This window comes from Geodermatophilus telluris, assembly GCF_900102745.1.
Lineage (GTDB): Bacteria > Actinomycetota > Actinomycetes > Mycobacteriales > Geodermatophilaceae > Geodermatophilus > Geodermatophilus telluris.
On record NZ_FMZF01000002.1, the window covers coordinates 622606 to 679243 of the forward strand.

Consider the following 56638-nt stretch of genomic DNA (forward strand, 5'->3'; position numbering starts at 1 on the left):
GGCCCGGCCCAGCGCGCCGCGGACCAGTTCACCGGCGCCGACCTCGGCGTGCGGCTGGTGCCCGGGGTGGAGGCGGCGCCCGAGACGGGGCTGACCTCGATCACCCAGGGCAACCTGGAGTCCGGCTTCGCCTTCCCCGGCACCGGGCTGGCGCTGGTCACCGAGCACGACCTCACCGGTCAGCGCGGCGCCACCATGCGCGACGCGCAGAAGCTGCCGGCCCGCAGCCGCAACGCCGTCGACCTGGTGCAGCTGCAGCCCGGCGACCTCGTCGTCCACGAGCAGCACGGCATCGGCCGCTACGTGGAGATGGTCAGCCGCACGGTGCACGGCGGGCAGCGCGACTACCTGATCGTCGAGTACGCGCCCTCCAAGCGGAACCAGCCGCCGGACCGGCTGTTCGTGCCCACCGACGCCCTCGACCAGCTCACCCGCTACGTCGGCGGGGAACAGCCGGCGCTGTCCAAGCTCGGCGGCTCGGACTGGGCGAAGACCAAGGGCCAGGCGCGCAAGGCGGTCAAGCAGATCGCCGCCGAGCTCATCCGGCTGTACTCCGCGCGGATGGCCACGAAGGGGCACGCGTTCGGCCCCGACACGGTCTGGCAGCGCGAGCTCGAGGACGCCTTCCCCTACCAGGAGACCCCCGACCAGCTCGGCGCGATCGAGGAGGTCAAGGCGGACATGATGAACCCGGTCCCGATGGACCGGGTCATCTGCGGCGACGTCGGCTACGGCAAGACCGAGATCGCCGTCCGCGCCGCGTTCAAGGCGGTGCAGGACGGCAAGCAGGTCGCCGTCCTGGTGCCGACGACGCTGCTGGCCAACCAGCACTTCAAGACCTTCGCCGAGCGGTTCGCCCAGTTCCCGGTGACGGTGGCCGTGCTCTCCCGCTTCCAGTCCGACGCCGAGAGCGCCGAGACGCTGCGCAGGCTCGCCGCCGGCGAGGTCGACGTGCTGGTCGGCACCCACCGGCTGCTGCAGCCGACCACCCGGTTCAAGGACCTCGGCCTGGTCATCGTCGACGAGGAGCAGCGCTTCGGCGTCGAGCACAAGGAGTACCTGAAGACCATGCGGACGGCGGTCGACGTGCTGTCGATGTCGGCCACCCCGATCCCGCGCACGCTGGAGATGAGCCTGACCGGCATCCGCGAGATGTCGACGATCCTCACCCCGCCCGAGGAGCGGCACCCGGTGCTGACCTACGTCGGTGCCTGGGACGACAAGCAGATGGCCGCCGCGATCCGCCGCGAGCTGCTGCGCGACGGGCAGGTCTTCGTCATCCACAACCGGGTGCAGTCGATCGACAAGGCCGCGGCCAAGATCCGCCGGCTGGTGCCCGAGGCCCGTGTCGCCGTCGGCCACGGGCAGATGAAGGAGCACGAGCTCGAGAAGATCATGGTCGGCTTCTGGGAGAAGGAGTACGACGTCCTGGTCGCGACGACGATCGTCGAGTCCGGCCTGGACATCCCCAACGCCAACACCCTGATCGTCGACCGCGCCGACACCTTCGGCCTCTCGCAGCTGCACCAGATCCGCGGCCGGGTGGGCCGCGGCCGCGAGCGCGCCTACGCCTACTTCACCTACGACCCGAGCCGGCCCCTCACCGAGACCTCGGTCGACCGGCTGACCACCATCGCGCACAAGACCGACCTCGGTGCCGGCATGGCCGTGGCGATGAAGGACCTCGAGATCCGCGGCGCGGGCAACCTGCTCGGCGGCGAGCAGTCCGGGCACATCGCCGGGGTCGGCTTCGACCTCTACGTGCGGCTGGTCGGCGAGGCGGTCACCGACTACCGCGCCTCGCTCACCGGCGAGGAGGCGCCCGCGGAGCCCGCCGACGTGCGGGTGGACCTGCCGGTCGACGCGCACCTGCCGCACGACTACGTCCCCGGCGAGCGGCTGCGCATGGAGGCCTACCGCAAGGTCGCCGCGGTGCAGGACGACGAGCAGGCCCAGGCCGTGCTCGACGAGCTCACCGACCGCTACGGCGCCCCGCCGGCCCCGGTGCTCAACCTGCTGGCCGTGGCCCGCTTCCGCGCCGCCGTGCGCCGGCTCGGCGTCACCGAGGTGTCGCTGCAGGGCCGGTCGATCCGGGTCGGGCCGGTGCCGCTGCGCGAGTCGCAGCAGATGCGGCTGGCCCGCCTCGCCGACGGCGCCACCTACAAGTCGGCCGTGCAGACGATCTCGCTCAAGGTGCCCGTCGGCCCCGACCGGCGCACCCCGCTGCGCGACGTCGCGCTGCTGGAGAACCTGCACTCGCTGCTGACGGCGGTCGTCGAGCAGCCGGTGGCCGCCGCGTCCTGAGCCGGGTGTCCCAGGGTCGTGTGGGAGCCTGCCCGGGTGCGTCTGCGTCGTCCCCTCGCCGTCCTCCTCGGCCTCCTCGCCGCCGTGTCCCTGACCGGCTGCCGCACCTCGCCGTCGGTCGCCGCCTACGTCGGCGACGAGCAGGTGACCGCCGAGGAGCTGCAGGCCGCCGTCGACGAGCGGCTGGCCGACCCGGCGATCGCGGAGGCCGTGGGCGGCGCGGGGGGCGACTTCAGCCGCCAGGTGCTCACCCTCCTCCTGCGCGAGGAGGTCTACGCGGCCGCGGCGCAGCGCTACGACGTGGCGGTCACCGACGCCGACGTGTCCGGCTTCGTCGACCGGTCGCTGGCCGGGCAGGACGCCGAGGCGCTGTTCGCGCAGGCGGCGAGCCAGGGCTTCTCCCGCGACGACGTGCTGGAGAGCGCCCGCCAGCAGCTGCTGCGCCGGGAGCTGGCCGAGGCCGCGGGGGAGGCCGAGCCGCTGGACGAGGCCGCGCTGCGCGCCCGCTACGAGGAGGTGCGCGGCGGCCTCGAGCAGGTGGAGCTCGGCTACCTCGTCGTCCCCGACCAGCTCACCGCCGACGGCGTCGTCGCGGAGCTGACCGCCGACCCCGCCGCCTACCCGGCGGTCGCCGCGCGCTTCCCCGGGCAGAACACGCTGCCCGCGGTGCAGCCGGTGGCGCTCGCCGACGTCCCCGCGCCCCTCGCCGACGGGGTGACGACGGCCGCGCCGGGCACCGCGTTCGCCGTGACCGTGCCGCAGGTGACCGGCGTGGTCGTGGTCTACGTCGGCCAGCGCGCCACCCCCGCCTTCGAGGAGGTGCGCGGCCAGCTGGAGGACGAGGCCGCCACCGGCGCCGAGGAGGCCGGGGCGGCGCTGGTCGACGAGGTGCGCGCCGACCTCGACGTCACCGTGAACCCGCGCTACGGCGCGCTGGAGGACGACGTGGTCCGGCCGGCCGACGGCGGGGTGGTGGACCTGCTCGACGACGCCGCGGACCCGGGCACCGGCACCACCGGCTCGGGCGGCTGAGCCGGCGGTCCCGGAGACTGGCCGGGTGCCCGTCGCGCTCGCCGTCGTCGTCCACCCCGCCCTCCCCGGCCTGCTCGGCCCCGCCGCCTGGCAGGCCCTGGCCGGTGGCCGCCCGGTCGTCGCGCTGCCGGGTGCCGCCGCCACCGCCGACGCGCTGCGCGCCGAGGGGTGGGCGGTCGACGACGTCCCCGACGCCGCGGCCGCCGCCGCCCGCCCCGACAGCGTCGTGGCCCTGGTCGCCGCCGGCACCGAGGTCGACGCGGGGGACGTGGTCGGCTCCCCGGTGCCCGCCGGGGCGCGGCTGCTCGACGTCGTCGCGGTCATGGACCGGCTGCGCTCGCCCGGCGGCTGCCCGTGGGACGCCGAGCAGACGCACGCCTCGCTGCGCGGCTACCTGCTCGAGGAGGCGCACGAGGCCTACGACGCGATCGTCGACGACGACCCGGTCGCGATGCGGGAGGAGCTCGGGGACGTGCTCCTGCAGGTGGTCTTCCACGCGCGGGTGGCCGCCGAGGCCGGACCGGGGCGCCGGTTCGACGTCGACGACGTGGCCGGCGACCTGGTGGACAAGCTGGTCCGCCGGCACCCGCACGTCTTCGGCGACGCGGGCCCGCGCGACCTGGCCGCGGTGGAGGCCGGCTGGGAGGAGATCAAGAAGGCGGAGAAGCAGCGGCGCTCGCCCACCGAGGGGGTCTCCCGCTCGCAGCCGGCCGCGTCCTGGGGCGCGGCGCTGGTGCGCCGGGCCGCCCGGGCCGGCCTCCCGACGCCGGAGCCGGCCGACCTGCGCTCGGCCGCGCCGGAGGAGCTGGGGGAGCGGCTGCTGGCGGTGGTCGCCGCGGCCGAGCGGCGCGGGTGGGACGTCGAGGACGCGCTGCGGGAGGCGGTGCGCCGCTACGCCGGGGAGCTCGACGCGGCCGCCGGCGCGGCCGCGCCCGACGGCCTCAGCTGACGAGCAGCCGCTCGGCGGGCGCGGTGGTGACCCGCGGCGCGGTGAGCATCGCCTTCAGCGCGCCGAGCAGGCCGAGTCCGGCGACGGCGACGGCGCACCAGGTGCCCGGCCCGAGGGCGCGGGTGTCCCAGCCGGCGTCCGCCAGCCGGGTGACGACGGCGGCGGCCACGGCGAGCGCCACCGCCAGCGCCAGCACCCCCGACACCCGGTGCCCGCGGGCGGGACGGAGCAGCAGGAGCCCGAGGACGCCGAGCACGGCACCGCCGGCCGCGACCACCGCCGGCTGCCACAGGCCGGTGCGCCCGAGCTCGGCGACGCCCTCCCAGGCCGCGTCGACGGCGTCCGCCACCAGGGACAGCCCGGTGGCCAGCCCGTGCCGCTCCCACGGCAGCCACAGGGCCGCCGCGTCGGCGAGGCCGGCCAGCAGCAGGAGGGCGCCGCCGAGGAGGTCGGGGTGCCGCACGTAGACCAGCCGGTCGGGGCTCGCCGCCACGCCCGCGACCTCCGGGCCGTCCGCGACCGGCTCCACGTCCGCGGCCTCGCCGTCCCCGGCGGTGTCCGGGGGGAAGCCGAGGACGGTCGGGCCCGCCTCGGCGTCGGGGTCCGCGGGGGGTGCCGGGGGCGCGGCTCCGGCGCCGTGCCCGGGGGGTCGCTGCTGCTGGCGCTCGGTCATCGGGTCCTCCGACGGCGCGGACGTGGGGAGGCGTCCGCTGGCAGGAGGTTACCGCCGATGCGGTTCCGCCGGGGCCGCTGCGTGACCGCTCCGTTACAGGAGTTCCGGCCCCGCGCCGCGTCGCGCGAGCAGCCCGGCCCGCCTCGCTACGCTGCCCCCGTGCCGAGCATCGATGCCGTAGGCGCGCGGGAGATCCTGGACTCGCGCGGGAACCCCACCGTGGAGGTCGAGGTCGCCCTCGACGACGGGACGATCGCCCGGGCGGCGGTCCCCAGCGGCGCCTCCACCGGCGCCTTCGAGGCGGTGGAGCTGCGCGACGGCGGTGAGCGCTACGGCGGCAAGGGCGTGACCAAGGCCGTCGACGGCGTCCTCGACGTCATCGGCCCCGAGCTGGTCGGCTACGAGGCCACCGAGCAGCGGCTGGTCGACCAGCGCCTGCTCGACCTCGACGGCACGCCCGACAAGTCCCGCCTGGGCGCCAACGCGCTGCTCGGGGTGAGCCTCGCCGTCGCCCGCGCCGCCGCCGAGTCCACCGGCCTGCCGCTGTTCCGCTACGTGGGCGGGCCGTCGGCGCACCTGCTGCCGGTGCCGATGATGAACATCCTCAACGGCGGCGCCCACGCCGACAGCAACGTCGACGTCCAGGAGTTCATGATCGCGCCGATCGGCGCGGCGACCTTCGCGGAGGCGCTGGCCACCGGCGCCGAGTGCTACCACGCGCTGAAGTCGGTGCTGAAGAAGGACGGCCTGTCCACCGGCCTGGGCGACGAGGGCGGCTTCGCGCCGGACCTGTCGAGCAACCGGGCGGCCCTGGACCTCATCGCCCGCGCCGTCGAGCAGGCCGGCTACTCGGTGGGCACCGACGTCGTGTTCGCCCTCGACGTGGCCGCCACCGAGTTCCACTCCGACGGCCGCTACGCCTTCGAGGGCAAGCAGCTCTCGGCCGACGAGATGGCGGAGTACTACACCGGCCTGGTCGACGCCTACCCGATCGTGTCCATCGAGGACCCGCTGTCGGAGGAGGACTGGGACGGCTGGGTGTCGCTCACCCGGGCCCTCGGGGAGCGCGTGCAGCTCGTCGGCGACGACCTGTTCGTCACCAACCCGGCCCGGCTCGGCGACGGCATCGAGCGGGGCGCGGCGAACGCGCTGCTGGTCAAGGTCAACCAGATCGGCACGCTCACCGAGACCCTCGACGCGGTGGCCCTGGCCCACCGCAGCGGCTACCGCTGCATGATGAGCCACCGCTCCGGCGAGACCGAGGACACCACGATCGCCGACCTCGCCGTGGCCACCGACTGCGGGCAGATCAAGACCGGCGCCCCGGCGCGCAGCGAGCGGGTGGCGAAGTACAACCAGCTGCTGCGCATCGAGGAGGAGCTCGACGACGCCGCGCGCTACGCGGGCGCGGCCGCCTTCCCGCGCCTGCGGACCTCCTGACCCGGTGAGCGCGGGCACCGCCCGGCGCCGCTCGACCGGCCGGCCGCTCTCGCACGCCGCGTCCCGGCCGGTGCCGGCCGGGACGCGGTCGGGTGCGGGCAACCGCCCCGCCGCAGCCCGTCCGGGCCGCTCGCGCACGCCCCGCCCGACCTCGCGTGCGGCGGCGGCCCGCCGGCCGCTGTTCACCGGCCGCGCCGTCGTGCTCGTGGGACTGGTGCTGCTGCTGGCGCTGACCCTGGCCGGGCCCTTCCGGCAGTGGCTCGAGGGTCGCGCGGAGCTGGCCCGGCTCGCCGCCGAGGGCACCGCCCACGACCGGCGGATCGCCGACCTCGAGGCCGAGCTGGAGCGCCAGGCCGACCCGGCGTGGGCCGCCCGCGAGGCCCGCGAGCGGCTGGCCTACGTGCTGCCCGGCGACCGGCTGGTGGTCGTCGTCGACGGCGAGGCCGCGCAGGGCGACGCCGGCACGCTGCCCGAGGTCCCCGACACCGACCGCCCCTGGTACGAGGAGCTGCTCGGGTCGGTCGCGGAGGCCGACGACGCCGGAGCGGGGGAGTGACCGCCCCGGGGGAGCGGGTGCGCGAGCCGATCACCCCCGAGGAGCGCGCGACCGTCGGCCGGCAGCTCGGCCGCCCGCCGCGCGCGGTGCGGGCGGTGGCGCACCGCTGCCCGTGCGGCCAGCCCGACGTGGTGCAGACCTCCCCGCGGCTGGACGACGGCACCCCGTTCCCGACGCTGTACTACCTCACCTGCCCGCGCGCGTCCGCGGCGGCCAGCCGGCTGGAGTCGGCCGGCCGGATGCGCGAGTGGCAGGACGACCTGGGCACCGACGCCGGCCTCGCCGCGGCCTACCGCGCCGCGCACGAGGCCTACCTCGCCGAGCGCGACGCCCTGGGCGAGCTGCCCACCCGCGCGACGGCCGGGGGCATGCCCGACCGGGTCAAGTGCCTGCACGCGCTGGCCGGCCACGCGCTGGCCGCCGGCCCCGGCGTGAACCCGGTGGGCGACCGCGCGGTGGCCGAGATGGGGCAGTGGTGGGCCGGCGGCCCCTGCGCGCTGCCCGACGGGGAGCCGGCGTGACCCGGGTCGCCGCCGTCGACTGCGGCACCAACTCCATCCGCCTGCTCGTCGCCGACGTGCCGCCCGAGGGCGCGCACACCGACCTGCTGCGCCGCATGGAGGTGGTGCGCCTGGGCCAGGGCGTCGACGCCACCGGCCGGCTGGCGCCCGAGGCGATCGAGCGCACCCGCGTCGTGCTCGCCGAGTACGCCGCGCAGGCCCGCGAGCTCGGGGCCACCGCGGTGCGGATGGTCGCCACCAGCGCCACCCGCGACGCGGCCAACCGGGCCGACTTCGAGGCGATGGTGACCGCGACGCTCGGCCAGCCGCCGGACGTCGTCCCGGGGGACGAGGAGGCCCGGCTGTCCTTCCTCGGCGCCACCGCCTCCCTCGACGCCGCGGCGGCCGCGCACGGCGGCCCGCCGCCGCACCCGCCGTACCTGGTCGTCGACATCGGCGGCGGCTCGACCGAGTTCGTGCTCGGCGACGCCGGTGGCGTGCGGGCGGCCCGCTCGGTCGACGTCGGCTGCGTGCGGCTGACCGAGCGGCACCTGCACGGCGACCCGCCCTCCGCCGACGAGATCCAGCGCGCCGAGTCCGACGTCCGCGCGGCCCTGGCCGAGGTCACCGCCGCCGTGCCCGTGGCGGAGGCGGCCACGCTGGTCGGCGTGGCCGGCTCGGTGACCACCGTGGCCGCGCTGGCGCTGCGGCTGCCGGCCTACGACCCGGTGGCCATCCACGGCTCGCGGATCGGGGTGGGGGCCGTCCGGTCGGTCACCGCGGGGCTGCTGACGGCCACCCGCGAGCGGCGCGCCGCGTACCCGGTCATGCACCCGGGGCGGGTCGACGTCATCGGCGCCGGCGCCCTGGTGCTGCGGGTGCTCATGGACGCGTTCTCGCTCGACGAGGTCGTCGTCAGCGAGCACGACATCCTCGACGGCATCGCGCTCGGTCTCGCCCGGGGGCGCTGAACCCTCGGGGCGCCGGGCTCAGGGACCCTCGTTGAGGCCCGGGGGCAGCTTGCCGGTCAGCGACTGGTAGAGCGCGGCCGCCCCGCGGGCGGCCACCAGCCGACCGGCCGCCACGGTGACGCCGGAGAACGCGGCCCACGCCAGGGCCTCCGGCCAGCTCACCCCGGGCGCCGCCGGGTTCTTCGGCGGGTTGCTGCCGCGGGCGGCGTACCAGGCCGCGTCGGTGAGCTTGCGGGCGGCGATGCCGGACGGGACGGCGAGCCCCGTGCCCAGCAGCTTCCAGGTCAGCGGCGCCTTCTCCATGCGGGCCATGGGGTGATCATGCCGTCCGCCCGCCGACGGCGCGGCCCGGGCCGTCTGGTGCACTGGGCCCGTGGCACCGGACGCGCAGGGCTTCCCCGTCACGCGGACCCCCGCCGGCGTCGCCCGCTCGGCCCGCGGCGCCCGCGACCTCGCCGCCCTCGACGCCCGCGTCTCCGGCTGTCGCGCCTGCCCGCGGCTGGTGGCCTGGCGCGAGGAGGTCGCCCGGGTCAAGCGGGCCTCCTTCCGCGACGAGGACTACTGGGGCCGCCCGGTGCCGGGCCTGGGCCCCGCCGACGCCCGCATCGCGGTGGTCGGGCTGGCGCCGGCCGCGCACGGCGGCAACCGCACCGGCCGGGTGTTCACCGGTGACCGCAGCGGCGACTGGATCTTCGCCGCGCTGTGGCGGGCCGGGCTGGCCAGCCAGCCGACGTCCACGCACGTCGGTGACGGCCTGGAGCTCACCGACGTCCGGGTGGCCGCCGCGGTGCGCTGCGCGCCGCCGGACAACGCGCCCACCCCGGCCGAGCGCGACACCTGCAACCCGTGGCTGGCCCGGGAGCTGGCGCTGCTGCCGCGGCTGCGGGTGGTCGTCGTCCTCGGTGGGTTCGGCTGGACGGCGCTGTGGCCGGTGCTGGCCGCCGCGGGCCACGCGCTGCCCCGGCCGCGGCCGGCGTTCGGCCACGGCGTGGAGGTGACCCTCGAGGGGCCGCGCGGGCCGCTCACCGTGCTGGGCAGCTACCACGTCAGCCAGCAGAACACCTTCACCGGCCGGCTGACCGAGCCGATGCTCGACGCCGTGCTGACCCGGGCCACGGAGCTCGCGCGCCCCTAGGCTGGGCGCATGACCAGTCCCGGTCCCGCGTCCCGTCCGGTGGTCCTCGTCGTCGGCGGCGGCTACGTCGGCCTGTACACCGCGCTGCGGCTGCAGCGGAAGCTGTCCCGCGGCCGGGCGGAGATCGTCGTCGTCGACCCGCAGCCGCACATGACCTACCAGCCGTTCCTCCCCGAGGCGGCGGCCGGCTCGGTGGAGCCGCGGCACGTGGTGGTGCCGCTGCGCCGCACCCTGAACCGCTGCCGGGTGGTGACCGGCGCGGTGGCCGCGCTGTCGCACGCCGAGCGGAAGGCGCGGATCGTGCCGGCGGAGGGGGCGCCCTACGAGCTGTCCTACGACGTCCTGGTCATGGCGGCCGGCTCCGTGGCGCGCACGCTGCCCATCCCGGGCCTGGCCGAGCACGGCATCGGCTTCAAGACCGTCGGCGAGGCCATCTACCTGCGCAACCACGTGCTCAACCGGCTCGACGCCGCCAGCTCCACCGACGACCCCGAGGTGCGCCGCCGGGCGCTCACGTTCACCTTCGTCGGCGGCGGCTACGCGGGCGTGGAGGCGTTCGCCGAGCTCGAGGACATGGCCCGCTACGCCGTCGAGCACTACTACCCGCGGCTCTCGCCCGGCGACATGCGCTGGGTGCTGGTCGAGGCGATGGGCCGGATCCTGCCCGAGGTCGACCTGGACATGGCCGCCTGGACGGTCAAGCAGCTCACCGCCCGCGGCATGGACGTGCGGCTCAACACCCGGCTGGAGTCGGTGTCCGACCAGGGCGTCGTGCGGCTCAGCGACGGCGACGAGTTCGCCAGCGACACCCTGGTGTGGACGGCGGGCACCAAGCCCAACCCGCTGCTCCGGGAGACCGACCTGCCCCTCGACGAGCGCGGCCGGCTGCGCTGCGAGCCCACGCTGCAGGTGAGCGGGGTCGAGGGCGCCTGGTCGGCCGGTGACCTGGCCGCCGTCCCCGACCTGACCAAGGACTCTCCCGGTGCGACCACCGCGCCCAACGCCCAGCACGCCGTCCGGCAGGCCAAGCGGCTGGCCGACAACGTCGTCGCCGTGCTGAACGGCCGGGAGCCGCAGCCCTACCGGCACGAGTACGCCGGGTCGGTGGCCAGCCTCGGCCTGCACAAGGGCGTCGCGCAGGTCTACGGCGTCAAGCTCAAGGGCTGGCCCGCCTGGTTCATGCACCGCAGCTACCACGTCAGCCGCGTGCCCACGTTCAACCGCAAGGCGCGGGTGGTCGCCGACTGGACGCTGGCCTCGGTGTTCCGCCGCGAGGTCATCGCCCTCGGCCAGCTGCAGGACCCGCGCCGGGAGTTCGTCACCGCGGCTGCCGGCGGCGCCACCGGCCAGCTGCCCGCGCCCACCGCGGCCGACCGCGCCCAGTCCGGCTGACCACCTCCCCGGGGCCGCGAGGTCCCGGGCAGTGCGCCCCCGTGGCCCAACCGGCAGAGGCAGGCCCCTTAAAAGGGTCGCAGTGTGGGTTCGAACCCCACCGGGGGCACTCCTGTGCCGTCCTCACGACTTCTTCCGGCCTATTACACCATCGGCCGCAGGAAATACAGGGCTTGACGTCCTCGGTGACCTGTTTGACAAGGTGACGTCCAGTGAGTGACCGATCGCTCACGCTCGACGTCCGAGGGAGTACGTATGAGTCTGGTCCATTCCGCGCGCCGGTCACGGGTCACCGTGGTCGGCGCCACCGGCGCCCTGGCGCTGGCGGGCAGCGTGGTCCTCGCGCTGCCGGCGAGCGCCGCGCCCGGCGGCTGCGAGACCCGCAACAACAACACCGTCGCCAAGCTGACCGAGTGCGTCACGGTCGACGGCGTCCTGGAGCACCTGACGGCGCTGCAGGGGATCGCGGACGCCAACGGCGGCAACCGCGCCTCCGGGACCCCGGGGTACACGGCCTCGGTCGCCTACGTCCAGCAGCGCCTCGAGGCCGCCGGCTACGACGCGACCGTCCAGGAGTTCGACTTCCCGTTCTTCCAGCTGCGCAGCAGCTCCTTCAGCCGCGTCGCGCCCCAGCCGACGACGTATGCAGTGGGCACCCAGTACCAGCCGATGACCTACACCGGCGGTGGGGTCGTGGACGACGGCGTCGTCGTCCCCGTCGACCTCGGCTCCGGGAACAGCGGCTGCGAGGCCGCCGACTTCACCGGCTTCGTCGCCGGCCAGGTGGCCCTGGTCCAGCGTGGCTTCTGCCCCTTCGCGCAGAAGGCGGCCAACGCCCAGACCGCCGGGGCGTCCGCGGTGATCGTGGCCAACAACGTGCCCGGGGTCCTCAACGGCACCCTGGGCGCCCCGGGGACCCGCATCCCGGTCATCGGTGTCGACCCCGACCTCGGGGCCGCCCTCGCCGCCCCGGGGACCACGGTCGACCTCACCGTCGATGCCACCAGCGAGATCCGCAAGACCCAGAACGTCACCGCCGAGCTCGCCGGCCGGACGAGCGACAACGTCGTCATGGCCGGTGCCCACCTCGACTCCGTGCTCGCCGGGCCCGGCATCAACGACAACGGCTCCGGCAGCGCGGCGATCCTCGAGGTCGCGGAGAACATCGCCAAGGTCAAGCCCACCAACACCATCCGGTTCGCCTGGTGGGGCGCCGAGGAGCTCGGCCTGCTCGGGTCCAACAACTACGTCGCCACGCTGCCACAGGCGGAGCAGGACCGGATCGCCCTGTACCTGAACTTCGACATGGTCGGGTCCCCGAACTTCGCCCGGTTCATCTACGACGGTGACCAGTCGACGTTCCCGGCTCCCGCTGGCACGCCGGTGCCGGAGGGCTCGGCGGACATCGAGTACGTCCTCGAGGACTACTACGAGGCCCAGGGCCTCTGGTACGAGGGCACCGAGTTCAGCGGCCGCAGCGACTACCAGGCGTTCATCCGCGCCGGCATCCCCTCCGGTGGCTTGTTCACCGGCGCCGAGGTGCAGAAGAAGCCCTATCAGGTGCCGCTGTACGGCGGTGAGGCCGGCGTGGCCTACGACCGCAACTACCACCAGGCCGGGGACACGATCGCCAACGTGAACCGGACAGCGCTGGACCAGAACTCCGACGCCATCGCCTACTCGGTGCTCACGCTGGCCTACGACACGGCCCGCGTGAACGGCGTGACCGGCACCCCGGTGCCCGGTGGCACCTACGAGGAGGACCCGGCCGACCGCCAGTGGCGGGTCACCGCGCAGCAGATGGCCGGTGGCGGCGGGCTGTCCCCGGACCACGACCACGAGCACGACCACGGCGGTGAGGCCATCTGACCGGCTGACCCGACGGCGACCCGGGGGCGCGGCACCGCACGGTGCCGCGCCCCCGGCGCGTCCGCTCACCCGGTCGGGGTGCTGCGCCGAGCGCGGAACGCGGGGGCCACCTGCTGCGTTGTAGTGATCGAGTGGGGTGCGAGGACGCAGCCCACCGACCGACGAAGTCACCTCGAGGAGATGACGATGCCCAGCCACAACCCGGTCTTCGGCCGGGGCTTCGCCAACGCCGCGTCCGGCGGTGGCCAGCAGTACGGCCAGCAGGGCTACGGCGCTCCCGGCTACGGCCAGCAGTACGGCCAGCAGGGCTACGCCGCTCCCGGCTACGGCCAGCAGTACGGCCAGCAGTACGGCGCCCCGCAGGGCTACGGCGCGCCCCAGGGCTACGGCGCCCCGGCCCCCGCCGGCCAGCCGTTCAGCCCGCCGGCCACCCGCTACATGACGATGGACGACGTCGTCCAGAAGACCGGACTGTCCTTCCTGGTGACCGTCCTGTCGGCCGCCGTCACCTGGGCGCTGCTCCCGCAGGAGCTCGCCTTCGGCCTGGCGCTGCCCGCCGTGCTGGTGGCCTTCGTCCTGGGCCTGGTGATCAGCTTCAAGCAGATCGCCAACCCGGCCGCCACCCTCGCCTACGGCGCGCTCTACGGCGTCGCCCTCGGTGCCATCAGCGAGGCGTTCAACAACGTCTACCCCGGCATCGTGACGCAGGCGGTGATCGGCACCTTCGGTGTCTTCGCCGGCATGCTGGTGGTCTACAAGACCGGCGCCATCCGGGTCACCCCGAAGCTGACCCGCTGGGTCGTGGGCGCGCTGTTCGGCGTCCTGGCCCTGGTGCTGGTCAACCTGGTGGTCGGCTTCTTCGTCCCCGGCGGCCTGGGCCTGCGTGACGGCGGCCCGCTGGCCATCGTGTTCAGCCTGGTCGTGATCGGTGTGGCGGCCTTCTCGCTGCTGCTCGACTTCGACATGGCCGACGAGGCCATCCGCCGCGGCGCCCCGGCCAAGTTCGCCTGGTACATCGCCTTCGGCCTGCTCGTCACGGTCGTCTGGCTGTACCTGGAGATCCTGCGCCTGCTGTCCTACTTCCAGGACAACTGAGCACCGGCCCCACCGCCCCGGCGGCGGGGCCCCGCACGACAGTGGCCCGGTCCCCTCGCGGGGGCCGGGCCACTGGCCGTTGGTGACGTACTGGAACGGCCCCCTCGCAGGGTCCCGCCGCCGGCCCCGTCCCGAGGCTCACCCCGAGCGTGCGAGGGGTGAGGAGGACGGGGTCCTTCCATGGCGGGGGGCGAGGGGGTCCTTCGTCAGGACAGGCGCTCGAGCACCATCGCCATGCCCATGCCGCCACCGACGCACATGGTCTCCAGGCCGAAGGTCGCGTCCCGGGTCTGCAGGCCGTTGATCAGCGTGCCGGTGATGCGGGCGCCGGTCATGCCGAACGGGTGGCCGACGGCGATCGCGCCGCCGTGCACGTTGAGCTTGTCGATGTCGATGCCCAGGTCGCGGTAGCTCGGGATCACCTGCGCGGCGAAGGCCTCGTTGATCTCGACGAGGTCGATGTCGTCGATGGTCATGCCGGCCCGCTGCAGGGCGAGCTTCGAGGCGTCGACCGGGCCGTAGCCCATGATCTCCGGCGACAGGCCGGTGACCGCGGTGGACACGATCCGCGCCAGCGGGGTCAGGCCGAGCTGGCGGGCCTTGGTGTCGCTCATGACCACCACGGCGGCAGCGCCGTCGTTGAGCGGGCAGGCGTTGCCGGCGGTCACCCGGCCGTCGGGGCGGAACACCGGCTTGAGGCCGGAGATGCCCTCGAGGGTGGTGCCCGCGCGCGGGCCGTCGTCCGTGCTGACGACGGTGCCGTCGGGCGTGGTGACCGGGGTGATCTCCCGCGCCCAGAAGCCCTCGCCGATCGCCTTCTCGGCGAGGTTCTGGCTGCGGACGGCGAACTCGTCCATGTCCTGGCGGGAGACGTCCTTGAGCAGCGCCAGGTTCTCGGCGGTCTGCCCCATCGCGATGTAGACGTCGGGGACCTCGCCGTTCCCGCGCGGGTCGGTCCAGGAGTCCGCGCCGCTCTCGGCGACCTTGGCCACCCGCGCCTGCGCGTCGGTGAACGCCGGGTTCTGGGTGTCGGGCAGCGAGTCGCTGTTGCCCTTGACGAACCGGGACACCATCTCCACCCCGGCGGAGACGAACACGTCACCCTCGCCGGCCTTGATGGCGTGCATCGCCATGCGGGTGGTCTGCAGCGACGAGGAGCAGTAGCGGGTGATCGTGGTGCCGGGCAGGTGGTCCATCCCGAGCAGCACGCTGACCACGCGGCCCATGTTGTAGCCCTGCTCGCCGCCGGGCAGGCCGCAGCCCAGCATCAGGTCGTCGATGTCCGCGGGGTCCAGGGCCGGGACCTTGTCGAGTGCGGCCCGGACGATGGTGGCGGCCAGGTCGTCGGGGCGGAAGTCCTTGAGCGACCCCTTGAACGCGCGGCCGATGGGCGAGCGCGCGGTCGCGACGATGACTGCTTCGGGCATGGGGTCCTCCACGATGAGGCGGGCCCGGCCGGGGGTGCCGGGTGTCGGGTCACCCCGGAAACTACTCCCGGGTAGCGGCGGGGACGGCGGTGGCGCCCGGCGCCGTCCCGGTGGTGTGGCGTGGCTCACGCACCGGGCGGCGACTGCCCGGCCGGGACGTGCGCCGCGCGCAGCTCCTCCGGCGAGGGCAGCTCGGTGGGCCGGCGCCGCAGCAGCCGCGCCCAGGTGCCCAGCGGTCCGGTCTGCGAGCCGCGCACCTCCGTGGCGCGCACCTCCGTGCCCGGCCGGCCGGCGGCGCGCGCGGCGGCCCGGGCCACCGGGCGGACGGCGCCCCGGCGACGGCGCCGGCCCTCGGCACGGGCGGGCCACACGCCCACCGCGTCGGCCAGCGCCGGCAGGATCACCGCGGCCGCCGCCGCGTAGCCGGCCGCGCTGGGGTGGAACTCGTCGATGCTGAACAGCGTGCGGTCCTGCGCGAACGACGGGCCCAGCACCGACCCCAGCGAGACGGTGCGCCCGCCGGCCTCCACCACCGCGATGGTCTGCGCCGCGGCGAGCTGCCGGCTCCACCGGCGGCACAGCAGTCGCAGCGGCTGGCCGATGGGGCGGACGGTGCCCAGGTCGGGGCAGGTGCCGACGACGACCTCGGCGCCCCCCTCGCGCAGCCGCCGGACCGCGTCGGCGAGGTGGCGCACCGACACCGCGGGGCGGGTGCGGGTGGTGACGTCGTTGGCGCCGATCATGATGAGTGCGACGTCCGGGTGCTCGGCCAGTGCCCGCTCCACCTGCGGGTCCAGCTCGCAGGACTCGGCGCCGGAGACCGCGACGCGGACCAGCCGCACCGGCCGCTCGGCGAGCTCGGCCAGCGCCGCGGCCAGCAGCACGCCGGGGGTGTCGGCGGCGCGGTCGACGCCGAGCCCGACGGCGCTGGAGTCGCCCAGGACGGTGAACACCAGCGGCTTGGCGCGACCCCGGCCGCGGCCGTAGACGCCGTCGCCTGAGGGCGGGTCCTGCTTGGAGGTGCGCGCCTCGACCCGCCGGCGGGCACCGCGGGCCTGCAGGCGCAGCAGGCCGAGCAGGCCGGCGCCGGCCAGGCCGGCCCCGCCGCCCCCGTAGGCGGCGCCGGCCGCCAGCCGTCTCGCCGTGCCCGCTCGGGTCACCGCCACCCCCGTCGTCGTGCCGTGCCACCGCCTGTCCCGCAGGCTATCCAGCCTCTACGGTGCCCCCCGTGTCCGAATCCCCCCGAGGGGTGGCCGGTGAGGGGACTCCCGGCGACCGCAGCGAGCTCATCGTCGGCGTGCTCGTCGACGCCTTCGCCGACCTGATGGCCGCCGACGCCGACGCCTTCCGCACCAAGTTCCGCAAGATGGCCGCCGACCCGTTCGCCTTCTACCGCGGCAGCGCCTGCCTCTTCTACGCCGACATGGACGTCCTCGACGACCGCTGGTGCGACGAGCGCACCGCCCGGGTGTGGATCCAGGGCGACCTGCACGCGGAGAACTTCGGCACCTACATGGACGGCTCGGGGCGGATCGTCTTCGACGTCAACGACTTCGACGAGGCCTACGTCGGGCACGTCAGCTGGGACCTGCGCCGCTTCGCCGCGAGCTTCGCCCTGCTGGCCTGGCGCAAGGCGCTCGGCGACGACGTCATCGGCGAGCTGCTGGCCGGTTACCTGCACGCCTACCTCGACCAGGTCGAGGCCTTCACCCGCTCCGACGACGACCGGTCCTTCGCGCTGACCACGGCGAACACCGAGGGCGCGGTCCGCCGGGCGATCCTGGAGACGACCGCCCGCACCCGCGGCTCGCTGCTGGACCGGATGACCGTCGTCGAGTCCTACGAGCGGCGCTTCGCCGACGGCGGCCGCACCCGCCGGCTCGACGACGCCGAGCGGGAGCGGGTGCTGGCGGCGCTGGAGCGGTGGCGGGGGACCGTGGTGCCGCCGGTGCGCCGCCGCGACGTCGCCTACGACGTCAAGGACGTCATCGGCACCGGCGGCTTCGGCATCGGCAGCGCCGGCCTGCCCGCCTACAACGTGCTGCTCGAGGGCTACGACCAGGCGCTGGAGAACGACGTCGTGCTCTCCCTCAAGCAGGGCAACGTGGCCGCCCCGAGCCGGGTGGTCCGCGACCCGCGCGTCAGCGGCGCCTTCGAGCACCACGGGCACCGCACCGCGGTCAGCCAGCGGGCGCTGCAGGCCAACGCCTCGCAGTTCCTCGGGCACACCGAGATCGGCGGCGTCGGCTTCGTCGTCCAGGAGCTCTCGCCCTACGAGGTCGACCTCGAGTGGGACGACCTCACCGAGCCCGAGGAGATCGCCCCGGTGCTCGCCCAGCTCGGCCGGGCGACGGCGAAGGTGCACTGCGTCGGGGACGCCGACAGCGACCACGAGCTCGTGGATTTCCAGACCGAGGAGGCGATCGTGGCGATGGTCGGCGGGCGCCGCGAGGAGTTCGTCGCCGACCTGGTCGACTTCGCGCACGCCTACGCCCGGCAGACGCAGGAGGACCACCGCCTCTTCGTCGACGCCTTCCGCGCCGGCCGCATCCCGGGCATCCGCTCCAGCGGCTCCCACCCGATCCGCCCCGGTGAGGCATAGGAAGCTCTACCCACGTCCTGGGTGCCGGGACGCAGGTAGAGCTTCCTCTGCCTCACCGGGACCGGCGGCCCCTCCGGGAGCGCAGGTAGTCCGCGACGACGTACTCGCCCAGTCGCTCGCTGTCGGGGGTGAACACCCGGCCGCCGGCGCGGGCGGTGATGTCGTGCACGAAGTGCACCAGCCCGGGCTCCGGGTCCAGCGCGAACACGTTGAGCGTCGCCCCCGACCGGGCCACCCGCTCCACCTCGGCGACGGTCTTGGCGATGGTCTCGGGCATCGGCGGCCAGCAGAAGTACGGCGTGCCGTCGTCCTCCAGGTGCGCCGTCGGCTCGCCGTCGGTGACCACCAGCACCACCGGCTCGGCGTCGCGGTGCTGGCCGAGGAACCGGCGGGCCAGCATCAGCCCGTGCTGCAGGTTGGTGCCCTGCAGGGTGTCCACGCTGAGCTCGGCCAGCGTCTCGGGCCGCAGCACCTGCGCGGTCGAGGAGAACCCGATGATCTGGATGGCGTCCTGCGGGAAGCGGGTGGTCACCAGCGAGTGCAGCGCCATCGCCGTCGACTTGGCCGCGCCCCAGGTGCCGCGCAGCGCCATGGAGTAGGACAGGTCGACCAGCAGCGCGACCGCGGCCCCGGTGCGCCGCTCGGTCTCGACGACCTCGAAATCCTCGACGGCGATGCGGACGCGGCGCTCCCCGTCCCGGTGCGGCTCGCCGGCGGTGCGCAGCACGGCGTTGCGGACCGTGCGGACGACGTCGAGCGGCTGCTCGTCGCCGAACTGCCACTCCCGCGAGCTGCCGGTGAGCTCCCCGGCGGAGCCCGCGTCGGCGACGTCGTGCTCCCCGCGGCCGGTGGCGTCGAGCTTGGCGAACACGCGCCGCAGCGCGGTCGCACCCAGCCGGCGGACCGCCTTGGGCGAGAGCTCCAGCTTGCCGTCGGAGCGGTTGAGGTAGCCCTGCCGCTCCAGCTCGCGCTCCATCTGGCGCAGCGCCGCGAGGTCGTCGACGGCCTCCCGGCCCAGCGCCTGCTCGAGCAGCTCCTCGTCGACGTCGGCCAGCGAGGCGCCGGCGTAGCCCTGCGAGAGCTGGTTGGACAGCGCCTCCAGGTCGGCGAGCTCGGCCACGGCGCTGGTCGCGTCGCCCAGGCCCAGGGACTGCTCGCCGTCGGGCACCTGGCCGTGCTGGCCCCACGGCAGGTCGGGGCGGGCCTGGCGCAGCGCGTCCTGCAGGTGCGCCATCTCGCTGGCCAGCCCCAGGTCGGACATGGTCTGCGCCATCAGGTCGGCCAGCTCGGCCCGCTGCTCGGGGGAGAGGCCGGCCATCATCCGCTCCTGCGCGGCGGCCCGGCGGGCGAGGGAGTCGACCAGCTCGTCCACCGACTGCGGGTCGTCGGGGAAGAACTGCCCGTGCTTCTCCATGAACTCGCGGAACTGCTCGTCGGTGTCCTCGCCGCGGTTGTGCGCGTCGAGCAGCTGCGAGAGGTCGGCGACCATGTCCTTGACCGCCTGCAGGTCCTGCTCGGTGGCGTTCTGCAGCGCCTGCTTCATGTTCGCGAAGGAGCTGTCGAGCACCTCCCGCCGCAGCAGGTCCTGGATCTGGTCGTAGGCCTGCTGGGCCTCCGGCGAGCGGAACGGGTAGTCCTTGAGCGCGCGGACGGCGCCCGCGGTGTCCTGCGGCAGCGCGTCGAGCTCGGCCTCGGCCAGCCGGGCGGCGTCGTCGGGGTCGGGGAACAGCTCCCGGCGCTCGGCCTCCACCGCCCGGTCGAGCAGCTCCCGGACCTCCTGCAGCGTGCCGTCCATCCGGCCCGCGGTGCGCGCCTGCCGCAGCCGGTCGCGCACCGAGCGCCGCAGCTCGTCGAGGCCGCGCCGGCCGTCCATGCCGCGGCGCAGCAGCTCGCGCAGCGCCTCGCGCACGCCGCTGCCGCCGAGCACCGAGTCGCCGATCTCGTCGACGGCGCTGCCCAGGTCGTAGGGCGGCGCGAGCGGGTCGGGGCCGCCCCGCCAACGGCCGTACCGGTAGCCCTTGCCGGGCCTCCTCACCACGTCAGGCCCCGTACACCGTGCGGGCGCCGTCGGTGTCCTTGGCCAGCCGGCGGGTGAGGTAGAGCCCCTCGAGGGCGAACTCCACCGCCGCGGCGGCCTGCTCGGCCGACTCCTCGCCCTCGGGCACCCCGAGGCGGCCGAGCAGCTCGGCCAGCCGCGGGATGGTGCCCAGCTGGCCGAGCAGCGCCGCGCCGGGCACCAGCTCGCCGGACTCGACGGTCTCCCCGCCGGTGAAGTGCTCCTGCAGGCCGGTCAGGTCCAGCCCGCCGCAGCGGGCGCGGAAGGTCTGCGCGGTGGCCTGCCGCAGCAGGTGCTCGAGCACCTCCAGCTCCCGGTCGTCGTCCGGGTCGGAGCCGGCGTCGGCGAACTCGACCTTGCCGCGGCTGGCCGGGACGACGCCGGGCAGGTCCACCACCCGCGCCACCGGCCGGGTCTCCCCGGCGACGGCGGCCCGGCGGACGGCGGAGGCGGCGACGGTCTCCAGGCCCGCGATGGCGAACCGCGCGGAGACGCCGGAGCGCTGGTCGACGTGGCTGGACTCGCGGACCAGCCGGGTGAACCGGGCGACGATCTCCACCAGGTGCGCGGGGACGACGGGCGCGTCGAACGGGTCGTGCCGGTCCCCGCCGACCACCCACGAGGTCTGCGCCTCCTGGGTGAGCAGCCGGATCTCGTCGGCGAGCTCGATCGGGTAGTGGGTGCGCACCTCGGCGCCGAAGCGGTCCTTGAGCGGGGTGATGATCCGCCCGCGGTTGGTGTAGTCCTCGGGGTTGGCGCTGGCGACCAGCAGCAGGTCCAGCGGCAGCCGCACGCGGTAGCCGCGGATCTGGATGTCGCGCTCCTCGAGCACGTTGAGCAGCGCGACCTGGATGCGCTCGGCGAGGTCGGGCAGCTCGTTGACGCTGAAGATGCCGCGGTTGGTGCGCGGGACCAGCCCGTAGTGCACTGTCTCGGGGTCGCCGAGGGTGCGGCCCTCGGCCACCTTGATCGGGTCGACGTCGCCGATGAGGTCGCCGACGCTGGTGTCTGGGGTGGCCAGCTTCTCGCCGAAGCGCTCGCTGCGGTGCAGCCAGCCGACCGGGGTGTCCTCCCCGTGCTCGGCGATCTGGCGGTGCGCCCACACGCTGATCGGGTGCAGCGGGTGCTCGTTGAGCTCGCTGCCGGCCAGCACGGGGGTCCACTCGTCGAGCAGCCCGACGAGGGTGCGGATGAGGCGGGTCTTGCCCTGGCCGCGCTCGCCGAGCAGGACCAGGTCGTGGCCGGCGATGAGCGCGCGCTCCACCTCCGGGACGACGGTGTCCTCGAAGCCGACGATGCCGGGCAGGGTGGGCTCCCCGGCGCCGAGGCGGGCGAGCAGGTTGGCGCGGATCTCGGCCTTGACCGGCCGGAAGGCGGCTCCGCGGGCACGGAGCTCGCCGAGGGTCGTGGGTGCGGGTGGGGTCTGCGCTGGGGCCCATGGGGAGGCGCTGTCCGTCACCTCAGCCACGGTACGACGCACCGGGACCGTCGGGGAACGGGCGGCGCGGACCCGGCCTGCGAGGATCCGCCCGTGACTGCCGAGCTGGTGACCGGGGACGACGTCGCGGCGGCGGCCGCGCTGCTGGAGGGCGTCGTCCGGCGCACCCCCCTCGAGCACTCGCGGGCCCTGGCCGACCGGGTCGGCGGCCCGGTGCACCTCAAGTGCGAGAACCTGCAGCACACCGGCTCGTTCAAGTTCCGCGGCGCCTACGTCCGGCTGTCCCGGCTGACGGCGGAGGAGCGGGCGCGCGGGGTCGTGGCCGCCAGCGCCGGCAACCACGCGCAGGGGGTGGCGCTGGCCGCGCGCATGCTCGGCGTCTCGGCCACCGTCTTCATGCCGGAGTCCGCGCCGCTGCCCAAGGTCGCCGCCACCCGCGGCTACGGCGCCGACGCGCGGCTGGTCGGGGTCGACCTGACCGCGGCGCTGGCCGCGGCCGTCGCGCACGCCGAGCGGACCGGGGCGGTGTTCATCCACCCCTTCGACCACCCCGACGTGATCGCCGGGCAGGGGACGGTGGGCACCGAGGTGCTCGAGCAGTGCCCCGGCGTGGCCACCGTCGTCGTCTGCACCGGGGGCGGCGGGCTCGTGTCGGGGGTGGCGGCCGCGGTCCGGGCGCAGCGGCCGGACGTGCGCGTCGTGGCGGTCCAGGCCGCCGGGGCCGCCGCCTTCCCCGGGTCGCTGGCGGCCGGGCGCCCGGTGCCGCTGCAGGGGGTGGCGACGATGGCCGACGGGATCGCCGTGGGCGCGCCCAGCGACCTCACCCTCGCGCACGTCCGCGACCTGGTCGACGAGGTGCGCACGGTGGGGGAGGAGGACCTCTCCCGGGCGCTGCTGTTCTGCCTGGAGCGCGCCAAGCTCGTCGTCGAGCCGGCCGGCGCCGCCGCGGTGGCCGCCGTGCTGGCCGACCCGGAGGCGTTCGTGCCGCCGGTGGTGGCGGTCGTCTCCGGCGGCAACGTCGACCCGGTGCTGATGATGAAGGTCGTCCAGCACGGCATGGCCGCGGCCGGGCGCTACCTGCGGCTGCGGCTGGCCGTGCCCGACCGGCCGGGGTCGCTGGCGGCCGTGCTGGCGGTCCTCGCCGGCGCCGGCGCCAACGTCCTGGAGGTCGAGCACGAGCGGACGGCGACCCGCCTGGACCTCGGCCAGGTGGAGGTGTTCGTCGTCCTGGAGACCCGCGGCCCCGACCACGCGCGCACCGTCGTCGCCGGCCTCGAGCAGGCGGGGTTCGCCGTCGCGGAGGCCTGACCCGGGCGGTCGATGAGTTCGGCGCGCCGCACCGGTCGAGAGGGCATGGACCTCGTACGCCGCTGGCGAAAAGCAGTCGGGAAGTGTCGGCCCTCACACCTAGTTTCACGGGCATGAACGACGCGATCCTCGTCGAGGGACTGCAGAAGCGCTTCGGGTCCAACACGGCACTGGCCGGGGTGGACCTGACCGTCCCGGAGGGCAGCGTGCTGGGCCTCCTGGGGCCCAACGGCGCGGGCAAGACCACGGTCGTCCGCATCCTGACCACGCTGCTGCAGCCCGACGGCGGTCGCGCCGAGGTGGCCGGCGTCGACGTCCTCCGGGAGCCCGACCGGGTGCGCTCGCTGATCGGCCTGACCGGCCAGTACGCCGCCGTCGACGAGTACCTCACCGGCTTCGAGAACCTCGAGATGGTGGGCCGGCTCTACCGGCTCGGCAAGCGCGAGTCGCGCGCCCGCGCCGAGGAGCTGCTGGAGCGCTTCGACCTCACCGACGCGGCCGACCGGCCGGCCAAGACCTACTCCGGCGGCATGCGCCGGCGGCTGGACATCGCCGCCTCGCTGATCGCCCGGCCGCGGGTGCTCTTCCTCGACGAGCCCACCACCGGGCTCGACCCGCGCAGCCGGCTGGGCATGTGGGAGTTCATCGCCGACCTCGCCGGCGGCGGGACGACGATCCTGCTGACCACCCAGTACCTCGAGGAGGCCGACCGGCTGGCCGACCGGATGGTGGTCATCGACCGCGGCCGGGTCATCGCCCGGGGCACCGCCGACGAGCTGAAGGCGCAGGTGGGCGGCCAGCGGCTGGAGTTCACCGTCACCGACGCCACGGTGCTGCCGGCGATGGTGGAGCGGCTGCGGCCGCTCGCCGTCGACGAGCCGCACGTCGACGAGCAGGCCCGCCGGCTGAGCATCCCCGTCAGCGGCGGCGCCGAGGTGCTGGCCGACGCGCTGCGCCGGCTCGACGGGCAGACCGCCGCGGTGTTCGACGTCGGGCTGCGCCGGCCCGACCTCGACGACGTGTTCCTGGCGCTCACCGGCCACGGCGCGGAGGAGAGCGCCGCCGAGGAGGGGGAGGCCGGGCCGGCCCCCGGCGTCGACGAGACCCCGGCCGAGCCGGTCCCCACGGGAGGTGTGCGATGAGCTCGCTGTCCGCGACGCTGTCCGACAGCGTCGTCATCACCAAGCGCAACCTGATCAAGGTCAAGCGGGTGCCCGACCTGATCGTGTTCGCGACGCTGTCGCCGATCATGTTCGTGGTGCTGTTCCGCTACGTCTTCGGCGGCGCGATCGGCGGGCTGCCGCCGGGCATCAGCTACGCGGAGTTCCTGCTGCCGGGGATCTTCGCGCAGACCGTCGTCTTCGGGTCGACGATCACCGGCGCGAGCCTCGCCGACGACCTGCAGAAGGGGCTCATCGACCGGTTCCGGTCGCTGCCGATGTCCCGCTCGGCGGTGCTCATCGGGCGCACGGTCGCCGACGCCGGGCTGAACGTCGTCTCCATCGCGGTGATGGCGCTGACCGGGCTGCTGGTGGGCTGGCGGATCCGCTCCTCGTTCGGGGAGGCGGTCGCGGGGTTCCTCGTGCTGCTCGTCTTCGCCTACGCGGTCTCGTGGCTGATGGCGATGGTGGGGCTGCTGGTCCGCACGCCGGAGGTGGTCCAGAACGCCAGCTTCATCGTGATCTTCCCGCTGACGTTCGTGGCCAACACCTTCGTCCCGCTGGAGACCTTCCCGTCGGCGCTGCGGGTCTTCGCCGAGTGGAACCCGGTCTCGGCGGTCACCCTCGCCTCCCGGGAGCTGTTCGGCAACGTGCCGCCCGGCTACCCGGTGCCCGACGCGTGGTCGATGCAGAACCCGGTGCTCTACACGCTGATCTGGACGGCGGTCATCCTCGCGGTGTTCGTGCCGCTGTCGGTCCGCCTCTACCAGCGCACCTCGACCCGCTGAGCCCACTCGTCCCGGCGGCGGAGCCGCCGTCGCCGGGACGAGTGGGGGCCGGAGGCCTCCGCGAGGAGCGGCGGGTCCGGCTCGACGGCGGCCGGGGACGGGTCCTGGTCGCGGTGCGGTCCGGGAGGACCGCGGTGCCATGGCGGAGACTGGCGCTCGATGAGCGCCGAGCCCGCCCCCGCCGTGTCCGCCGACAACCCGCTGCTCGCCGAGTCGCCGCTGCCGTACGGGCTGCCGCCGTTCGCCGACACCAGCCTCGAGCACTGCCGGGAGGCGGTCCTGGCGGGGATGGCCGAGCAGCGCGCCGAGCTCGCGGCGATCACCGGGTCGGCCGAGCCGCCGACCTTCGTCAACACCATCGAGGCGCTCGAGCGCTCCGGCGCGCTGCTGCGCCGGGCCGAGGCGGTGTTCGGCAACCTGTCGTCGTCGCTGTCCTCGCCGCGGCTGCGGGAGATCGAGCGCGAGCTCGCGCCGCTGGAGGCCGCGCACGCCGACGCGCTGCGGCTGGACCCGGACCTCTTCGCCCGCGTCGACGCCGTCCACGCCGCCCGGCACTCCTCCGGCCTGGACCCGGAGGCGGTCCGGCTGGTCGAGCGCCACCACCTCGACCGGGTGCTCGCCGGTGCCCGCCTCGACGCAGCCGGCCGCGCCCGGCTGTCGGAGCTCAACCGCGAGCTCTCGGAGCTGTCCACGCGGTTCGGGCAGAACCTGCAGCTGGCCACCGAGGCCGCCGCCGTCCGGGTGACCGACGCCGCCGACCTCGACGGGCTCGCCGAGGAGGAGGTCGCCGCCGCGGCCCGCGCCGCCGCCGACCGCGGGCTCGACGGGTTCGTGCTGCCGCTGCTGCTGCCCACCGGCCAGCCGGTGCTGGCCAAGCTGCGGGACCGCGAGCTGCGCCGGCGGGTGTTCGAGGCCTCGGTGTCGCGGGCGTCGTCCGGCGAGCACGACAACGGGCCGGTGGCCGTGGGGATCGCCCGGGTGCGGGCCGAGCGCGCCCGGCTGCTGGGCTTCGCCACCCACGCCGACCTGGTCCTGGCCGACCAGACCGCGGGCAGCACCGCCGCCGTCGACGCGATGCTCGCCCGGATGGTCGGGCCCTCGGTGGCCAACGCCCGCGCGGAGGCCGCGGTGCTGGCCGAGGTGGCCGCGCGGGACGGTGTGACCGAGCTGGCGGCGTGGGACTGGGCCTTCTACAGCGAGCGGGTGCGCGCCGAGCGGTACGCGGTGGACCGGGCGGCGCTGCGGCCCTGGTTCGAGCTCGACCGGGTGCTCGTCGACGGCGTCTTCCACGCCGCCGAGCTGCTCTACGGCCTCCGCTTCACCCCGCGCCCTGACCTCGCCGGCTACCACCCCGACGTGCGCGTGTGGGAGGTCAGCGGTCCCGACGGCGAGGGGGTCGGCCTCTACCTCGGCGACTTCACCGCCCGCGAGGGCAAGCGCGGCGGGGCGTGGATGAGCTCGTTCGTCACCCAGTCGCGGCTGCTGGGCACCCGGCCGGTCGTCGTCAACAACCTCAACGTGGCCCGCGCGCCCGAGGGTCGGCCCACGCTGCTCACCCTCGACGAGGTCGACACCCTCTTCCACGAGTTCGGCCACGCCCTGCACGGGCTGAGCTCCGCGGTCACCTACCCGCGCTTCTCCGGGACGGCGGTGCCGCGCGACTTCGTCGAGTTCCCCAGCCAGGTCAACGAGATGTGGGCGCTGTGGCCGGAGGTGCTCGGCCACTACGCGCGGCACGTCGAGACGGGGGAGCCGCTGCCGGCCGCCGTCGTCGAGGCGCTCGACGCCGCCCGGTTGTGGGGCGAGGGCTTCGCGACGCTGGAGTACCTCGCGGCCACCCTGCTCGACCAGGCCTGGCACCGGATCACGCCGGAGACCGAGGTCGGCGACCCGGCGGAGTTCGAGCGGCGGGCGCTGGAGGAGGCCGGCGTCGCCGTCGACCTGGTGCCGCCGCGCTACCGGACGACATACTTCCAGCACGTCTTCGCCGGTGGCTACGCGGCGGGCTACTACTCCTACATCTGGTCGGAGGTCCTCGACGCCGACACCGTGGAGTGGTTCACGGAGCGCGGCGGGCTGCGGCGGGAGAACGGCGACGTCTTCCGCGACCGGCTGCTCTCCCGCGGCGGCTCGGTGGACCCGCTGGAGGCCTTCCGCGCCGTCCGCGGCCGCGACGCCGACCCCGGCCCGCTGCTCCGCCGCCGCGGCCTGGTCCCCACCTCGCCGTGATCACCGGCGGGTGGCTGCCTGACACGCCGGCGGTCGCAGCCACCCGCCGATGATCACGGGCGGAGGACGGCGGTGTCACAGCCAGGGGAGCGAGAGGACCAGGTCGAGGTCATCGGGGGCGTCGCCGTCGCGGACGAGCCGGTTGGGCTGGCGGTGGCCGCACGCCGTGCAGCGGTGCACCACCTGCCAGCCCTTGCCGGACTTCTCCACCAGACCGATCGGCTCCATCGGTGCCCGGCACTCGCTCGCCCGGTCGCCGGGCAGGTCGTCGACGTGCAGCGACCACAGGCACCACGGGCAGTGGTTGCGGTAGTGCCCGTCGGTGTTGGCCGGGACGGCGGCCGAGCAGTGGACGCAGGCGAAGCCGGTGTTCTCCGCCCGCCGGGAGCGGGCCACGCGCACGGGGAGGGCCCGGGTCAGGGGACGAACGGCTCGACGGCGACGACCTCGACGGTGATGTCGCGGCCGTTGGGCGCCTGGTAGGTGACCGAGGTGCCCGGCTCCGAGCCCAGGATCGCCGAGCCCATCGCCGACTCCGGGGAGTAGACGGCCAGGTCGGTCGTGCCGGCGATCTCCCGCGAGCCGAGCAGGAACTTCTCGGTCTCCTCGTCGCCCTGGAAGCGGATCGTGATGACCGTGCCGAGCTCGGCGGTGGTCGCCGTCGTCGGCGGCTCGCCCACCCGCGCCTTGCGGAGGAGGTCGGTCAGCTGCCGGATCCGGCCCTCCTGCTTGCCCTGCTCCTCCTTGGCCGCGTGGTAGCCGCCGTTCTCCTTGAGGTCGCCCTCCTCGCGGCGGGCGTTGATCTCGGCGGCCATGGCGGGCCTCCCGGCCACCAACTGGTCGAGCTCGGCCTTGAGCCGGTCGTGGGCCTCCTGGGTCAGCCAGATGCCCTGCTCGTTCTCAGTGGGGGTGGTCACGCGGGGTACTCCTGCACGGCTCGGGAGCTGCCTCCCGGTCGAGAGGCGGCGACGTCGATCCGACGAAGCTAACACCGGCCGACGGCGGGACGCACGGACCCGAGGACCGGTCCGGGGACGTGGGAGGTACCGGGGAACACAGTGACGAGCAGCACATCCACCGTCCGGATGGCCGGGTCCGCGGCGTCGCGCCGTCGACTCGGGGGACACTGGTCCGGTGACCGAAGCAGACCCGTTGCGCCTGCTCGCCGTGCACGCCCACCCCGACGACGAGTCGAGCAAGGGCGCGGCGACCATGGCGAAGTACGTCGCCGAGGGCGTCCAGGTGATGGTGGCGACGTGCACCGGCGGCGAGCGCGGTTCGGTGCTCAACCCGGCGCTGGACCGGCCCGAGGTGTGGGAGCGCCTGCCGCAGCTGCGCGCCGAGGAGATGGCGCGCGCCCGCGAGATCCTGGGCGTCGAGCAGGAGTTCCTCGGCTTCGTCGACTCCGGCCTGCCCGAGGGCGACCCGCTGCCCCCGCTGCCCGAGGGCTGCTTCGCGCTGGTGCCCACCGAGGAGGCGGCCGCCCCGCTCGTCGAGCTGATCCGCCGCTTCCGCCCGCACGTCGTGCTCACCTACGACGAGCGCGGCGGCTACCCGCACCCCGACCACGTCAAGACGCACGACGTCTCGGTGCTGGCCTTCGAGGCGGCCGGTGACCCGGAGCGCTACCCCGACCTGGGGGAGCCCTGGCAGCCGAGCAAGCTCTACTACCACATGGGCTTCACGCTCACCCGCACGCGGGCGCTGCACGAGGCGATGCTCGAGACCGGTGCCGAGTCGCCGTACGCCGAGTGGCTGGCCAACTGGGACCCCGAGCGGGACATGTCGCACCGGGTGACCACCCGGGTGCCCTGCGCCGAGTACTTCCCGGTGCGCGACGCCGCGCTGATCGCGCACGCCACCCAGATCGACCCGCACGGCCGCTGGTTCGCCTGCCCGATGGACCTGCAGCAGCGGGTGTGGCCGACGGAGGACTACGAGCTGGCCCGCTCGCTGGTGGACTCCACCGTGCCCGAGGACGACCTGTTCGCCGGCATCCGCAGCGAGGTGCCGGTCCCGTGACCGCGGTCCTCGTCCAGGGCGTCCTCGCGCAGGGCGTGCTGGCCGCCGAGGAGCAGCTGCCCGAGGACGTCGGCAAGTCCGGCCCGCTGGGCCTGTTCCTGGTCCTCGTGCTGCTGGTCGCCGCCGCGCTGCTGGTGAAGTCGATGAGCGGGCACCTCAAGCGGCTGCCGCGCAGCTTCGACGCCCCCGACGACGACGGGCCCGCGGTCGTCGTCCCCGACACCCCGGCCGAGCTGGTCGACCGACCGCGGCAGCCCGGGCAGGACCTGCTCGACACGCTGCGCCGGGCGCCCCGCGCCATCGAGGGCCCCCGCCCGGAGCGCGGGGACGGCGGCCGGACGGACCCGCCGGCGCACTGACGCCGGCGGGCCGCCCCGCGGCTCACCAGTGGTGCGCCACGTCGACGACGAGCCGCGACCCGTCGCCCGGGCCGTCCAGGACCAGCACCCGGAACGGCAGCCGGGCGCGGACGCCGAGGCCGAGGGTGCTCTCGCCCTCGAAGGACTGCGCCCACGCGACCTGGCGGAAGGTGCTGTACCCGGTCACGTCGACCGCCTCGGCGTCGTTCGCGGGGTCGTAGGTCGGCACGCCGCTGCTGGTGTACGCGGGCGTGTGCACCAACACCTGCAGGTCGGCCGCGCCGCGCAGCGGGACGAGCTCGCCGGAGCCGTCCTGGAGCACCTCGCGGACGTAGCGCACGTCGTAGGACACGTCGGACGCGTCGACCCCGTCGAGGTCGAGGACCAGCCGGTCGTAACAGTCGTGCCGGCCGGCGCGGACCCCGTCGAGGGTGCCGCCGCCGTCCTCGACGGCGGACTCCGGCAGCGAGCCCCACGCCGTGCTGCACGCAGCTGCGGCGGAGGCGGGCAGGACGCCACCGGCGACGGCGGCCGCCGCGGCGGCCAGGACGACGGCGGAGCGGGTGCGGGTGGTGCTCATGGCGGGCTCCCGGGGTCAGGGGGGCGGGTGGTGCGGACGAGGAGAGAGTCCACCGACACGCACCGTCACGCCATGGCGGGAAGTGTCCACACCTGTCGAGGTTTTGCTTCACCGATAAGCACATCTCCACGAGGAACCATGCCGTCGACACGGCGCGGTCGAGCACATCCTGCCGTCGTCACCGTCGGGCCACCCACCGTCACCGGTGTTCGCTCTGGGCGTGGTGCTCAGGTGGCCACCCGGCGCTACCGTGTAAGCGTGTAATCAAGCACGCACCCGAGGAGGCCCTCGTGCACGGACACCACCGTTTCGCCGACTCTCCCTTCGCCCGCGCGGGCGCCGGCTTCCGCGGACGCGGGCCCGGAGGCCGCGGCCGCGGCGCCGAGGGGCCACCCCCGGTCGACCGGGCCGAGGTCGCCGGCTGGTTCGCCGGGCGGCTGCCCGACGGCTGGTTCACCGCTCCCGTGGAGATCACCGTCGACCGCGACGAGATCACCGTCGTCGGCACCCTGGCCGAGCCCGACGCCGGTGAGGGCGACCCCGCCGCCGCCCGCGCGGGGCGGATCGCCCGGTTCCGCGAGGAGACCCGCGAGCAGCGCATGGCCGTCGCCGACGCCGCCCAGGCCCGCTACGGCCGCTCGGTGGCCTGGGGCGCCGCGTGCGGCGACGCCCGCGAGGTGTTCACGAACGCCTCGGTGCCGGTGATGACCCGGTTGCGCCAGCCCGAGCGGCTGGTCCTCGACACGCTGGTCGACGCCGGGGTGGCCCGCTCCCGTTCCGAGGCGCTGGTGTGGGCGGTCCGCCTGGTCGGCCGCAACGCCGACAGCTGGCTGACCGAGCTGCGCGAGGCCATGGCCTCGGTGGAGGAGGTCCGGGCGCGCGGCCCGCAGCCGTGACCTCTGCGACGCTGCCGGGGTGAGCCCGGAACTGCTGCGGTCCACCTACGGCGCGCTGTCGGCCACCGTCTCCGACCTGGCGCCGGAGGAGGGCTGGCAGCCCAGCGGGTGTGCCGGCTGGGCCGTCCTCGACCTCACCCTGCACCTGGTGGACGACGCCCGCCGGGGCCTGGTCGCGCTGGCCACCCCGGCGGGCGGCCCGCCCACCACCGACGCCGTCGCCTACTGGCGGTCCTGGCGGCCGACCGCCGGGCAGGACGCCGACACCGCGTGGCGCACCCGCGTGCGGGCCAGCGCCACCACCGGGCTGCCCGAGCTGGCGCCCGTGTACGCCGAGCTGGTCGCGGCGGTGGGGGTGGCCGCCGGGCGGACACGGCCCGACGAGCTGCTGGGCACCCAGGGGTGGGTGCTGCCCGCCGGCGACCTGTGCTCCACGCTCGCCGTCGAGGCCGCCGTCCACCACCTCGACCTGGTGGCGCACCTGGACCGGCCCGGGCCGCCGGCCGCGGCGCTGGCCGAGGTGCGGCGGGTGCTCGAGGGGCTCCTCGGCGCGCCGCTGCCCGCCGGGTGGGACGACGTGACGGCCGCCCGGCGCGGCACCGGCCGCGAGCCGCTGACCGACGCCGACCGGGCGGCGCTGGGGCAGGTCGCGGCCAGGTTCCCCCTGTTCGGTTAGCGCCGGACGCGTACCAGGGACACTGGACGTCGTGCCCGCCGCTGCCGCCGTCCCCGCCGCCACCGACGTGCTCGTGGTGGGGGCCGGTCCGGCCGGGTCCGCCGCGGCCGCCTGGGCCGCCCGCGCCGGGCACGACGTGCTGCTCGCCGACGCGGCCGTCTTCCCCCGCGACAAGGCCTGCGGCGACGGGCTGACCCCGCGCGCGGTCGCCGAGCTCGACCGCCTCGGCCTCGGCGACTGGGCCCGGTCCCGCGCCCGCAACCGCGGGCTGCGCGCCGCCGGCTTCGGCCGGACCTGGGAGCTGCCGTGGCCCGGCGGGGCCTTCCCCGACCACGGCAGCGCGGTGCCGCGCACCGAGCTCGACGCCCGCATCCGCGCCTGCGCGCTGGCGGCGGGGGCGGCGCCGCTGGAGGGCGCGCGGGCCGTCGACGTCGAGCGCGACGGCGACCGGGTGACCGGCGTCGTCCTCGAGACGGCGGGGGAGGAGACGGTCACCGTCGGCTGCCGGCGGCTGGTCGTGGCCGACGGCGTCCGGTCCCCGCTGGGCCGGGTGCTCGGCCGCGAGTGGCACCGCGACACCGCCTACGGCGTGGCCGCCCGCGGCTACGTGCGCTCGGGCCGGGCGGACGACGAGTGGATCTCCTCGCACCTGGAGCTGCGCGGCGCCGAGGGCGAGCTGCTGTCGGGCTACGGCTGGGTGTTCCCCCTGGGTGCCGAGGCCGGGCAGGTCAACATCGGCGTCGGCACGCTGGCCACCGCCCGGCGCCCGGCCGGGGTGGCGCTGAAGTCGCTGCTGGAGGTGTACGCCGACGCCCGCCGCGAGGACTGGCGGCTGCAGGGTCCGGTCGAGACGCCGGCGTCGGCGCTGCTGCCCATGGGCGGGGCGGTGTCGGGGGTGGCCGGGCGCAACTGGGCGCTGGTCGGCGACGCCGCGGGCTGCGTGAACCCGCTCAACGGCGAGGGCATCGACTACGGGCTGGAGACCGGGCGCACCGTCGTCGACCTCCTCGGCAGCGACGACTGGTCGCCGGCCTGGCCGGCGATCCTCCGCGAGCACTACGGCGAGGCGTTCTCCGTCGCCCGCCGGCTGGCCGGGCTGCTCACCGTGCCGCGCTTCCTGCCCGCGGCCGGGCCGGTCGGCATGCGCTCGCGGGCGCTGATGACCGTGGCGCTGCGGGTGATGGGCAACCTGGTCACCGACGAGGACCGCGACCTCGTCGCCCGCGCCTGGCGCACCGCCGGCCGCCTGTCCCGCCGCTTCGACGACCGCCCGCTGTTCGCCTGACCGGCCTCCCCGCAGGGGCCCGCCGCGAGCGTGCGAGTGGTGGGGGGGGGGCGGGGAGGTCCTCCCTCAGCCGACGAACGGCGAGTTGTACATCGCGAAGTAGACGGCGATGTAGTGGCAGATCGCGGCCACGATGGTCATCGCGTGGAACACCTCGTGGTAGCCGAAGACGCCGGGCACCGGGTTGGGCCACCGGACGGCGTAGGCCACCCCGCCGAGGGTGTACAGCAGCCCGCCGGCGGCGAGCAGCACCAGCGAGGTGACGCCGGCGATGTGCAGGATGTCGGTGAGGATGAAGACGGCGACCCAGCCCAGGCCCACGTACAGCGGCACCCCGAGCCAGCGGGGCGCCGTCGGCCAGGAGAGCTTGAGGCAGACGCCGGCCAGCGCGCCCGCCCAGACCCCGCCGAGCACCCAGTAGCCGGTGGGCTGGTCGACGGCGAGCAGCGAGAACGGCGTGTAGGTGCCCGCTATGAACAGGAAGATCATCGAGTGGTCGAGCCGCTTCATGAGCTTCCAGCCGCGCGGTGACCAGCGCCGCCGGTGGTAGAGCGCGCTGATGCCGAACAGCCCGCAGATCGTCACGCAGTAGACGGCGACGGAGAACCCGGCACGGGCGCCGAGCACCGCGCCCAGCGGCACGAGCACCGCGCCGGCGACGACGGCGCCGAAGAAGGCGAACAGGTGCAGCCAGCCGCGCATCCGCGGACGGGTGTCGGGGTGCTCCCAGTCGCCGTCGGCGAAGTCCTCGGCGGTCCAGGTCCGCTCGACCTCCTGGCCCTCGTCGAGGACGGCGGCGACGGCGGGGCCGCGCGGGGCCTCGATCTCGGCGCCGTCGGCCTGCACCCGGACGGGCTCGCGGTCGTCGGCAGCGGCGGTCATGGACCGAGGTTACGGAGCTCCCGGGAGGGGTGCACCGCCGGCGAGCTGTGAGCTCCCCGGCAGTGCCGCGGGCTCCGGGCCGGGCGCGCCGGGACGGCTGCGGAACGTGTGCGGCCGGGGGCCTACTGTGTCCAGCGTGGGGGCGCGCCAGTGGGTCCGCGACGCTCTGACCCAGGTCTACGAACGGCGCCTGGCGCGGCAGCTGGTGGGCGCCGACGTCCCCCGGCACGTCGGGGCGATCATCGACGGCAACCGGCGCTGGGCGCGGGCCACCGGCCTGCTCGACCCCAACGCCGGCCACCGCCGGGGCGCCGACCGGATCGCCTCCTTCCTCGGCTGGTGCGACGAGGCCGGCGTGGAGGTGGTCACCCTCTTCCTGCTCTCCACCGACAACCTCTCCCGGCCCGAGCCGGAGCTGACCCCGCTGCTGCGGATCATCGAGGGCGTCGCGGAGGACCTGTCGGCGCCCGACCGGCGCTGGCAGCTGCGGCCGGTGGGCGCGCTCGGGCTGCTGCCGGCCGAGACCGTCGCGGTGCTCAAGGAGGCCGAGGAGGTCACCCGCGGGCGCCCGGGCGCCCACGTCAACCTCGCCGTCGGGTACGGCGGGCGGCGGGAGATCGCCGACGCCGTCCGCTCGCTGCTGGCCGAGCACGCCAGCCGGGGGACGACGCTCGACGAGCTCATCGGCGTGCTCGACGTCGAGCACATCGCCGAGCACCTCTACACCCGCGGCCAGCCCGACCCCGACCTGGTCATCCGCACCAGCGGCGAGCAGCGCCTGTCGGGCTTCCTGCTCTGGCAGACGGCGCACTCGGAGTTCTACTTCACCGACGTCTACTGGCCCGACTTCCGCCGCGTGGACTTCCTGCGTGCGCTGCGGGCCTACGCTGCGCGGCACCGCCGGTTCGGTGGGTGACAGACTCGGGCGCATGGCCTCCGGCACCGTCGACGTCCCCCTCGAGTACGTCCGGCTGGGCCTGCGCTTCGACCGGCTGGAGGCCGGCTTCGTCGACGCCTACACCGGCGAGAAGCGGATCCGCGCCGAGGTGGAGAGCGAGCCGGCGCCGACGCCGCAGGGCCTGCGCGACCAGGCGCGGGCGCTGCTGCGCGAGCTCGACGCCTCCGGGCTGCCCGCCGACCGGGCCGGGTTCGTCCGCGGCCAGCTCACCGGGCTGGAGTGCAGCGCCCGGAAGATGAGCGGCGAGCCGGTGGGCTTCCTCGACGAGGTGCGCAGCTACTTCCAGGTCGACCTCACCCTCGGCGACCCGGCCGACTACGCCGCCGCGCACGCCGACCTCGACGCGCTGCTGCCCGGCGAGGGCGGCCTGGCCGAGCGGTACGCCGCGCACCGCCGCCGCGAGGAGTGCCCGCCGCAGCGGCTGGGGGAGGCGGTGCACGCGCTGTCCAGCGCGCTGCGCGACCGGGTGCGCGGCCGCTACGGCCTGCCCGAGGCCGAGACGGTGCGCTACGAGGTCGTCACCGACAAGCCGTGGTCGGGCTTCAACTACTACGAGGGCGACTACCGGTCCCGGGTGGCGATCAACGCCGACCTGCCGCACCGCCTGAGCCAGCTGCCGCACCTGGTGGCGCACGAGTCCTACCCCGGCCACCACACCGAGCACTGCCGCAAGGAGCGCGGGCTGGTGGAGCGGGCCGGGCACCTCGAGCACACCGTGTTCCTGGTCAACACCCCCGAGTGCCTGATGGCCGAGGGGCTGGCCGACCTCGGCGTCGACGCCTCGATCGGGGCGGGCTGGGGGCCGTGGGCCGCCGACGTGCTCGGCGACCTCGGGCTGCGCTTCGACGGGCACCTCGCCGAGCGGATCGCCGCGGCCGCCGCGCCGCTGAACCGGGTGCGCCAGGACGCCGCCGTCCTGCTGCACGACCGAGGTGCCGACGCCGACGAGGTGGTCGCCTACATCCAGCGCTGGTCGCTGGTCAGCGCCGAGCGGGCCCGCCAGCAGCTGCGCTTCCTCACCCACCCGCTGTGGCGCGCCTACATCACCACCTACGTGGAGGGCTACGACCTGCTGCACCGCTGGCTGGCGGCCCGGCCGGCCGGGCAGGACGTCGCCGACCGCTTCCTCCGCCTGCTCGACGAGCCGCTGACCCCGGCCGTCGTCACCGCCGAGCTGCCGGCCGGCTGAGCCCGTGTCCCGCCGTGATCCGGGGGAGGCCCGCGTCCTGGGGCTGTGGACGGCGGGCTGGCTGTTCGCGCTGCTGCTGGCCGGGCTGGTGCGCTTCGGCGACCTCTCCGTGCAGTGGCCGGTGCTGCTCGTCCCCGTGCTCTGGGCGGTGGTGGCGCTGCGGCCCCGGCGCCGGGCGCGGGCCCGGGTGCGGCGGGTCCACGAGGGGACCCGGGACGACCTGCGGGGCTGGCCGCCGCGGGAGGACGTCCCGCTCCCGGGCCGCCCGGCGCCGACCCGGGAGATGCCGGCGTCCTGGCAGCAGCCGTGGCCGCCGGGGACCCGCGACCGCCGCCGCGGCTGACCCCGACGGGTGGGGCGGCTGGGACCGGTGGTCCCTCCGACGGAGGACACGCCTCCCGTCCGTCATGTGACCGTCACCTCCCCGCTCTAGCGTCCGGGGTGGACGACGGGCCAGCTCCGCCGTCCACGGGAGGCCCGGTGGGTGCGGACGAGTTCGTCGACCTGGGGGCCGGTGCCCGGCCCCTGTGCCGGGGCCCGGTTCCCTTCGAGCCGGGGCGCGCCGCGCCCCACGGGAGTGCACTCGTGACCGCTCGCCGCACGTACGTCCTCGACACCTCCGTCCTGCTCTCCGACCCCGGCGCGCTGCTGCGCTTCGGCGACGCCGACGTGGTCCTGCCGCTGGTGGTCATCGGGGAGCTCGAGGACAAGCGGCACCACCACGAGCTGGGCTGGTTCGCGCGGCAGGCGCTGCGCTTCCTCGACGACCTGCGGGTGGCCCACGGCCGGCTCGACGCGCCCGTGCCGGTCGGCGAGGAGGGCGGCACCGTGCACGTGGAGCTCAACCACAGCGACGCGGCGGTGCTGCCGGCCGGCTTCCGCAACGACAGCAACGACAGCCGGATCATGGTCGTCGCGCTCAACCTGCGGGCCGAGGGCCGCGACGTCTGCCTGGTCACGAAGGACGTGCCGCTGCGGGTCAAGGCGGCCGCGGTCGGCCTGGACACCGACGAGTACCGCGCGCTGGACGCCGTCGACGCCGGGTGGACCGGGATGGCCGAGCTGTCGGTGGACGACGCCGAGCTCGACGCGCTCTACGGCGCCGGGGAGGCCCTCCTGCCGGCCGCCGCGGAGCTGCCGGCGCACACCGGGCTGGTGCTGCTGTCCTCGCGCGGGTCGGCGCTGGGCCGGGTGACGCCGGACAAGCAGGTGCGCCTGGTCCGCGGCGACCGGGAGGCGTTCGGGCTGCACGGGCGCTCGGCCGAGCAGCGGATCGCGCTGGACCTGCTGCTCGACCCCGAGATCGGCATCGTCTCGCTCGGCGGGCGGGCGGGGACGGGCAAGTCGGCGCTGGCGCTGTGCGCGGGGCTGGAGTCGGTGATGGAGCGGCGGGCACACGCGAAGGTCGTCGTCTTCCGGCCGCTGTACGCCGTCGGCGGGCAGGAGCTCGGGTACCTGCCCGGCAGCGAGGGCGAGAAGATGTCGCCCTGGGCGCAGGCCGTCTACGACACGCTCGGCGCGCTGGTCTCCAGGGACGTGCTCGACGAGATCGCCTCGCGGGAGCTGATCGAGGTGCTGCCGCTGACCCACATCCGCGGGCGGTCGCTGCACGACTCGTTCGTCATCGTGGACGAGGCGCAGTCGCTGGAGCGCGGGGTGCTGCTCACCGTGCTGTCGCGGCTGGGTTCGGGCTCGCGGGTGGTGCTCACCCACGACGTCGCCCAGCGGGACAACCTGCGGGTGGGCCGGCACGACGGCGTCGCCGCGGTGGTCGAGCAGCTCAAGGGGCACCCGCTGTTCGCGCACGTGACGCTGACCCGGTCCGAGCGCTCGCCGATCGCCGCCCTGGTCACCGAGATGCTGGAGGACCTGCCCTTCTGAGGCCCTCCTGGGGTGTTCCTCGTCCTCCTGGGGTCCTGCAGGACTCCCGAGGGACGAGGAACACCCCAGGAGTGGTCAGCCGCCGCGGACCAGAGCCCGGCGGACCCGGGCGCCGAGGCGGGCCGGGGCGGCGAGGTCGTCCCAGGTCCACCGGGTGACGCCCCAGCGTTCGTCGCGGATGGCGTCCTCCCGGCGCTTCTCCTCGAAGACGACGTCGCCGGGGTGTTGGCCGGGCCGCAGCAGCCGCCCGTACTTCACCGCTCCGTCGAACTCACCCACCACCCGGCGGTCCTCCCAGACGAAGTCCGCCCGGCCCAGCAGCGGCCCGTCGGCCGCGTGCACCGGGAACTGCAGCCCGGTCGGGGAGAGACCGAGCCGGTGCAGCAGCACCCGGCTGCGGCTCTCGCCGACGCTCTCGCTGCGCCCGTCCGCGAAGGCCACCGCTCGGCTCGCCGCACGCACGCCGGGCCGTCCGCCGGCGCGCTCCACCGCCGCAGCCAGCGCCGTCTCGCTGCAGACGCCGTCGTGCAACGCCGCGTCGAGGACGACCACGGCCCGCTCGAAGGGCAGCGCGCGGGCGAGGTCGACGGCGGTCCGCGCGGGAGCGGTGACCGGGGTGCCGCCGACGTGCACCACCTCGTCGTCGTCGAGCTCGCCGACGTGGACCACGAGCGCCCGGCTGGCGTCGTTCCACGCCGGCGGCCGCCGCGTGACGTGCACCCGCTGCAGCGGCACACTCCACAGCGGCAGGCCCAGCAGGACGGCGGCCGACTGGTGGCTCACGACGGCCGGCCGCCGCAGTGCCGCCAGCGTCGCCCGCACCAGCAGCCGGTGGCGGACGGCGCCGTTCTCGGGTGCCGGGCCGTCCAGGTAGGCGCCGCGGCGCAGCCGGACCCAGTCCCGGCGCCGGGTGAGGCGTCCGATCTCGTCGTCGGAGAAGCCCTCCTGGAGGGCGTCGGTACGGAGGACGAGGCGGGACGGGAGCTCGGGCACCGGAGGACCGTCGCTGACCGGCGACCCCGCTGACGGTCGTCGGGCGCGACGGTGGAGGACGGCGACCCTGTGGACGGCGCTGCTCCTGGAGTCGACCCCGGTGCCCTGGAGCGCTGCAGCACCCCGAGAGACCGAGATCGGCCCCAGGAGGTGTCAGGGAGCGGGGTCGGGGTCCGGGTCGGCCGGCGAGGGGACGGCGGTGCGGCGGCCGGCCGGCGGGGTGCGCGGCGGCGTCGCGGCGAACCGCAGCAGCGCCACCGCGCCCCAGCCGGCGAGCAGGCACCAGGGCAGCCGCGCGGTGACCTCGTCGGCGGTGAAGTCGCCGCGCAGGCCGAGCGCCAGCACCGGCAGGGCCAGCACGAGCCCCGCCACGAGGACCTCCCAGCGCAGCGGGCTCATGCCTCAGCGGTCTCCAGCCGCTCGCACAGCAGCGAGGCCCAGCGGTGCGCGGTCGCCCGCACGCCGTCGAGGAGGGCCACCGGCACCGGCGTCCGCCCGAGGACGGCGGCGGGGTCGGCGGTCAGGTCGGTGTCCTGGACGACGAGCGCGTCCACGCGGGGGAGCGCGTCGAGCCACGGGCCGACGTCCTCGGGCTTGCGGGTCGCCTCGACGACGGCCCACACGGCCACCGGCGAGAACACCGCCATGACCTGCTCGAGCCAGGTGCGGCCGCCGGCGCGCATCGGGGCGTCGACCGCCACGACGGTCGGCGTGGCCGCGGCGGCGGCCTCCTGCTTGCGCGCCAGCGCGGTCTCCACCGAGGTGATCCGGCTGCCCTCGGCGGCCAGCGCGGCGAGGTCGCCGCGGGTGGCCCACTGCAGCCGGTCGGCGTCCAGGCGCATCGACACCGAGAGCGCGCGGGCGGCGGCCAGCGTCTCGACGCCCGGGCCGACGACGAGCAGCACCTCGCCGGGGCCGGCCGGGGCCGACGGCGCCGCGGGCAGCGCCGCGCCCAGCGCCCGGGTGAGCGCCGCGTAGGTGCCGTGGGCGGCGACCTCGGCGGTGAAGGCGGCGTCGAGGACCTGCTCGGGCACGCCCAGGGCGCGCAGCCGGGCGACGGTGCCGGCCGCCTCGGCCATGCGCGAGTCGGCGAGGTCGCGGCCGGAGGGGCCGCGCCCGCGCACCGAGGGGACGACGACCCGGCCGCCGCCGCGCGTCTCGACCGGCAGGCGGGTGACCGTGGCCAGCCCGGACGGCGGCCGCGGCGCGGCGATGCGGGCGACCGCCTGGCCGGGCACCGGCGGGCGCCGCCGCGCGGGCGGGACCGGCGGGCGGGACAGCAGCGGCGGCACGGCCAGCGCCTTGCCGGGGGTCGGCGGGGGCAGCAGCGACAGCGGGGGCAGGACGGCGGTGGAGTCCAGCGCGACGGGCGCCGGGTCGCTGGCGGTGGCCGCGAGGGCCAGCCGCTCGGACCCGACCTGCTCGGCGACCTCCCACTCGTCGGACTCCGCGGAGGCGTCCACCCACGCCGGCTCCTCGGCCGCGGCCCTCGTGCGGGCGGGGACCGGCGGGCGGCCGCGGTGCACGCCGCCGTGGGTCGAGGCGTTGGCCAGCACCCCGCGCAGGATGTCGGTGAGCGCGTCGTCGGGGGTGTCGTGGGCCAGCGCGGCGCGCAGCACCTCGGCGATCGCCTCCTCGCGGCCGGTGGCCGGACCCGAGGCCAGCTCCTCGGGTGCCCAGGCCGGGGCCACCGGCTGCGGCGCCGGGACCTCGATCGGCGCGACGACGACGGCGGGCAGCACGTCGGTGGTCGGCTCGTCGTCGAGCACGGCGAGCGCGGCGGCCCGGCGCCCGAGGGCCCGGGCTGCCGCGACCTCGGCCACCGGCGCCGGTGCGTCGTCGGCGTCGCCGAGAAGCTCGGCCAGGAGCGACTCCTCGCCGGCGGCCTCGGCCTGCTCGTCGCTCATCGGCTCCTCGGCCGCGGGGGCCGGGCGGGCCGGCGCGGGGGTGCGGACGGCGGGCACCGGGTCGGCCCACATGTCGATCTCGGGCGCCGCGGCCGGCTCCTCGACGGCGACCGTCGCAGCGGCGACCGGCGCGGGCGCGACGACGGGCGCCGGGGCCTCGGCCACCGGCTCGGGCGCCGGGACCGGAGCCGGGGCGGGCGCCGGGGCCTCGGCCACCGGCGCGGGAGCCGGAGCCGGGGCGGGGGCCGGAGCCGGAGCGGCGGCGGGCGCGGGCGCGGGCCCCGCGGCGGTGACCGCGGCCAGCGCGGCGGCGAACGGCACGGCGGGCGCGGCCGGGGCAGCGGGCTGCGGCGCGACCGGGCGGGCGGCGGGCTCCTCCTGTGCCGGGGCGGCGGGCGCCGTCCGCAGCGAGGTGGCGACGGCGTCGTCCACGGCCTCCCGGACCTCGCGGTCGCCGGCGACGACCTGCGCCAGGGCGGCGGTGAACAGCGACGGGCCGGCGGCCTCGGCCGGCGGGGTCGCCGGCGGCCGCGCCGCGGGGCGGTTCGGGCGGCGGGCAGCGGACGCGGCCGGCCGGCCGGCGGTCGCCAGGGCCTCGGCGAAGCCGTCGGCGCCACGGTCGGCGGCGCGGTCGGTGGCGGTCCGGTCGGTGGGACGGTGCGCGGCGCGGGAGGCGGCGCCGGCGTGCCCGGCGGCGGAGGCGTGGGCCGCCGGGCGGCGTCCGGCGGCGGGGAACGCGGCGCGGGAGTAGAGGTCGACCTCGGGCCGGTCGCCACCGCCGAGCAGGCCGGCGAGCTCGTCCACCGGGTCGGGCAGCTCGGCGAGCGGGCGCGGCGTGCGGGCGGCGGGCCGCGCGGCAGCGGGCCGGCGGGACCCGGCCACCGGCCGGATGTCGGAGTCGGCCAGCACGCCGGCGTCGCGGCTGAGCGCCGCCTCGATGCGCCGGGCCGACTCCGACTTCGGCGCGGGGGTGCGCCGCACGGGCTCGACCTCCTCGACCTCGGCGACGAAGCGCTCGGTGGCGAAGAAGCCCAGGACCCCGCCCGAGCGGATCCGGCGCACGCCGGTGATCCGCACCGCGTGGCCGTAGCGCTCGCGCGCGGCAGCGACGGCGGCCTCGGGCGTGGACGCCTCAACGGATGGCAACGGCACCGCTCACCACTCCCAGTGACTCGATCTGGGCCGTGCGGGAGACCTCCGAGTAGGAGATCACCGGCAGGCGGGGAAGGACCTGGCGGACCAGGCGGGACAGGGCCGCCCGGACCTGGGGGGAACACACGAGGACCGGCGAGAGGCCGTGGCTCTCGGCCTCCTCCAGCAGTCCGGAGCAGCCGGTGACCAGGGCGTCGACCGAGCCGGCGTCGAGGGCCAGCACCTGGCCGCCGTCGCTGGTGCGGACCGCCTCGAGGAGACGCTGCTCGAACGCGGGCTCGAGGGTGAGCACGTGCAGCCGCTCGTCGGGGGTGACGTAGGGGTGGCTGATCGCCGAGCCGAGCGCCGCGCGCACGGCCTCGACCAGCCCGTCGACGTCGGTGGAGACCTTCGCGCGGACCGACAGCGCCTCGAAGATGCGCACCAGGTCGCGGATGGACACGTTCTCGGCGAGCAGTGCGTGCAGCACCCGCTGCACCTCGCCGAGGGTGAGCAGCGCGGGGGTGAGCTCCTCGACGACGACCGGGTGGCTGCGCTTGACCATCTCGACCAGCAGCCGGACGTCCTCGCGGCCGAGCAGCTCGGCGGCGTTCTGCCGCACGACCTCGGCCAGGTGCGTGGTGATGACCGAGGAGCGGTCGACGACGGTGGCGCCGGCCATCTCCGCCTGCCGCTGCAGCTCCACCGGCACCCACTTGGCGGGCAGCCCGAACACCGGCTCGCGGGTCGGGCGGCCGGGCAGGCCGTCGAGCGAGTCGCCGATGGCCAGCACGGTGCCGGCCGGCGAGGAGCCCTTCGCGGCGGGGACGCCGTTGAGCCAGATGACGTACTGCGAGGCCGGCAGGTCCAGGTTGTCGCGGGTGCGCACCAGGGGGATGACCAGGCCGGTCTCCATGGCGACCTTCCGGCGCAGCGCCTTGACCCGGTCGAGCAGGTCGCCGCCGCGGGCGCTGTCGACGAGGTCGACCAGGTCGAAGGCCACCTCGAGCTCGAGCGGGTCCACGCGCATCTTCTCGGCGATCGCCTCGGGGGAGTCCGGGGCGGGCTCGTCGGCGACCGCGGGGGCGGCCGCGTCGTCGTCGTCCGGCACGACCTCCTGCATCCGCGAGGCCATGACGAGGAACGCCGTGCCGATGACGAGGAACGGCAGCTTGGGCAGGCCGGGGATCAGGCACAGCGCCAGGGCGGCGCCGCCGGCGATCCGCACCGGCTGCTTGAACCGGCCGAGCTGGGCGAGCAGGTCGCTGCCCATGTCGCCCTCGCTGGCCGAGCGGGTGACGATGATGCCGGTGGCGGTCGACAGCAGCAGCGCGGGGATCTGCGAGACCAGGCCGTCGCCGACGGTCAGCAGCGAGTAGGCCGAGACCGCCTCGCCGGGCGCCATGCCCCGCTGCACGATCCCGACGGCGAAGCCGCCGACGAGGTTGATCAGCGTGATGATGATGGCGGCGATGGCGTCGCCCTTGACGAACTTCGAGGCGCCGTCCATCGAGCCGTAGAAGTCGGCCTCGGCGGTGACCTCGGTGCGCCGCTTGCGCGCCTGCTTCTCGTTGATCAGCCCGGCGTTGAGGTCGGCGTCGATCGCCATCTGCTTGCCGGGCATCGCGTCGAGGGTGAAGCGGGCGCCGACCTCGGCCACGCGCCCGGCACCGTTGGTGATGACGACGAACTGGATGATCGTGAGGATCACGAAGATCACCAGACCGACGACCAGCGAGCCGCCGATCACGAAGTGCCCGAAGGCCTCGATGACCTTGCCGGCGTAGCCGTCGCTGAGCACCAGCCGCGTCGAGGAGACGTTGAGCGCCAGCCGGAACAGCGTCGCGATGAGGATCAGCGACGGGAAGACGGCGAAGTCCAGCGGCCGCTTGATCTGCATCGCGACGAGCAGGATCAGCAGCGACGCGGTGATGTTGAGTCCCAGCAGCAGGTCGAGCACCGCGGCGGGCAGCGGCACGACCAGCATCAGGACGATGGCCACCACACCGATCGGCACGGCGGCCTTCGTCATCCCTCGCACGGGTCCTGCATCGGCAGGTCCAGTCGAGTGCGGCACCGCTCCGGTCGCAGGCCGCCCCACGCGCCCCACCCGCCCCGTGCGTCAGGGCACTCCCGGGGCACTCCCGCGGAGTCGCCCGGTGCGCGTCCGCGGAGTCGCCCCCGGGGTCGGTCAGGACGCGACCGGCGCCCTCCTGCGGCCGGCCCGCGGGAGGCCGGTGACGTCGGGGGCCTCGAAGCCCGGCCGGTGGAAGCCGCCGCGCACGCCGCGCCGGCCCAGCTGCATGACGAAGGCCAGCACCCGCGCCACGGCGGTGAACAGCTGCGGCGGCACCTCCTGGCCGATCTCGCAGGAGGCGTGCAGCGCCCGGGCCAGCGGCACGTCCTGCACCAGCGGCACGCGCGCCTCGGCGGCCTTCTCGCGGAGCTTGGCGGCCAGCTCGTCGGCGCCCTTGGCCACCACCCGCGGGGCGCCGCGCTCGGGCTCGTAGCGCAGCGCGACCGCGACGTGGGTGGGGTTGACCAGCAGGACGTCGGCGGTGGCGACGTCGGCCATCATGCGGTTGCGCGACATGGCCATCTGGGTGGCCCGCCGCTGCGCCTTGACGTGCGGGTCGCCCTCGGACTGCTTGTGCTCCTGCTGGATCTCGTACTTGCTCATCTTGAGCTTCTTCATGATCTGCACGCGCACGATCACGTAGTCGGCCACCGCGATGGCCAGGCCGGTGACGGCCACGACGCGGAACATGAGCACCGCGCTGTCGGTGAAGGTGGACACCACCGTCGACAGCGGCAGCGCGCCGGAGGCCGACACCAGCGTCTGCGCGCGGTTGCTGGTGACGGCGACGACGGTGCCCAGCGCCGCCGTCTTCAGCACCGCCTTGACCGCCTCCCACAACCCGTGGGTGCCGAACATCCGCTTCATCCCGGGGAACGGGTTGAGCTTCTTCAGCGTCGGCTTCATCGGCTTGGCCGACACCGTGACCCCGCCCTGGGCGGCCGAGGCCAGCGCGCCGACGAGCATCAGGCCGATCGCCGTCGGCAGCAGGGTGGACAGGAAGGCGTCCAGCGCCACGCCGAGCAGCCGGGTGACCGCCTCGGGCTCGGGGTGCTCGGCCACCGAGCCGACCTGCACGAACAGCCGGCCGACGGCGTCGAAGGCGTTGCCCACCAGCATCGGCAGCAGGGCGCTGGCCACCGCCACCCCGGCCCAGGTGCCGAGCTCCTGGGTCCGCGGGATCTGCCCCTCCTTGCGCGCCTCCTTGAGGCGCTTCGGAGTGGGCTTCTCGGTCTTCTCCCCGCCCGGTCCGTCCTTGGCCACGGCTCACCCGCTCCGGAGGGCGACCACCGCGCGGGTGGCCTGCTCGAGCAGCGCGTCGAGCGCCGGCGGCAGCAGCGGGAAGGTGAGCCCCAGCAGGGTCAGGGTCAGCATGATCTTCACCGGGAAGCCGATGGCGAAGATGTTGAGCGCGGGGGCGGCGCGGGAGAGCAGCGCCAGGGCGACGTCGGCCAGCAGCAGCACCGCGACCATCGGCCCGGCGATCTGCAGCGCGGCCAGGAACATCGCGGAGAACGCGGTGAGCACCACCTCGGCGACCGCCCCGGCCGGGTACCCGCCCGACACCGGCAGCCCCTCGTAGGAGGTGGCGAAGCCGCGCACGATGAGCAGGTGCCCGTTGCTGGTGAACAGCAGCGTGGTGGCCAGCAGCGAGTGCAGCTTGCCGACGACGGAGTTCATCGTCATGGCCAGCGGGTCGTAGGCCGGCTGGAGGGTGAAGCCGCCGGTGACGTCGAGCAGCTCGCCGGCGAACTGGACGGCGGTGAAGAACAGCTGGACGACGAAGCCCAGCGCCGCGCCGACGGCCACCTCGGTGACCGCGGTGACGAGGAGGAAGCCGGTGGTCGGCTCGGGCAGCCCCGGCGCCACCCGGTCGACCAGCGCGACGGCGAGGGCCAGCGCGAGCGCGCCCTTGACCGGAGCCGGCACGGCGCGGGTGTTGAACGGCGGGGCGAGCAGGACGAAGCCCGCCGCTCGGGCGGTGGCGAGCAGCAGCGCCGCGAGGGTGACCGCCGGGACCTCGAGGTCCATGCCGCTCAGGTCCGCCCGAGCAGCCGCGGCAGCGAGTCGAACAGGGCCTCGGTGAAGCTGACCAGCTCCGCGAGCACCCAGTTGCCCGTGACCAGCAGCGCCACGGCGACGGCGATCATCTTCGGGACGAAGGACAGCGTCGGTTCCTGGATCTGGGTCGCCGCCTGGAACAGCGAGATCGCGAAGCCGACCAGCAGCGCCGTCAGCAGCACCGGGGCGGCGACCTTGGCGGCCACCGTCATGGTCTGCACGGCGATCTCGGTGACGTCGGCGTCACTCACGTGTAGCTCCCGACGAGCGCGGTGGTGATCAGCGCCCAGCCGTCGACGACGACGAACAGCAGCAGCTTGAACGGCAGCGACACGATCGACGGCGGCACCATCATCATGCCCATCGCCATGAGCGCGGCGCTGACCAGCATGTCGAGCACCAGGAACGGGATGAACACGACCAGCCCGATGATGAAGGCGCTCTTGAGCTCGGAGAGCACGAACGCCGGGACCAGCGTCGTCATGCTCACCGCGGCACGGTCCTCGGGCTGCTCCTCGCCCGAGAGCCCGACCATCAGCTCGAGCTCGTCGTCGCGGGTGTTGTCGAGCAGGAACTCCCGCAGCGGCACGACGCCGGCGTCGTAGGCCTGCGAGACGGTGATCGTGCCGTCCATGTAGGGCTGCACCGCGACCTCGTTGACGTCGCTGAACACCGGACCCATCACGAACAGGGTCAGGAACAGCGCGATGCCGGTGAGCACCGAGTTGGGCGGGGAGGACTGCAGGCCCAGCGCGTTGCGGGTCAGCGACAGCACCACGGCGATCTTGGTGAACGAGGTGCACAGCAGCAGCACCGACGGCGCCACCGACAGCACGGTGACCGCGAGGATCAGCGTGATCGAGGTGCTCGGGCTGCCGTTGCCGACCGAGATGTCCACGCCGCCGTCGACGGCGGGCACGGCCGGCGCGGTCGGCGCCGTCGGTGCGGTCGGCGCGGCGGCCGCGGAGCCGGCGGTCAGCACGCCGGCCAGGCCGCAGCCCAGCAGCGCGAGCAGGACGACACCGGCCCGGCGCAGGCGCCCGGGGGCGGGGGAGCGGCCCATCAGCGGCGGACCGTCCGGTCGCGCAGCTGCGTGACGAACGTCGACCAGCCGCCGCGGTCGAGCACCGACCCGGCCAGCACCCCGCCGACCCGGCCGCTCCCGACCCGGGGCGCGGGCAGCGGCTCGCCGTCCTCGCCGTCCTCGCCGGCGCTGCGCGGGGCGGGGACCCGGGCGGCGAGGGTGGCCTCGACCGCCTCCACCGACTCGCCGTCGAGCTCGGCGAGCAGGGTGACCTGCTCCTCGGTCGCGCCCACGACGAGCACGCGGTCGGCGATGCGCACCACGTTGACCGTGCTGCTGCGGCCCAGGCGCTGGCGGGCGACGACGTCGACCAGCCCGGCGGAGGAGCCCAGCCCGCGCTTCTGCGCCACGCGGGCGGCGAACCACAGCACGCCGCCGACGAAGGCCAGCGAGAGCAGCAGCCGGATGACCATCCACGTCACGGCGCGGCCTGCCCGATCTCGGTGGCGGCGTCGGTGACGATCTCGCTGATCCGCAGGCCGAAGTCCTCGTCGACGACGACGACCTCGCCGCGGGCGATGAGCGTGCCGTTGACCAGCAGGTCGGCCGGTGCGCTGGCGGCGCGGTCGAGCTCGACCACCTCGCCGGGGTGCAGCGACAGCAGCTCGCCGACGGTCATCCGGGTGCGGCCGATCTCGACGGTGACCTCCATGGCCACGTGCCGCAGCAGGTCCAGGCTGCCGCGCTGGGTGCGCGGCGCGGCGGTCGGCAGCGTCACCTGCAGCGCGAGGGTGGCCTGGTGGTCGTCGCCCGCCAGCAGCGGGACGGCGACGAACATGCCCTTGTCCCGCAGCCCGTCGAGGGCGGTGACCGGGTCCTCGGTGCGCTCGGCGTCCACCCGGACCCGGCCGAGGGTGGCCGCGGCCGCCTCCAGCGCGGGGCGCAGCGCGGTGGCGACGTCCATCGGGCCGACGGGGGAGTTGTCGAGGGCCTCGACGACGTCGGCGGAGAGCACCAGGACGACGTCGCCGGACACCTCGCCGGAGAGCCGGGCGCTGACCGCGGCGGCCGCGGCCGGCGGGAGGGGCACCGCGTCGGGGTCGGTCACCGCGGCCCCGGGGACCAGCTCGCTGCTGGCCGGGACGAGGACGGCGGCCGCGCGGGCGGCGGCGACGACGACGGCGGTGATCGTCTCCGAGGCCTGGGTGTGGTCGAGGGTGGCGGTCATGCGGGGTCCTTCACGGCCGACGGGGTGGGGACGATGGCGGCGGCCAGCCGACGCCGGTGGTTGCTGGCGATCGCGTGGGCGAACACGACGTCGTTGGTGGTGACCTCCAGCGGCGCGTCGCGCGGGTGGCGCAGCAGCAGCACGTCGCCGACGGTCAGCGACAGCAGGTCCTCGGAGGAGACCTCCAGCGGCGTGAAGCGGACGCTCACGTCGACCGGGACGAGCTCGAGCCGCTCGGCGAGGGCCTCCGCGGCGCGCTGGCGCTCCCGCTGGGCGGACTCCGACAGCTGCGGGGAGGCGGCGTCGGACAGCGCGGGCGCGAACGAGGAGAACGGGAGCACCAGCGTGGCGGCGCCCTCCCGCGTGCCGATCGACAGCGTGAAGCGGGCGACCATCACCGTGTCCGAGCCGGCGGCGGCCTGGGCCAGCGCCGGGTCGTACTCGATGCCGTCGGACACCGGCCGCACGTCGGCGACGTGGGTGAAGGCGGCGGCGAACTCCTGCAGCAGCCGGCTGAGCAGCTGCCCGGTGATGGTGGTCTCCATCGTCGTCAGCGGCCGCTCGGGCTGCTGGGCGGCGCCGGAGCCGCCGAGCATGTGGTCGACGGTGGCCATCGCGATGTCGAGCGGGTAGGCCAGCAGGCCCTTGCCGGCCAGCGGCTCGATGGTGAACGTCGACAGGAACGAGGGCTTGGGCAGCGTCGCGACGTAGTCGTCGTAGGAGTGCTGCTCGATGCCCAGCAGCTCCAGGCGGGCGCCGGTGCGCAGCATCGTCGTCAGGACCGTCGTCGCCTGGCGGGCGAAGGCCTCCTGCGCGATCTGCAGCACCCGCACGTGCTCGCGGGAGAGCTTGGTCGGGCGGCGGAAGTCGTAGGTGCGGGGTGCACCTCGCCGGCTGCGGCCGCCCACGGCCGGCGACTGCGGACCGGGCCCGCTGGGGGCGGTCGGCATCTCGGGGCGGGTCACGGGTCCCTCATCGGCGGGGCCGGAACGCGAACTGACCGGCGGCGCGGTGCGCCGCCGGTCAGCCGGGGAGGGTGTGACGCGTGGTGCGCCGGGTGGTTCCTGGGTGTGACGGGTGGGGCCGGAGGCCACCGGGTGGTCCGGTGGGGGCGCCTCCCGCGGACCTACTGGGTCACGTACTCCGTGAGGTAGACGCCCATGACCATCTCGACGCCCTCCTCGGTGTAGGCCTCGATGATCTGCTGCTCCAGCGACTCCTTGAGCGCCTCGCGGGCACCGGTGACGTCGGCCGGCTGGGCCTGCGAGTAGGTGGCGATGAGGATGTCGAGGGCCTTGGACCCGTCGACGCCGCCGCTGCCGTGACCGCCGGCGGCGGCGTCCGCGGTGTACTCCAGGGTGATGCCGATCTTGAGGTAGCCGCCGCCGGCGAGGTTGACCGCGACCGGCTCGAGGGCGGTGTACCCGCCGTGCTCGGGCTCGACGGCCTCGGCCTCCCCGCTGCCGGCGAAGAGGAGGAAGTAGGCGGCCGCCCCGGCCACGACCAGGAGCGCGGCCACGACGACCAGCAGCTTCTTCTTGCCGCCGCCCTTGGCCTCCTCGCCGTCCTCGGCGTCCTTGGCGGCCTTCTTGTCCTTGGTCTTGGTGCTCACGGGGTGCCTTCCTGTGCGGGTGCGTCGAGGCCGGGCAGCAGCTGGCGGGCCTCGGCCGAGGCGTCGGACACCACGACGATGTCGACGCGGCGGTTGACGGTGATGGCGCTGGGGTCGCTCTCCGGCACCAGGGGGCGGGTGTCGGAGTAGCCCGTGCCCGACAGCCGGTCCTGCGGCACGCCGCCGGCGGCGAGGTAGCGGACGACGGTGGTGGCCCGGTAGGCCGACAGCTCCCAGTTCGACGGCCACGGCCCGCCGCGGGTGACCGGCAGGTGGTTGGCGTGCCCCTCGATCCCGATCTGGTTGGGCAGGGCGGCCAGCGTGGGGGCGACGGCGTCGAGGACGGCGCGGCCCTGGGGCTGCAGGTCGGCCTCCTCGGGCGCGAAGAGCACCGGGTCGGACACGATGTGCACGACCAGGCCGCGCTCGTCGATCTCGTATCGGGCCGTGCCCGCGTGACCGGCGGCGGCGAGTGCGGCGTCGATGGCGTCCCGCGCGGCGGCGAGGTCGTCGTACTCGGCCTGCGCCTCGGCGGCCACCCGGCCGGCCTCCTCGGCGGCGGCCTGGGCGGCCGCGGCGTCGACGTCGTCCTCCGCGGCCGGGGCCGGCGGGATCTGCACGTCGACGGCGGCGTCGAGGGCGTCGAGCACCGAGGCGTCGGAGTTGGTCCCGGCGCTGCTCAGCGCGCTGACCGGGGCGCCGAAGGCCTCGGACAGGCCGCTGGCGAGGGCGGCGAACTTCGCCTTGTCCACCTGGCTCATGGCGAAGAGCACCACGAACAGCACGAGGAGCAGCGTCATCATGTCCGCGTAGGACACCAGCCACCGCTCGTGGTTCTCGTGCTCCTCCTCCTCGTGCTTCTTGCCCCGGCGGCGGCCGCCGTGGCCGCCGCCGCTCATGCCGCCTCCTTGGCGACCTCACTGGGCGGGATGAGCGAGTTGAGCTTGAGCCGCACGGCACGGGGGCTGGTGCCGGCCTGGATCTCGGAGATGCCCTCGACGAGCAGCTCCATCTGCGCGGCCTGCAGCTCGCTGACCCGCACGATCTTGGCGCCCATCGGCAGGAACCAGAAGTTCGCCGCCATGACGCCCCAGAGCGTGGCGACGAACGCCGAGGCGATCATCGGGCCCAGCGCCTCGGGGTTGCTCAGGTTCCCCATGACGTTCATCAGGCCGACGATGCAGCCGACGATGCCGATGGTCGGCGCGTAGCCGCCCATCGTGTTCATGAACTTGGCGGCGACCTTGTCCTCGGCCTTCTTGGCCGCGATCTCGCTCTCCAGGACGGCGCGCAGCTCCTCGGGGTCGGTGCCGTCGATGCCCATCTGCAGGCCGCGCTTGAGGAACGGGTCCTCGATGGCCTTGACCTGCGCCTCGAGCGCGAGCAGCCCCTCCTTGCGGGCCTTCTCGGCGAGGCTGACCAGCGTCTGGATCTGCTCGGTCGCCGGCGGCACCTTGGCCGGCATGACCGCCAGCTTGAACCAGCCGCCCATCTTCGTGAGGTCGCTCATCGTCTGGCCCGACATCGCCGCGCCGAAGGTGGCGACGATGACCAGGATGATCGCCGGCAGGAAGATCAGCGACGTCGGGTCGGCGCCCTCCATGACCATGAAGACCAGGAGGGCGACGAGGGAGATGACGAACCCGATGAGGGTGGAGGGGTCCACGGGCTCAGCGCTCCTCGCGGGCCGGGAACGGCACCACCGACGCGTTCGGGGCGTCGTCGCCGGACGTGGGGGTGCGGTAGGTGCCGCGGTCCATCGCGTAGGCGGTGGCGAGGATGCTCGCCCGGTACTCGCGGATCTCGTCGAGGACGTCCTCGACCGCCTCGGACACGATGTACTTGGTGCCGTCGACCAGGAAGAGCACGGTGTCGGGGTGCCCCTCGACCCGCTCGATGAGGTCGGGGTTGAGCGCGAAGTGCTCCCCGTTCAGGCGCGTCACTGGGATCACGGCGGGTCCTTGCTCGATCGGGGGTGGGGGCGACCGCGGGATCGCCGGTCGCAGAGACCATCGGCCCTGCGCGCGGGCTGCTTGAGCCGAACACCGGCCGCCGCGTCCCCCTGCGGGGTGACCCGGCACCGCATCCCCGCACGTCACACGCGCACCGGCGGCGACGGCGTCCGCGGGCCCGTCCCGTGCCTCCCGGGCGGGATCGGACCCGGGCAGCGCGGAACCGGCCCGCACAGCCGCCCGCCCCGCGACGCGACGCGGCCCGGCACCCGGGGTCGGGTGCCGGGCCGCCGGCGTGGGGGCAGAGAGGTCCTCTATCGCTTCAGGTTGACCAGGTCCTGCAGGATCTCGTCGGAGCTGGTGATCACGCGGCTGTTCGCCTGGAACCCGCGCTGGGCGACGATCAGGCCGGTGAACTCCTCGGCCAGGTCGACGTTGGACATCTCCAGCGCGCCGGCGGTCAGCGAGCCGCGCCCGCCGCTGCCGGCCTCGCCGATGACGGCCTGCCCGGAGTTGTCGCCCACCCGGTAGCTGGTGTTGCCGGCCTTGGACAGGCCGCTGGGGTTGGCGAAGGTGGCCAGCGCCAGCTTGCCGATGGGCTCGCGGACGCTGTTGGAGTAGACGCCGACGATCGTGCCGTCGTTGGACAGCGAGATCGACTGCAGCGTGCCCATGGCGTTGCCGTCGACGTCGTCGGGCGTCAGCGCGGTCTTGCCGCCGAACTGGCGCAGCGTCGAGAGGTCGATGTCGGGACTGGCCACCAGGCCGGTGGCCGGGTCGCGCCAGCTGGGCGCCATGGCGGCCGACGGGGAGAACGCGAAGGAGCCGAGGGAGGGCACCCCGGTGGCCGGGTCGAAGGTGATCGAGGCCGTCGACGGCGTCGTCGCCAGGGGGGCGCCGGTCTCGTCGCTGACCGCCAGCGACCACTCGTTGGGCGTGCCGGTCTTGGTGAAGGCCAGGGTGATCTGGTGCGCGCCGCCCAGCGAGTCGTACATCGTCATCTGGGTCTGCGCCTGGGCGCCGGCGGCGGCGTCCTTGGACAGGTTGCCGGTCAGCGTGCCGCGGGTGCTCGGCTCGGGCGCCATCACCTGGCCGAACGGGATGGTCAGCGGGCCGATGGAGCCGTTCGCGGAGACCACGCCGTCCTGCGCCATCCAGCCCATCAGCTGGGCGCCGTCGGGGGTGACCAGGTTGCCGACGCCGTCGTAGTCGAAGGACCCGGCCCGGGTGAACAGCGTCTCGTTGCCCTGGCTGGTCACGAAGAAGCCGTCGCCGCTGATCATGAAGTCGGTCGAGCGGCCGGTGTTCTGGGTGGAGCCCTGGCCGAAGTTGGTCGTGATGCCGGCGACCTTGACGCCGAGGCCGACCTGCGCGGGGTTGGTGCCGCCGGTCTGCGCGGTCGGCGACGAGCCGTTCCGGATGACCTGGGACAGGGTGTCCTCGAAGACGGTCTGGGACGACTTGAAGCCGACCGTGTTGACGTTGGCGATGTTGTTGCCGGTGACGTCGAGCTTGGTCTGGTGGGCGCGCAGGCCGGAGATGGCCGAGAACATCGAGCGGAGCACGGGGGAGGTCCTCTCAGGAGGGGGAGCGGGGTCGGGGAGCGGCCGGGGCTAGCCGGGCAGCGAGATCTCGGTCAGCCGGCCGAGGGGCACCTCGGCGCCGCTGACGACGGCGGTGGGCTCGTCGCCGCCGAAGCGGACGGAGGAGACCGAGCCGGTCTGCGTCGTCCCGTCCTCGGCGGTCCAGCTGACGGTGTGGCCGACCAGCGCGCCGGCGGACAGCGAGCGCTGCAGGGCGAGCAGCGAGGCGTTCTGCGACGCGATCTCCTCGAGCTTCTCGACCTGGGTGAACGTCGCCGTCTGCGACATGAACTCGGTCGTGCTCGTGGGGTTGCCGGGGTCCTGGTACTTCATCTGGGCGACCAGCAGCTGCAGGAACGTGTCCTTGCCCATCTGGTCGCTGCGCTGCAGCGAGGTCGTGGCGGTGGGCGTCACCGCCGGGGTGCTGCCGGCGCCGGGCACGGGCGTGGTCATCGTCGGCTCCTCTCAGACCCGGACGTCGAGCGCGGTCGACGCGGGGTGGGGTGCGGCGGCGGCCGGTCGGCCCCCGTCGGGGTCGGCGCCGCGCAGCCACGGGCGCGTCCGGTCGTCGGCGGGGCCGCGGCCGCCGGAGCGGTCGCCGGCCTGCTGCTGGGCCTGCTGCCAGCCGGCCTGGGCCTGGGACGACGACGAGCCGGCCGGGTCGCGGTCGACCTGCAGCCGCGAGCAGGTCAGGCCCGAGCTCTCCAGGTCGCGGCGCAGGTCGGGCAGCGCGTCGAGCAGGGCGGCGCGGCCGTGCTCGGAGGCGCCGCGCAGCGACAGGTCGAGCGTGCCGCCGGTGACGGTCACCCGGACCTCGACCTCGCCGAGCGTCTCGGGGGTGAGCACCAGCGTCATGGTGTGCGTGCCGTCGGGACCCGAGGCGAGGGTGGCGACGGCGGGCGCGACCTGGGCGGCGACCGGCTGCGCGGGCGTGGCGACCGGTGCCGGGGCGGCGGGTGCCGCCACGGCCGGGGCCGGCGCCGGGGCCGGGGCGGCCGTGGGCGACGTCGTGGCCGCGGGCACGGACTCGCCGGGGCGGTCCTGCGGCGGGCCGCCGGTACCGGCCTGCCCGCCGTCGGTGGCCGGCGCGGCCGGGACCGCGAGGGCGGGCAGGGGGCCGGGCGCGGACGGCGCGTCGGCGGGCGCGGCGCCGGCCGGGGCGGACGGTGCCGGAGCCGGGGCGGCCGGGACGACGACGAGGCCCTCCGGCAGCGCCGGCGTCCCAGCGGGCACCGGGGTCGCGGCCGGGACGGCCGGCGCGGCGGGGTCGGGCGCCGGCGCGGGCGGCGCGGGCGGCGTCGCCGCGGGGGCGCCGGCCGGGGTCGCCTCGACGCGGGACCGCAGCCCGACGGCGACGCCGGGGACCGGGACCAGACCGGCGGCGACGGCACCGTGGGCCGCGTCCGCGCCGGGGGCGACCGCGCCGGCGGCAGGGGTGCCGGGGGTCGCGGTCCCGGGGCCGCCGGCCGACGCCGCGGCGGGGACCGCGGTGCCCAGCGCCAGCGCCAGCGCCCAGCCGGGCGGGAGGGCGCCGGGCACGGCGGGGGCGGTCTCCTCCTCGGCCGGCGCCGCGTCGTCGTCCCCGGCCGGCCCGGCGTCCCCGGCCCGGTCCGCCCGCTCGGGTCGCTCGGGTCGGTCGGGTCGGTCGGGTCGGTCGGGCCGGTCCTCGCGGCCGCGGGCGCGGCCGGGACGGGCGTCGACGGAGGTGCGGTCGGCGACGGCGCTGTCGAGGGCGGAGGTGAAGCCGGCCGACGGTCCGCCGTCGGCGGCCGGGGCCGGCGCCGGGACGGCGGCCGGCAGGGCGGCCGAGAGGGCGGGTGCGGTCATCGGGTCTCCTCGCTGGTGCCCGCCGGCGGCGGGCCCGACGGTGCGGTGCGGGTGCGGTGGTCCGCGGGGCCGGTCACGACCAGGCCGCCGCGGCGCTGGTGACCCGGCGGACGTAGGACTGGGTCTCCCCGTAGGGCGGGATGCCGCCGTAGCGGCTGACCGTGCCCGGGCCGGCGTTGTAGGCGGCCAGCGCGAGGTCGGTGGAGCCGAAGCGGTCGGTGAGCTGGCGCAGGTAGCGGGCCGCGCCGTCGACCGAGGACGCCGGGTCGGTGGCGTCGACGCCCAGGCCGCGGGCCGTCGCGGGCATGAACTGCATGAGCCCGGTGGCCCCCGCCGACGAGACCGCCGAGGGGTCGAAGCCGGACTCGACCTTCGCCACCGCGGCCAGCAGCGCCGGGTCGACGCCGTGCCGGGCGCCGGCGGCGGTGAACAGGTCGGCGTAGGGGACGCCGGCCAGGCCCGCGCCCGCCGTCGCCGCGGTGGCCGGCGCCGCGGCGGAGGACGCGGGCAGCACGCGGCGGATGAGCGTGGGGGTGCCGACGTCCTGCACCTTCACCGTCTCGCCCTGCTGCGGCGCGGCGATCATCTTCCCGTCGCCCACGTAGATGCCGACGTGGTCGATGCCCGGACGCGACGGCGAGTTGTCGAAGAACACCAGGTCGCCGGGGCGGGCCTCGGCCAGGCTCGCGACCGGGGTGCCGGCGGTGGCCTGCTGGCTGCTGGTGCGCGGCAGGTCGATGCCGAGGTTGCCGTAGACCAGCTGCACGAGGCCGGAGCAGTCCAGGCCGACCGCGGGGTCGGTGCCGCCCCAGGCGTAGGGCACGCCCAGGTACCTCGACGCCTCGGCCACCACCCGCGCCTCCGGCCCGCTGCCGGCCGCCGCTGCGGGGGCGGCGGTCGTCGCGGCGGTGCCGCTCAGCCCGGCGGCCGCGGCCGCGCTCGACCACGCGGCCGACGTCGACGTCGACGAGGCCGAGGCGAAGGTGAGGATCCGGTTCTGGATCTCGGCGATGCGGCTGTGCACCGCGGTCAGCCCGTCCACGGCTCCTCCTCTCCGTTCCCGCCCGTCCGGACGGCGTGCCGGCGGGTGACCAGATCGTCGACCGCGCGCTCCTCGGCCGAGGCCTCGGCGGCCCGCAGCGCCAGGAGGTGCCGCTCGCGCAGCTTCTCCAGCGCGCGGGTCTCCTGGGCCGCTGCCGTCCACCGGGCCCGCAGGAGCCCGGCGTGCTCGGCCGAGGCCTGCGCCGTCGCCCGTGCAGCTCTCACATCGGCAGCCGCGGCGGCCGACGACACCATCGCGGCGAGGAAGACGTGCGCGGGTGCCGACGCGGGGGGCACCCGGGCGGCGAGCGCGGCGGCCTGCTCGTCGGCGCGGCGCTCGGCCTCCCGCGCGGCGGCCGCCGCCTCGGCCGCGGCCCGCTCGGCCGCCTGCTCGGCGGCGCGGCGGACCTTCAGCACCGGCTCCAGGCGGAAGGCGGCCGGCCGGCCCACCTCAGCCCGCCGTCACGAGCCGGTGCAGCATCGACCAGGCGTCGTCGGGGGAGGTGCTGTCCTCCAGCGCCTGGCGCAGGAAGGCGTCGATGGCGGGGGA

Annotated in this window: 56 protein-coding genes and 1 tRNA gene (2 of these 57 running past the window's edge); 26 read left to right on the top strand and 31 right to left on the bottom strand. The window is 75.5% G+C overall.

All coding sequences use genetic code 11. The features are described from left to right. The 3 genes in view from mfd to BLQ97_RS08205 are tightly spaced (at most 36 nt apart) and all read left to right on the top strand, a layout consistent with a single transcriptional unit that may run on beyond the window. On the top strand, positions 1–2304 hold the 3' portion of the coding sequence (gene mfd / locus BLQ97_RS08195; protein WP_091365016.1) for a transcription-repair coupling factor. The gene continues 1236 nt to the left of window position 1, outside the view; the window shows 2304 of its 3540 coding nt (coding positions 1237–3540); the start codon falls outside the window, past its left edge; the stop codon is at positions 2302–2304. A 36-nt stretch (positions 2305–2340) separates the two neighbouring features. Continuing rightward, positions 2341–3336, top strand: a complete 996-nt coding sequence (locus tag BLQ97_RS08200) for a SurA N-terminal domain-containing protein (protein ID WP_175471642.1) — start codon at positions 2341–2343, stop codon at positions 3334–3336. A gap of 25 nt (positions 3337–3361) precedes the next feature. Continuing rightward, entirely contained in the window at positions 3362–4285 is a 924-nt protein-coding gene (locus BLQ97_RS08205; RefSeq protein ID WP_091365019.1) for a nucleoside triphosphate pyrophosphohydrolase, read from the top strand. On the opposite strand, the gene BLQ97_RS08210 is transcribed toward BLQ97_RS08205, so the two are convergent. Then, positions 4278–4958 (bottom strand): hypothetical protein, encoded by a 681-nt coding sequence (locus tag BLQ97_RS08210; RefSeq protein ID WP_245691968.1) that lies wholly within the window; start codon positions 4956–4958, stop codon positions 4278–4280. The genes BLQ97_RS08205 and BLQ97_RS08210 overlap by 8 nt on opposite strands. 159 nt (positions 4959–5117) lie before the next feature. On the opposite strand from BLQ97_RS08210, the gene eno reads away from it, so the two are divergent. Genes eno through BLQ97_RS08230 form a run of 4 tightly spaced genes read left to right on the top strand, consistent with a single transcriptional unit; the run spans position 5118 to position 8425 of the window. Further along, complete coding sequence (eno, locus tag BLQ97_RS08215) at positions 5118–6398, top strand: phosphopyruvate hydratase (RefSeq protein WP_091365020.1); 1281 nt, start codon at positions 5118–5120, stop codon at positions 6396–6398. 4 nt (positions 6399–6402) lie between these two features. Beyond that, positions 6403–6954: an FtsB family cell division protein gene (locus BLQ97_RS08220; RefSeq protein WP_091365022.1), complete on the top strand. Its 552-nt coding sequence runs from the start codon at positions 6403–6405 to the stop codon at positions 6952–6954. Continuing rightward, positions 6951–7475 (top strand): DUF501 domain-containing protein, encoded by a 525-nt coding sequence (locus BLQ97_RS08225; RefSeq protein ID WP_245691970.1) that lies wholly within the window; start codon positions 6951–6953, stop codon positions 7473–7475. The genes BLQ97_RS08220 and BLQ97_RS08225 overlap by 4 nt, the downstream gene beginning before the upstream one ends. After that, positions 7472–8425: a Ppx/GppA phosphatase family protein gene (locus BLQ97_RS08230; RefSeq protein WP_091365023.1), complete on the top strand. Its 954-nt coding sequence runs from the start codon at positions 7472–7474 to the stop codon at positions 8423–8425. Before BLQ97_RS08225 ends, BLQ97_RS08230 begins: the two co-directional genes overlap by 4 nt. An 18-nt stretch (positions 8426–8443) precedes the next feature. On the opposite strand, the gene BLQ97_RS08235 is transcribed toward BLQ97_RS08230, so the two are convergent. Next, positions 8444–8737 (bottom strand): DUF4235 domain-containing protein, encoded by a 294-nt coding sequence (locus BLQ97_RS08235; RefSeq protein WP_091365024.1) that lies wholly within the window; start codon positions 8735–8737, stop codon positions 8444–8446. Positions 8738–8798: 61 nt separating this feature from the next. Between BLQ97_RS08235 and BLQ97_RS08240 the strand changes: the two genes are divergently transcribed. The 5 genes from BLQ97_RS08240 to BLQ97_RS08260 all read left to right on the top strand — a co-directional run bounded on the left by BLQ97_RS08240 (position 8799) and on the right by BLQ97_RS08260 (position 13916). After that, positions 8799–9560, top strand: a complete 762-nt coding sequence (locus tag BLQ97_RS08240) for a uracil-DNA glycosylase (protein ID WP_091365026.1) — start codon at positions 8799–8801, stop codon at positions 9558–9560. 9 nt (positions 9561–9569) lie between these two features. Further along, positions 9570–10952 (top strand): NAD(P)/FAD-dependent oxidoreductase, encoded by a 1383-nt coding sequence (locus tag BLQ97_RS08245; protein WP_091365027.1) that lies wholly within the window; start codon positions 9570–9572, stop codon positions 10950–10952. Positions 10953–10987: 35 nt separating this feature from the next. Then, positions 10988–11061 (top strand) — tRNA-Leu (locus BLQ97_RS08250). Positions 11062–11207: 146 nt separating this feature from the next. Next, positions 11208–12821 (top strand): M28 family metallopeptidase, encoded by a 1614-nt coding sequence (locus BLQ97_RS08255; protein ID WP_091365028.1) that lies wholly within the window; start codon positions 11208–11210, stop codon positions 12819–12821. 186 nt (positions 12822–13007) lie between these two features. Continuing rightward, positions 13008–13916 carry a Bax inhibitor-1/YccA family protein gene (locus tag BLQ97_RS08260; protein ID WP_091365777.1) on the top strand — a complete coding sequence of 303 codons (909 nt, stop codon included), beginning with the start codon at positions 13008–13010 and terminating at the stop codon, positions 13914–13916. A gap of 206 nt (positions 13917–14122) precedes the next feature. Here BLQ97_RS08260 and BLQ97_RS08265 read toward each other — a convergent pair whose 3' ends face one another. Together BLQ97_RS08265 and BLQ97_RS08270 are read right to left on the bottom strand one after the other, a co-directional pair. After that, a complete protein-coding gene (locus BLQ97_RS08265; protein WP_091365030.1) occupies positions 14123–15343 on the bottom strand; it encodes an acetyl-CoA C-acetyltransferase in 1221 nt (406 codons plus the stop codon). Positions 15344–15468: 125 nt separating this feature from the next. Next, positions 15469–16503, bottom strand: a complete 1035-nt coding sequence (locus tag BLQ97_RS08270; protein ID WP_091365778.1) for an SGNH/GDSL hydrolase family protein — start codon at positions 16501–16503, stop codon at positions 15469–15471. A gap of 68 nt (positions 16504–16571) precedes the next feature. On the opposite strand from BLQ97_RS08270, the gene BLQ97_RS08275 reads away from it, so the two are divergent. Then, a complete protein-coding gene (locus tag BLQ97_RS08275; protein WP_217637096.1) occupies positions 16572–17945 on the top strand; it encodes a DUF2252 domain-containing protein in 1374 nt (457 codons plus the stop codon). 52 nt (positions 17946–17997) lie between these two features. On the opposite strand, the gene BLQ97_RS08280 is transcribed toward BLQ97_RS08275, so the two are convergent. Beyond that, positions 17998–19983 carry a VWA domain-containing protein gene (locus BLQ97_RS08280; RefSeq protein WP_091365032.1) on the bottom strand — a complete coding sequence of 662 codons (1986 nt, stop codon included), beginning with the start codon at positions 19981–19983 and terminating at the stop codon, positions 17998–18000. Between the two features lies 1 nt (position 19984). After that, positions 19985–21460, bottom strand: coding sequence for a sigma 54-interacting transcriptional regulator (locus BLQ97_RS08285; RefSeq protein WP_091365034.1), 1476 nt, complete (start codon positions 21458–21460; stop codon positions 19985–19987). 72 nt (positions 21461–21532) lie between these two features. On the opposite strand from BLQ97_RS08285, the gene ilvA reads away from it, so the two are divergent. The 4 genes from ilvA to BLQ97_RS08305 all read left to right on the top strand — a co-directional run bounded on the left by ilvA (position 21533) and on the right by BLQ97_RS08305 (position 26924). Continuing rightward, positions 21533–22747: a threonine ammonia-lyase gene (gene ilvA / locus BLQ97_RS08290; RefSeq protein ID WP_091365036.1), complete on the top strand. Its 1215-nt coding sequence runs from the start codon at positions 21533–21535 to the stop codon at positions 22745–22747. A gap of 113 nt (positions 22748–22860) precedes the next feature. Then, entirely contained in the window at positions 22861–23889 is a 1029-nt protein-coding gene (locus BLQ97_RS08295) for an ATP-binding cassette domain-containing protein (protein ID WP_091365037.1), read from the top strand. Further along, positions 23886–24695 carry an ABC transporter permease gene (locus tag BLQ97_RS08300; protein WP_091365039.1) on the top strand — a complete coding sequence of 270 codons (810 nt, stop codon included), beginning with the start codon at positions 23886–23888 and terminating at the stop codon, positions 24693–24695. The genes BLQ97_RS08295 and BLQ97_RS08300 overlap by 4 nt, the downstream gene beginning before the upstream one ends. 159 nt (positions 24696–24854) lie before the next feature. After that, positions 24855–26924 (top strand): M3 family metallopeptidase, encoded by a 2070-nt coding sequence (locus BLQ97_RS08305; protein WP_091365040.1) that lies wholly within the window; start codon positions 24855–24857, stop codon positions 26922–26924. A gap of 75 nt (positions 26925–26999) precedes the next feature. On the opposite strand, the gene BLQ97_RS08310 is transcribed toward BLQ97_RS08305, so the two are convergent. Next, a complete protein-coding gene (locus BLQ97_RS08310) occupies positions 27000–27320 on the bottom strand; it encodes an RNHCP domain-containing protein (RefSeq protein ID WP_091365780.1) in 321 nt (106 codons plus the stop codon). A 20-nt stretch (positions 27321–27340) separates the two neighbouring features. Continuing rightward, complete coding sequence (greA, locus tag BLQ97_RS08315; RefSeq protein WP_091365042.1) at positions 27341–27841, bottom strand: transcription elongation factor GreA; 501 nt, start codon at positions 27839–27841, stop codon at positions 27341–27343. 217 nt (positions 27842–28058) lie between these two features. Between greA and mca the strand changes: the two genes are divergently transcribed. Both mca and BLQ97_RS08325 read left to right on the top strand, forming a co-directional pair. After that, on the top strand, positions 28059–28946 hold the full coding sequence (mca, locus tag BLQ97_RS08320) for a mycothiol conjugate amidase Mca (protein WP_091365044.1): 888 nt from the start codon (positions 28059–28061) through the stop codon (positions 28944–28946). Next, entirely contained in the window at positions 28943–29305 is a 363-nt protein-coding gene (locus tag BLQ97_RS08325) for a hypothetical protein (protein ID WP_245691972.1), read from the top strand. Before mca ends, BLQ97_RS08325 begins: the two co-directional genes overlap by 4 nt. 22 nt (positions 29306–29327) lie before the next feature. On the opposite strand, the gene BLQ97_RS08330 is transcribed toward BLQ97_RS08325, so the two are convergent. Then, on the bottom strand, positions 29328–29885 hold the full coding sequence (locus tag BLQ97_RS08330; RefSeq protein ID WP_091365045.1) for an AMIN-like domain-containing (lipo)protein: 558 nt from the start codon (positions 29883–29885) through the stop codon (positions 29328–29330). 290 nt (positions 29886–30175) lie between these two features. Between BLQ97_RS08330 and BLQ97_RS08335 the strand changes: the two genes are divergently transcribed. Genes BLQ97_RS08335 through BLQ97_RS08345 form a run of 3 tightly spaced genes read left to right on the top strand, consistent with a single transcriptional unit; the run spans position 30176 to position 32742 of the window. Further along, positions 30176–30781 carry a hypothetical protein gene (locus tag BLQ97_RS08335; RefSeq protein ID WP_091365047.1) on the top strand — a complete coding sequence of 202 codons (606 nt, stop codon included), beginning with the start codon at positions 30176–30178 and terminating at the stop codon, positions 30779–30781. A 19-nt stretch (positions 30782–30800) separates the two neighbouring features. Then, positions 30801–31457: a maleylpyruvate isomerase N-terminal domain-containing protein gene (locus tag BLQ97_RS08340; protein WP_091365049.1), complete on the top strand. Its 657-nt coding sequence runs from the start codon at positions 30801–30803 to the stop codon at positions 31455–31457. Between the two features lie 31 nt (positions 31458–31488). After that, positions 31489–32742, top strand: coding sequence for a geranylgeranyl reductase family protein (locus tag BLQ97_RS08345; RefSeq protein WP_091365050.1), 1254 nt, complete (start codon positions 31489–31491; stop codon positions 32740–32742). A 66-nt stretch (positions 32743–32808) separates the two neighbouring features. Here the strand turns inward: BLQ97_RS08345 and trhA are convergent, their stop codons facing one another. After that, positions 32809–33624, bottom strand: a complete 816-nt coding sequence (gene trhA / locus BLQ97_RS08350) for a PAQR family membrane homeostasis protein TrhA (RefSeq protein WP_091365052.1) — start codon at positions 33622–33624, stop codon at positions 32809–32811. A gap of 136 nt (positions 33625–33760) precedes the next feature. Here trhA and BLQ97_RS08355 point away from each other — a divergent pair, with 136 nt between their 5' ends. The 4 genes from BLQ97_RS08355 (at position 33761) to phoH2 (ending at position 37652) form a co-directional block, all read left to right on the top strand. Beyond that, positions 33761–34540 (top strand): isoprenyl transferase, encoded by a 780-nt coding sequence (locus BLQ97_RS08355; RefSeq protein ID WP_091365782.1) that lies wholly within the window; start codon positions 33761–33763, stop codon positions 34538–34540. Positions 34541–34553: 13 nt separating this feature from the next. Then, entirely contained in the window at positions 34554–35771 is a 1218-nt protein-coding gene (locus BLQ97_RS08360) for a DUF885 domain-containing protein (protein WP_091365054.1), read from the top strand. A 4-nt stretch (positions 35772–35775) separates the two neighbouring features. Further along, a complete protein-coding gene (locus tag BLQ97_RS08365; RefSeq protein WP_091365056.1) occupies positions 35776–36114 on the top strand; it encodes a hypothetical protein in 339 nt (112 codons plus the stop codon). Between the two features lie 242 nt (positions 36115–36356). Continuing rightward, a complete protein-coding gene (gene phoH2, locus BLQ97_RS08370; protein WP_091365783.1) occupies positions 36357–37652 on the top strand; it encodes an RNA 5'-3' helicase PhoH2 in 1296 nt (431 codons plus the stop codon). A 75-nt stretch (positions 37653–37727) separates the two neighbouring features. Here phoH2 and BLQ97_RS08375 read toward each other — a convergent pair whose 3' ends face one another. The 21 genes from BLQ97_RS08375 to BLQ97_RS08475 form a co-directional block, all read right to left on the bottom strand. Beyond that, complete coding sequence (locus tag BLQ97_RS08375) at positions 37728–38645, bottom strand: hypothetical protein (RefSeq protein ID WP_091365058.1); 918 nt, start codon at positions 38643–38645, stop codon at positions 37728–37730. Between the two features lie 153 nt (positions 38646–38798). Next, a complete protein-coding gene (locus BLQ97_RS08380) occupies positions 38799–39044 on the bottom strand; it encodes a hypothetical protein (RefSeq protein ID WP_091365060.1) in 246 nt (81 codons plus the stop codon). After that, on the bottom strand, positions 39041–41704 hold the full coding sequence (locus tag BLQ97_RS08385) for a hypothetical protein (protein ID WP_175471643.1): 2664 nt from the start codon (positions 41702–41704) through the stop codon (positions 39041–39043). Before BLQ97_RS08385 ends, BLQ97_RS08380 begins: the two co-directional genes overlap by 4 nt. Continuing rightward, complete coding sequence (gene flhA / locus BLQ97_RS08390) at positions 41685–43715, bottom strand: flagellar biosynthesis protein FlhA (protein ID WP_091365064.1); 2031 nt, start codon at positions 43713–43715, stop codon at positions 41685–41687. Before flhA ends, BLQ97_RS08385 begins: the two co-directional genes overlap by 20 nt. A 159-nt stretch (positions 43716–43874) precedes the next feature. Beyond that, positions 43875–45023, bottom strand: a complete 1149-nt coding sequence (locus BLQ97_RS08395) for an EscU/YscU/HrcU family type III secretion system export apparatus switch protein (protein ID WP_091365066.1) — start codon at positions 45021–45023, stop codon at positions 43875–43877. 3 nt (positions 45024–45026) lie between these two features. Beyond that, positions 45027–45791, bottom strand: coding sequence for a flagellar biosynthetic protein FliR (fliR, locus tag BLQ97_RS08400; RefSeq protein ID WP_091365068.1), 765 nt, complete (start codon positions 45789–45791; stop codon positions 45027–45029). 5 nt (positions 45792–45796) lie between these two features. Further along, positions 45797–46072, bottom strand: coding sequence for a flagellar biosynthesis protein FliQ (fliQ, locus tag BLQ97_RS08405; protein WP_091365070.1), 276 nt, complete (start codon positions 46070–46072; stop codon positions 45797–45799). Then, positions 46069–46884: a flagellar type III secretion system pore protein FliP gene (gene fliP / locus BLQ97_RS08410; RefSeq protein ID WP_091365072.1), complete on the bottom strand. Its 816-nt coding sequence runs from the start codon at positions 46882–46884 to the stop codon at positions 46069–46071. The genes fliQ and fliP overlap by 4 nt, the downstream gene beginning before the upstream one ends. Next, positions 46884–47318 (bottom strand): FliO/MopB family protein, encoded by a 435-nt coding sequence (locus BLQ97_RS08415; protein WP_245692046.1) that lies wholly within the window; start codon positions 47316–47318, stop codon positions 46884–46886. Before BLQ97_RS08415 ends, fliP begins: the two co-directional genes overlap by 1 nt. A gap of 5 nt (positions 47319–47323) precedes the next feature. After that, on the bottom strand, positions 47324–48073 hold the full coding sequence (gene fliN, locus BLQ97_RS08420) for a flagellar motor switch protein FliN (RefSeq protein ID WP_091365075.1): 750 nt from the start codon (positions 48071–48073) through the stop codon (positions 47324–47326). Then, entirely contained in the window at positions 48070–49038 is a 969-nt protein-coding gene (locus BLQ97_RS08425; protein WP_245691974.1) for a flagellar motor switch protein FliM, read from the bottom strand. The genes fliN and BLQ97_RS08425 overlap by 4 nt, the downstream gene beginning before the upstream one ends. A 161-nt stretch (positions 49039–49199) precedes the next feature. Next, positions 49200–49685: a flagellar basal body-associated FliL family protein gene (locus tag BLQ97_RS08430; RefSeq protein ID WP_091365077.1), complete on the bottom strand. Its 486-nt coding sequence runs from the start codon at positions 49683–49685 to the stop codon at positions 49200–49202. Beyond that, on the bottom strand, positions 49682–50584 hold the full coding sequence (locus BLQ97_RS08435) for an OmpA/MotB family protein (protein ID WP_091365078.1): 903 nt from the start codon (positions 50582–50584) through the stop codon (positions 49682–49684). The genes BLQ97_RS08430 and BLQ97_RS08435 overlap by 4 nt, the downstream gene beginning before the upstream one ends. Next, complete coding sequence (locus BLQ97_RS08440; protein WP_091365080.1) at positions 50581–51351, bottom strand: motility protein A; 771 nt, start codon at positions 51349–51351, stop codon at positions 50581–50583. The genes BLQ97_RS08435 and BLQ97_RS08440 overlap by 4 nt, the downstream gene beginning before the upstream one ends. A gap of 4 nt (positions 51352–51355) precedes the next feature. Beyond that, positions 51356–51637 (bottom strand): flagellar FlbD family protein, encoded by a 282-nt coding sequence (locus BLQ97_RS08445; protein WP_091365082.1) that lies wholly within the window; start codon positions 51635–51637, stop codon positions 51356–51358. 314 nt (positions 51638–51951) lie between these two features. Further along, positions 51952–53202 (bottom strand): flagellar hook protein FlgE, encoded by a 1251-nt coding sequence (locus BLQ97_RS08450; RefSeq protein WP_091365084.1) that lies wholly within the window; start codon positions 53200–53202, stop codon positions 51952–51954. 48 nt (positions 53203–53250) lie between these two features. After that, positions 53251–53673, bottom strand: coding sequence for a flagellar hook assembly protein FlgD (locus BLQ97_RS08455; RefSeq protein WP_091365086.1), 423 nt, complete (start codon positions 53671–53673; stop codon positions 53251–53253). Between the two features lie 12 nt (positions 53674–53685). Further along, the gene (locus BLQ97_RS08460) at positions 53686–55047 is read right to left on the bottom strand and encodes a flagellar hook-length control protein FliK (RefSeq protein ID WP_091365088.1); all 1362 of its coding nucleotides are present in this window, start codon (positions 55045–55047) and stop codon (positions 53686–53688) included. Positions 55048–55120: 73 nt separating this feature from the next. Then, entirely contained in the window at positions 55121–56089 is a 969-nt protein-coding gene (locus BLQ97_RS08465; RefSeq protein WP_091365089.1) for a transglycosylase SLT domain-containing protein, read from the bottom strand. Continuing rightward, positions 56077–56538 (bottom strand): flagellar FliJ family protein, encoded by a 462-nt coding sequence (locus BLQ97_RS08470; protein WP_091365091.1) that lies wholly within the window; start codon positions 56536–56538, stop codon positions 56077–56079. Before BLQ97_RS08470 ends, BLQ97_RS08465 begins: the two co-directional genes overlap by 13 nt. A gap of 1 nt (position 56539) precedes the next feature. Next, on the bottom strand, positions 56540–56638 hold the 3' end of the coding sequence (locus tag BLQ97_RS08475) for a FliI/YscN family ATPase (protein WP_091365093.1). It continues 1212 nt past the right edge of the window; 99 of the gene's 1311 nt are visible here — the last part of the coding sequence; the start codon falls outside the window, past its right edge; its stop codon occupies positions 56540–56542.

What these genes read in the sequence shown, in the direction of transcription:
- BLQ97_RS08210 (WP_245691968.1), bottom strand. Translation starts at nt 4,958, where the DNA reads ATGACCGAGCGCCAGCAGCAGCGACCCCCCGGGCACGGCGCCGGAGCC.
- BLQ97_RS08235 (WP_091365024.1), bottom strand. Translation starts at nt 8,737, where the DNA reads ATGGCCCGCATGGAGAAGGCGCCGCTGACCTGGAAGCTGCTGGGCACG.
- BLQ97_RS08245 (WP_091365027.1), top strand. Translation starts at nt 9,570, where the DNA reads ATGACCAGTCCCGGTCCCGCGTCCCGTCCGGTGGTCCTCGTCGTCGGC.
- BLQ97_RS08255 (WP_091365028.1), top strand. Translation starts at nt 11,208, where the DNA reads ATGAGTCTGGTCCATTCCGCGCGCCGGTCACGGGTCACCGTGGTCGGC.
- BLQ97_RS08260 (WP_091365777.1), top strand. Translation starts at nt 13,008, where the DNA reads ATGCCCAGCCACAACCCGGTCTTCGGCCGGGGCTTCGCCAACGCCGCG.
- BLQ97_RS08265 (WP_091365030.1), bottom strand. Translation starts at nt 15,343, where the DNA reads ATGCCCGAAGCAGTCATCGTCGCGACCGCGCGCTCGCCCATCGGCCGC.
- BLQ97_RS08295 (WP_091365037.1), top strand. Translation starts at nt 22,861, where the DNA reads ATGAACGACGCGATCCTCGTCGAGGGACTGCAGAAGCGCTTCGGGTCC.
- BLQ97_RS08300 (WP_091365039.1), top strand. Translation starts at nt 23,886, where the DNA reads ATGAGCTCGCTGTCCGCGACGCTGTCCGACAGCGTCGTCATCACCAAG.
- BLQ97_RS08305 (WP_091365040.1), top strand. Translation starts at nt 24,855, where the DNA reads ATGAGCGCCGAGCCCGCCCCCGCCGTGTCCGCCGACAACCCGCTGCTC.
- BLQ97_RS08330 (WP_091365045.1), bottom strand. Translation starts at nt 29,885, where the DNA reads ATGAGCACCACCCGCACCCGCTCCGCCGTCGTCCTGGCCGCCGCGGCG.
- trhA (WP_091365052.1), bottom strand. Translation starts at nt 33,624, where the DNA reads ATGACCGCCGCTGCCGACGACCGCGAGCCCGTCCGGGTGCAGGCCGAC.
- BLQ97_RS08360 (WP_091365054.1), top strand. Translation starts at nt 34,554, where the DNA reads ATGGCCTCCGGCACCGTCGACGTCCCCCTCGAGTACGTCCGGCTGGGC.
- BLQ97_RS08380 (WP_091365060.1), bottom strand. Translation starts at nt 39,044, where the DNA reads ATGAGCCCGCTGCGCTGGGAGGTCCTCGTGGCGGGGCTCGTGCTGGCC.
- flhA (WP_091365064.1), bottom strand. Translation starts at nt 43,715, where the DNA reads ATGACGAAGGCCGCCGTGCCGATCGGTGTGGTGGCCATCGTCCTGATG.
- fliR (WP_091365068.1), bottom strand. Translation starts at nt 45,791, where the DNA reads ATGGACCTCGAGGTCCCGGCGGTCACCCTCGCGGCGCTGCTGCTCGCC.
- fliP (WP_091365072.1), bottom strand. Translation starts at nt 46,884, where the DNA reads ATGGGCCGCTCCCCCGCCCCCGGGCGCCTGCGCCGGGCCGGTGTCGTC.
- BLQ97_RS08415 (WP_245692046.1), bottom strand. Translation starts at nt 47,318, where the DNA reads ATGGTCATCCGGCTGCTGCTCTCGCTGGCCTTCGTCGGCGGCGTGCTG.
- fliN (WP_091365075.1), bottom strand. Translation starts at nt 48,073, where the DNA reads ATGACCGCCACCCTCGACCACACCCAGGCCTCGGAGACGATCACCGCC.
- BLQ97_RS08435 (WP_091365078.1), bottom strand. Translation starts at nt 50,584, where the DNA reads ATGAGCGGCGGCGGCCACGGCGGCCGCCGCCGGGGCAAGAAGCACGAG.
- BLQ97_RS08455 (WP_091365086.1), bottom strand. Translation starts at nt 53,673, where the DNA reads ATGACCACGCCCGTGCCCGGCGCCGGCAGCACCCCGGCGGTGACGCCC.
- BLQ97_RS08460 (WP_091365088.1), bottom strand. Translation starts at nt 55,047, where the DNA reads ATGACCGCACCCGCCCTCTCGGCCGCCCTGCCGGCCGCCGTCCCGGCG.